Raw genomic sequence first — 56,079 nt, forward strand, 5'->3', positions numbered from 1 at the left:
CTTACGGGGAAGCCCGTACCCGGCCGAAGTGCTGCGGGACTTCGGGACGAGAGGCCCTAGGCGTCGAGACCGATCGCGAAGGCCGCTTCGAGGTCGTGCTGCGAGTACGTACGGAACGCCACATGCGTGTCCGTTCCCTCGACGCCCGGGATCTTGCTGATCCGGCCGGGGATGACATCGGCGAGATCGTCGTGCTTGGCCACGCGGACCATGGCGATCAGGTCGTACGTACCGGTGACCGAGAAGACCTCGCTGACACTGTCCAGCGCGGCGATGGCCTCGGCGATCTCCGGAATCCGGTCCACGCTGGTTTTGATGAGCACGATCGCGGTGATCACGGCTGGCTTTCTCCCTCGGTGGCCGTGGCTGGAGACTTCACTCTAGCCCCACGGCGGTAGCACACCCAGGCGTAGAGGAACCCGGCGGCGAAGCCCGCGACATGGGCGAGATACGCCACGCCCGGGCTGTTCCCCACGCTCTGCGCCGCCAGCCACTGAAGGATGAACCAGAAGATCAGCACGATCCAGGCGGGGAAGCGCAGCGGCAGGAAGAAGAGGAACGGGAAGATGCTCGTGACCCGCGCCTTGGGGAAGAGGCAGAGGAACGCGCCGAGCACCGCGGAGATCGCCCCCGACGCGCCGACCAGGGTGTGGTCGGACTCGGCGTGCGTCACCGCGTAGACGAGCAGGGCCAGATATCCACAGCTGAGATAGAAGACGGCGAACCCGAGGTGGCCCATGCGTTCCTCGGCCATCGCTCCGAACACGTACAGAAACAGAATGTTGCCGAGCAGATGCAGCCAGCTGCCGTGCACGAAGAGTGCGGTGAGCGGGGTGAGCAGCGCGCGCGTCGAGCCGTCCAGAAGTTCGCTGGGGATCACGCCCCACCGCTCGAAGTACGCGGCCTGCGCGGCGAGCAGCCGGTCGGTGGTGCCGTAGGAGGGGTTGAACCCGGACAACGGGCTGATCAGGAAGACGGCGCAGCAGAAAGCGATGAGCCCGTAGGTGACGGGAGCTCCGTCCGCCGCGGCCACTTCCCGGGCTCTCCTGGCCTTGTCCCGCCAATCGACTTCCCGCCAATCGATCATGCACAGAGCATGACGCACCGGCGGAGAACGGGACAGACCGCCTCGCCGTGTCTATGGGTATGCCCGAGGCCGTAGGGTTACGGCAGGACATCCGCAGTTCGACGGCGCACCGCGAGATCGTTGAAACAGACAGCTTCAGGCTCGGCGAACGACGAAAGAGGACGCAACGATGACGACGGTCCCCATGCCGACCGACGGGACGCGCTGGCGCTGCACGCTCTGCGGAAATCTCACCCGGTTCGACGTGACCCGCTCCTCCAAGGTCGTGGAGTACGTCCATCTGGACCTGGCCGGGGAGTCGAGTGTCGAGGAGCGCGAGGTGGTCAGTGAGACCATCGAGTCGGTGCGCTGCCGCTGGTGCAACGCGGTGGACCAGATCGAGCTGGTAGACAGGCCGGGCGCCGACTCCTGACGGGGCCGCGGACAAACATATTGGGGTGACGGATGGTGGAGCAGCCGACTAACGGCGCCGAACCGGCCGATGAGGCCGAGGGCGCCGTCGAGGCACTCGACCGCCCGCTGCCCGAGGGAGTGCGACGGCGGGTCATCGCGCTGGTCTCGGACGCGTTCGGCGGCCTGACCGTCGGCGAACTTCCCAGCCAGCTCAGACAGTACGCCCGTTTCACCCCGACCCGGCGCGCCAAGTTCGCCGGGAACGCGATGGCGGCCGCCCTGGAGAGCGAACCGGTGTTCCGCCGGCGCATCGGTGAGCGGATCGCCCAGGCGCAGCCCGAACTGGCCGCCACGCTGGAGGCCGGAGCGCCGCCCGCCGCAGCCGATCCCGTCGATGTGGCCGCCGCGGCCTATGTGCTGCGGCCGGCCGGCTGGGTCAAGCTGGTCGAGGCCGCCGGTGAAGAGGTCCAGCGGGCCGACGCCGAGCGGGCCGACGAGGAGACCCGGCGCGAACTGGAGCGGCTGCGCGAGGAGCTGGTCCAGGCCCGCAGCCAGACGAAGAGCGAGACCGAGCGGCTGCGCGCCGAACTCGACGCCGCCCGCAAGGAGGCGGAATCGCTGCAACGCAAACTCCGCAGCGCTCTCAGCGAAGTGAAGCGCAGCGAGGCGGCCCTGCGCCGTGGTGGCGCCGAGGCCGACACCGTGCGGGCCGAGGCGGCGGTGCAGATCTCGGCCGCCGAGAGCGATTCCCGGCGGCTGAAGGCGCGGCTCAGCGAGGCGGAGGCATCCCTCGAAGCGAGCCGCAGGGCCGCCAGGGAAGGGCGCTCGGTCGAGGACATGCGGCTGCGGCTGCTACTCGACACGGTGCTCGACGCGGCGCAGGGACTGCGGCGCGAACTGGCCCTGCCGCCCTCGTCGATCCGTCCCGCGGACAGCGTCGAGGCCGTCGAGCCCGGCCGGATGTCGCCCAAGGACATTGCCGCCAGGGCCCTTTCGGAGACCGATCCGGCCCTGCTCGACCAGTTGCTCGCGCTGCCCCAGGCGCATCTGATCGTCGACGGCTACAACGTGACCAAGACCGGCTATCCGCAGATGCCGCTGGAGAAGCAGCGGTTGAGGCTGCTGGGTGGTCTCTCGGTCCTGGCGGCACAGACCGGTGCGGAGATGACCTGTGTGTTCGACGGGGCGGAGCTGGCAGCTCCCGTGCTGCTCGCACCGCCGCGCGGCGTGCGTGTGCTGTTCAGCAAGGCGGGCGTGACCGCCGACGAACTGATCCGGCAACTGGCCCGCGCGGAACCGCCCGGCCGGCCCGTCGTGGTGGTCTCCACCGACCGCGAAGTGGCCGACGGAGTGGCGAAGGCGGGTGCGAGGCCTGTCGCGTCCGCCTTGCTCCTGAAGCGGCTTTCGCGCGTCTAACACCTTGTGTCCCGCATGTGTGACATGCCGGATTTTTGGGAACGTACCGTCAAGTTGCCGTTACACGCGGTGTGGTGTGAGTAAATAAGTGCCTGGTGTGGCGAGATTTTGCTCGTGAGGATTTGAACTGATCACAAGTTGGTCACTAAGGTCGGGCCTCGAACCTTCGCACGGTTGATCACCCATCCGGGGTGGCAGCGAAGGAACCGCCGAGTCCGTGACGTGCACGGAGCCGGGGATTCTCATCCCCCCCACAGCCCGGTAGGCGGCTCGAGGAAGAAGGAGCTCGCCTTCGTGGCGTCCCACCGTCGTCCCAAGCAGCCGAGCCGCACTCGCGTGACCGTGCTCACCGCTACCGCCGCTGCGGCCGTGGCTCTGACCTCTCAGGCCGCGCATGCCGATCCCAAGCCGACCAAGAACGAGGTCAAGGCGAAGGTCGACAAGCTCTACCACGAGGCGGAAGCGGCCACCGAGAAGTACAACGGGGCCAAGGAGCAGCAGGACAAGCTCAAGAAGCAGGTCGACGCGCTCCAGGACAAGGTCGCCCGCGGCCAGGACGAGCTCAACACCCTGCGCGGCGAACTCGGTTCGCTCGCCACCGCGCAGTACCGCTCCGGTGGCATCGACCCGTCCGTCCAGCTCTTCCTCGCCTCGGACCCGGACAGCTTCCTCGACAAGGCGTCGGCGCTCGACCAGCTGACGGCCAAGCAGACCGAATCGCTGCAGAAGATCCAGGGGAAGCAGCGCACCCTCGCGCAGCAGCGCAAGGAGGCCCAGGAGAAGCTGGGCGACCTCGCTGACGTGCGCAAGGCGCTGGGCGAGAACAAGAAGAAGTTCCAGGGCAAGCTCGCCGACGCCCGCCAGCTCCTCAACACCCTGACCGAGGCCGAGCGCGAGAAGATGCGCCAGGACGAGGTCCGCGCCAGCCGGGCGTCGAGCGACCGGGTCAGCCTCGGCAACGAGGTCCCCGCATCCGCCCGCGGCGCGGCCGCGCTCCAGGCCGCCTCCACGCAGCAGGGCAAGCCGTACGTCTCCGGTGGCACAGGCCCCAGCTCGTTCGACTGCTCCGGTCTGACCCAGTGGGCCTACGCCCAGGCCGGTGTCCAGATCACCCGCACCACCTACACCCAGATCAACGACGGCGTACGGATCGGGCGCAGCGCGCTGAAGCCGGGCGACCTGGTCTTCTTCAACAACACCTCGCACGTCGGCCTGTACGCGGGCAACAACCAGATCCTGCACGCCCCGAAGCCGGGTGCCGTGGTCCGTTACGAGTCGATGGACTACATGGGCACCTTCCAGTTCGGCGTGCGCATCTGACGCCCGAACGGGCGAATTACGCCACGCTTCGCTGACGCCCCGCCCCGCCGGAGACCAAGGTCACCGGCGGGGCGGAGCTGTTTGCCCGCCCTCCCGCGTCCGGCGTGGTCTTTGGCCGCCGCGTAGTCGTCCGATTACTGTCTGCCTGCTGTGCGGCTCCCGGTCGTCGTTCCGCCCGTCCCGGGCGGCAGGGCCCGCGCACCGTCCGCGTCCAGCGGGCGGGTACGCGGAAGGGAGTGCGGCTTCCTGTGGTGTCCCATCGCCGTTCCACACAGTCCGGCCTCAACCGGACCGTCCGGGTCACTGTCCTGTCGGCCGCCGCGGCGACCGCGGCGGCCACCCTCGGGGCCGCCCCGGTGAGCGCCGACCCGCAGGACACGCACGAGGCCACCAAGGCCCGGGTCGACCGGCTGTACGGCGAGGCCGAGAAGGCCACCGAGCGATACAACGAGGCCGGGGAGAACGCCGACCGGCTGCGTGGCGAGGTGACCCGGGCCCAGGACGCGGCGGCCCGCGGCCAGGAGAACATCAACCGGATGCGCACGGCCCTCGGTTCGATCGCCGGCGCGCAGTACCGCACGGGCGGCATCGACCCGTCGATCGCGCTGCTGCTCTCCTCGGACCCGGACACCTTCCTCGACCGGGCCGCCACTCTCGACCGGCTGAGCGTGCGCCGGACCGTCGAGCTGCACAAGCTCCAGCGGGCACAGCGCACGGTCGCCCAGACCCGCGCGGAGGCCACCAGGGCCCTCGCCGAGCTGGAGAGCAACCGGGCCGCGGTCACCCGCCACAAGCGCACTGTCGAGGGCAAGCTCGCCCAGGCCAGGCAGCTGCTGAACTCCTTGCCCACCGAGGACAGGGAGACCCTCGGCCGGGCCTCCCGCTCAGGACGTGACGAGCCGGTCCCCGCCCTCTCGGACCGGGCACCGGGCTCGGGGAGGGCCATGGCCGCCCTCATGGCGGCCAGGCAGGCGCTCGGACTGCCGTACGTGTGGGGCGCAAACGGGCCCAGCGGATTCGACTGTTCCGGGCTCATGCAGTGGGCGTACGCCCAGGCCGGGATCGGCCTCCCGCGCACCTCCCAGGCCCAGCGCTACGCCGGCCGGATGGTGCCGCTCTCCGAGGCCCGCCCCGGGGACCTGGTCGCCTACCGTGCGGACGCGAGCCACATCGGGATGTACGCGGGCAACGGCCAGGTGATCCACGCCCCTTACCCGGGCGCCCCGGTGCGCTACGACCCCGTCGGCATGATGCCCGTCTCCTCGGTCACCCGTCTGTGACCGTACGATCGGCGGGATGGCTGTTCAGAGGCGTGTTGCGGTACGGGAGCGGACCCGGGCACGGCGCGCGGCGGGTGCCGTGCTCGCCGGGCTGCTGTTCGCGTCCGCCTGCGCGTCCCCCGGTGAATCGGCCCGGGACACGGCCGCCCAGGAGATCCGCGCCACCCTGGACCGCCGCGCGACCGCGGTCCTGAACCACGACCCGGCCGGATATCTGGCCGTGCTCGCCCCGAAGGCCACGGCCCTGCGGGCCGCCCAGCGCACGGAGCTGGCCAACCTCGCCGACGTACCGCTGAAGTCGTGGTCGTACGAGGTGAAGGCCGTGACCCCGCACGGCACCGGCCGGGCCACCGCCGACGTCGACCTCCGGTACCGGATCGACGGCTACGACCGGGTCCCCGTATCCGCCGCCCGCACCCTGGAACTGGCCCGGGACGAAGCCGAAGGACGCTGGTACATCGCCGCCGACCGACCCGGCAAGGGTGCCGCGGGCCAGCTGTGGCAGCAGGGCGACGTCCAGGTCGTCCGGGGCAGCCACAGCCTCGTCCTCGGAGTGGGCCGCTCCGACGCCGAGCTGCGCCGGGTCGCCGGCACCGCCGACCGCGCCGTGCCGGCCGTCTCCGCCGCCTGGCCGGAGTCCTGGGCGCGCCGGGTGGTCGTGCTCGTGCCGGACTCGGTGGAGGACATGGCGGGGCTGCTTGGCTCGCCCGCGACGAGCTACCGGGGCATAGCCGCCGTCACCACCGGTGAGGTGGGCGGCTCGGGCAGATCTCCCGGCACGTCCGACCGGGTGATCGTCAATCCGCAGGCGTACGCGATGCTCGGCACGTTCGGGCAGCAGATCGTCCTCACCCACGAGACCACCCATGTGGCGACCCGTGTCCGCACCTCCCCGGCCACACCGGTCTGGCTCTCCGAGGGCTTCGCCGACTGGGTCGCCTACCGGGACGAGAGCCGCCCGGCCGACCTGATCGCGCCCGAGCTGGCCGAGGCGGTCCGCAGCGGCGAACTGCCCGCCGAGCTGCCCGTCGACGCGGATTTCGGCTTCGGTGGCGACGCGGGGAAGCTCGCGAGGGCGTACGAGGGGGGCTGGATGGCCTGCGAGCTGATCGTGGACCGCTGGGGCGAGGAGAAGCTGATCGCCTTCTACAAGGCCGTGGGAGGCCATCCGGGGCGGGACGGGGCGATGGAGCAGGCGCTGCACACGGTGCTCGGTACGACTCCGCAGGAGTTCACCGCGAGCTGGCGGGACTATCTGGCGGCCCGGCTCGGCTGACGGTTCTCCGGGCCCTCGGCGGAGCCCGCGCGCGGCACGTTCCCGGCCCCGGCCGGTACGGTCTCCCGCCACAGCCGCCGTCCGGCGATCAGCGTCGCGGCGACCAGCAGCCCGTTGCGTACGAGGAGCAGCCCCACGCCCACCGCGTCACTGGCGACCACATGCGCGAAGCCGAGCGGGAACTCCAGCAGCGTGACGCCCGTGGCCACCAGCACCAGACAGGCGGGCCGCACCATCGGGCTGCCCCGGAACACCAGACAGACGGCCGCCAGACCGACCAGCCACAACATGTACTGGGGGCTGATGACCCGGCTGGTCGTGGTGAACAGCAGGACCGCTGTGAACGCCGCGTCCGCCGGAGTGTGCACCGCGAACGTCCGCGCCCGCAGCCGCCACACCAGGAGCCAGCCGAAGGCGAGCACGGTGAGCCCCATGGCGAGCGTGGACACCAGCGGGACGTACGGGCCGAGGAACTCCATCGAGCCGTAGCGCAGCTCCACCCCGCCCTGCCAGCCGAACTGCCGGGCCACGTGGAACACCAGCGCACCCAGCGACTCGATCTCGGTGCCCCGGTCCCGCTGGAACGACAGGAAAGCGAACGCACCGGGCATCGCCGCCGCGCACAGCACGGCCAGCGTCACCGCCGTCGTCGCGGCTGCCGCCCACGTGCTCCGGCTCGTCCGCCCCCGCGCCGTGCCCACCAGCAGCAGCACCGGCCACACCTTCAGCAGCGCTCCGAAGGCGGCCAGCGCCCCCAGCACCCGTGGGCGGCGCACCCCTGCCAGCAGCGCCGCCACCGCGACCGCGGTGACCATCAGGTCGTAACGGGCGTACGAGGTCGGGCCGAGCAGCGGCACGCCCGCCACCCACACCCAGGCACCCGCGCCGCTCCTGCCGGGCCGCCGCCGCGCGTACAGCAGCAGGCCGAGGACCAGCGCGTCGCAGAACAGGACCAGGACGTAGAAGGCCGACGGGTAGTCCAGGAACGGCAGCAGGGCGGGGGAGAGGACGGCGAGCGCGGCGACGGGCGGGTACTGCCAGGTGACGTCGTCCACCGGGTAGGTGCCGCTCCTGAGCACCTCGTACCAGCCGTGGTAGATCGCCGACACATCGCTCGTGACGTCCGGTCCCGGGACCGTGAAGACCCTGAGGACGCAGAGCAGCAGCGTCGCTCTGGTGAGGGCCCACACCGCGAGAGACAGACGTGTACCGGTTGCTCCCGTCATGACTGCCTCATCCGGTTCGGCGGTGCTTACGGTGAGCCATGATGCCGGGCGGGACGGTGCGGGAGCGATGAAGCGGGGCCGTTCGGTACTCTCGGCGGCGATGGACAAGACCCTGATCGTGACGAACGATTTCCCGCCCCGGCCCGGTGGTATCCAGGCGTTCCTGCACAACATGGCGCTGCGCGTGGACCCCGGACAGCTCGTCGTCTACGCCTCCACCTGGAAGCGAGGCCCCGAGGGTGCGGCGGCCACCGCCGCCTTCGACGCCGAGCAGCCCTTCACGGTCGTGCGCGACCGTACGACGATGCTTCTGCCGACCCCGCGGGTCACCCGGCGAGCGGTCCAGCTCCTGCGTGAACACGGCTGCTCGTCCGTCTGGTTCGGCGCCGCGGCCCCGCTCGGCCTGATGGCACCGGCCCTGCGCAAGGCGGGTGCGCGCCGGATCGTCGCCACCGCCCACGGGCACGAGGCGGGCTGGGCCCAGCTGCCGGCCTCCAAGCAGCTGCTGCGCCGCATCGGCGAGAGTACGGACACGATCACGTACCTCGGCGAGTACACCCGCTCCCGGATAGCGGCCGCGCTCACCCCGCAGGCGGCGGGCCGCATGGTCCAGCTGCCGCCCGGGGTCGACGAGAAGACCTTCCACCCGGCCTCGGGCGGGGACCTGGTCAGGGCACGGCTGGGGCTCTCGGACCGGCCCGTCGTCGTCTGCGTGTCGCGGCTCGTTCCGCGCAAGGGCCAGGACACCCTGATCCTCGCCATGCCCGCGATCCTCGCGCGGGTGCCGGACGCGGTCCTCCTGATCGTCGGCGGCGGACCGTACGCCAGGGAACTGAAGAAGCTGGCGGCCGAGACGGGTGTGACGGACTCGGTGCGCTTCACCGGGCCGGTGCCGTGGGAGGAACTGCCCGCGCACTTCGGCGCGGGTGACGTCTTCGCGATGCCGTGCAGGACCCGGCGCGGCGGACTCGACGTCGAGGGCCTCGGCATCGTCTATCTGGAGGCGTCCGCGACCGGCCTGCCGGTGGTGGCGGGCGACTCGGGCGGCGCGCCCGACGCCGTGCTCGACGGCGAGACCGGCTGGGTGGTGCGGGGCGGCTCCGCCGAGGAGTCGGCCGACCGGATCGTCACCCTGCTCGGCGACCCGGAGCTGCGGCGGCGGATGGGGGAGCGGGGCAGGGCCTGGGTCGAGGAGAAATGGCGCTGGGACCTGCTCGCCGAGAAGCTCAAGACGCTGCTCTGAGCGCCTGACGGGGCGTCAACGCGCCTACGCGAAAGGCCTGTCTCCACCGGGGAGACAGGCCTTTCGTGCAACTACCTGATCAGGCGCGGTAGATGGACTCGACCTCGTCGGCGAAGTCCTTCGCCACCACGTTCCGCTTCAGCTTCAGCGAGGGCGTGATGTGGCCCGCCTCCTCGGTGAACTGTGCGGCCAGGATGCGGAATTTACGTACGGACTCGGCCTTGGACACCGCGGCGTTGCCGTCGTCCACGGCACGCTGCACCTCGGCCAGCAGCTCCGGGTCCTCGCGCAGCGACACGGCCGTCGAGCCGGCGGGCTTGCCGTGCTCCTCGGCCCAGCGGCCCAGGAACTCCTCGTCCAGGGTGACCAGTGCGCCCACGAACGGACGGCCGTCACCGACCACCATGCACTCCGCGACCAGCGCGTGCGCGCGAATCCGGTCCTCGATCACGGCCGGGGCGACGTTCTTGCCGCCCGCCGTCACGATGATCTCCTTCTTGCGGCCGGTGATCGCGAGGTAGCCGTCCTCGTCGAGCGTGCCGATGTCACCGGTGTGGAACCAGCCGTCGGCCAGCGCCTCGGCCGTCGCGGTCTCGTTCTTCCAGTAGCCCGTGAACAGGTGCTCGCCGTGCAGCAGCACCTCGCCGTCGTCGGCGATCCGGACGACCGAACCGGGCAGCGGCTGACCGACCGTACCGATCTTCTGCCGGTCCCACGGGTTGAAGGCGGTGGCCGCACAGGTCTCGGTCAGGCCGTAGCCCTCCAGGACCGTGAAGCCGATACCGCGGTAGAAGTGCCCGAGCCGCTCACCGAGCGGCGCACCGCCGGAGATCGCGTACTCGCCCCGGCCGCCGAGCACGGCCCGCAGCTTGCTGAAGACCAGCTTGTCGAAGACCTTGTGCTTGACCTTCAGGCCGACGGACGGGCCCTGCGGAGTACCCAGCGCCCGGCTGTAGGCGATCGCCGTGTCGGCGGCCCGGTCGAAGATCTTGCCCTTGCCGTCGGCCTGCGCCTTGGCGCGCGCCGAGTTGTAGACCTTCTCGAAGACCCGCGGCACACCGAGGATCAGCGTCGGCCGGAAGGCCGCCAGCTCATCGGTGAGGTTCTTGATGTCCGGCACACAGCCGAGCTTGATCGGGGCCATCACCGAGGCGACCTCGACCAGCCGGCCGAAGACGTGCGCCGCGGGCAGGAAGAGGAGTACGGAGCACTCGCCGGTACGGAAGAGGGGCTTCAGCCGCTCGACCACGTTGCCGCACTCCGCGAAGAAGCTGCGGTGGGTCAGCACACAGCCCTTGGGGCGGCCCGTGGTGCCCGAGGTGTAGACGATGGTGGCCGGATCGTCGGCCTTGGCGCTCACCGTGCGCAGATCCATGGTCTCGTCCGAGACCTGCGCACCGGCGGTGGTCAGTTCACCGACCGCGCCCTTGTCGATCTGCCACACGTGCTGCAGCCCGGGGAGTCCGTCGCGGACGGAGGCGACGGACTCGGCGTGGGCTTCGCTCTCCACGATGACGGCGACGGCACCCGAATCACCGAGAATCCACTGGACCTGCTCGGGAGAACTCGTCTCGTAGACCGGGACGGTGACTCCGCCGGCGCTCCAGATCGCGAAGTCCAGCTGCACCCACTCGTAGCGGGTACGCGACATCAGGGCGACGCGGTCGCCGGGCTGCACGCCCGCCGCGATCAGGCCCTTGGCCGCGCTTCTGACCTCGGCGAGGAACTGGGTGGCGGTGACGTCCGTCCAGACGCCGCCCACCTTGCGGCTCATCACCGCGACTTCGGGATGCTGAGCGGCATTGCGGCGGATGAGATCCGTCAGGTTGCCGTCCGAGGGGACCTCGTACAGGGCCGGAAGGCTGAACTCGCGCAAGACTGCTGCTCCTCATCGGGCTCCGGTGCCACGGCTCTGTGTGACGCACCGGATGCGGTCCAAGACTGGCACGTGCTCCGTGGGGTGAGCACGACTGGACTGCCCGGACGTTACCCACCGGTACGTGGTTCCGGATAGGGGGTTCCGGCCAGATGTCTTATGCATCACACATAGAGCTGGGCCTTCGCGCACAGTAGTGCACTCATGTGACGCCCCGGAAGTAAACCCCAGGTCCGGCCGCCCTACCCAGGCAGCAAGGCGAGATCTAGGGTGATCGGATGCGAGGCAGCGGAGTGGACGGCCGAAGCGCGACCGTGAAAAGCGGTACGCGCATCCACGTGGTCAGCGACGTGCACGGCAACACCGAGGCGCTCGCCCGCGCCGGAGACGGCGCCGACGCCCTCATCTGCCTCGGTGACCTGGTGCTCTTCCTCGACTACGCCGACCACTCGCGCGGCATCTTCCCCGACCTCTTCGGCGTGCAGAACGCGGACCGCCTCGTCGAACTGCGCACCGCCCGCCGCTTCGAGGAGGCCCGCGCCTTCGGCCGCGCCCTGTGGACGGGCATGGACCGCAACGCCGCCATCATCGCCGCGGTACGCAAGCAGTACGCGGAGATGTTCGCCGCCCTGCCCACCCCGACGTACGCCACCTACGGCAACGTCGACATCCCCGGCCTCTGGCCCGAGTACACGGCCCCCGGCACCACCGTCCTGGACGGCGAGCGCGTCGAGATCGGCGGCCGCGTCTTCGGCTTCGTCGGCGGCGGCCTGAAGACCCCGATGAACACCCCGTACGAGATCGGCGACGAGGAGTACGCGGCCAAGGTCGAGGCACTCGGACCGGTGGACGTGCTCTGCTCGCACATCCCGCCCGACGTCCCCGAGCTGACGTACGACACCGTGGCGCGCCGCTTCGAACGCGGCAGCCGGGCCCTCCTCGACGCCATCCGGCGCACCCGGCCCCGGTACGCGCTTTTCGGCCATGTCCACCAGCCGCTGGTCCGCCGGATGCGCATCGGCGTCACCGAGTGTGTCAATGTCGGTCACTTCGCCTCCACCGGGCGGCCATGGGCCCTGGAGTGGTGACGCGGACCGCGGAACGACGACCGTCCGGTACGCGATAGCCTGCACGCGGCAGGCCTCTGCCGAACGCGACCGGTACACCGCACTGGAGGGCCACGGCGATGGCTGAACACACCAGCTCGAGCATCATGATCGAGGCGGCACCGGCCGACGTCATGGGAGTGATCGCCGACTTCGACCGCTATCCCGACTGGACCGGCGAGGTGAAGCAGGCCGAGGTCCTGGCCGGTGACGACCGGGGCCGCGCCGAGCAGGTCCGCCTGGTCCTGGACGCCGGAGCGATCAAGGACGACCACGTTCTCGCATACACCTGGACCGGTGAGAACGAGGTCAGCTGGACTCTCGTGAAGTCCCAGATGCTGCGGGCCCTCGACGGCTCGTACACCCTGGTGCCCGTCGGCGACCGCACCGAGGTCACCTACCGGCTGGCCGTCGACGTCAAGATCCCGCTCCTCGGCATGATCAAGCGCAAGGCGGAGAAGGTCATCATCGACCGCGCCCTCGCCGGACTGAAGAAGCGCGTCGAGTCCGTCCCGCGGGGCTGACCGCGTGCGTACGGTCCTGGTCACCGGCCCCGGTGGTGCGGGCCGTACGACGGTCGCCGCGGCGACCGCGCAGGCCGCCGCCCGCGCCGGCCTGCGCACCCTGCTCGTCTCCGCCGACGCCGTACCCGGAATTCCCACCGGTACGGAACCCGTCGAGGTCACCGACGGCCTGCGGTACGCCCGCATCGACTCCGGCGCACACTTCCGCGACGAACTCGTCGCCCTCCAGGACCGCGCGTCCGGGGTCCTCGGCCTGCTCGGCGCCAACCGCCTCGACGCCGAGGAACTCACCGAACTGCCCGGCAGCGCACAGTTCGCGCTCCTCCACACCCTGCACCGCGCCGCCGGGGGCGACTGGTCGCAGGACGGCACTGACGTCCTCGTCGTCGACCTGCCGCCGCTGTACGAGGCCCTCGCCGTGCTCGCCCTGCCCGAGCAGCTGCGCCGCTACCTGCGCCGCCTCCTGCCGCAGGAACGCCAGGCCGCACGCGCCCTGCGCCCGGTCCTCGCCCAGCTCGCCGGGGTCCCCGCGCCCGCGCAGTGGCTGTACGAGGCCGCCGCCCGCAAGGACACCGAGCTGGCCGCCGTCCAGGCACTGATCGAGGACGAGTCGACGACCGTACGACTGGTCGCCGAACCCGGCACGGCCGCCGAGGACACCCTGCGCACCGCCCGTACCGGACTCGCCCTCCAGGGGCTGCGCGTCGACGCGCTCGTGGCCACCCGGGTGCTGCCCCGGCACTCCTCGGACCCCTGGTTCGCCGGTCTCGCCGCCCAGCAGGAGAAATGCCTCGACCACTGGTCGCAGGAGTGGGCCCCCGGGACACTGCGCGAGGCGGCCCACCTCGGCCACGATCCGCGGGGCCTCGACGACCTGGCCCTCCTCGGCGGCCTCGCACCCGACGACCGGACATCCGGCCGCGCCGACGACCCCTGGTGGATCGAGGACACCAGGGCACCGGACACCTCCGGCGAGCCGGCCGACGGGACCCTCGTCTGGTGCCTGCCGCTGCCCGGAGCCGGCAAGGAGGACGTCAAGCTGGTCCGCCGCGGCGACGAACTGCTCCTCACCGTCGGCCCGTTCCACCGGATCGTGCGCCTGGAGTCCGGGCTGCGCCGCTGCACCGTCTCCGGAGCCGCGCTCACGGACGGCGTGCTGCGTGTCCGGTTCACGCCGGACCCGGCGCTCTGGCCGCGGACCCGATGAACGGTTTACCCCTGTTCGGGTAACGTCGGTACTACGTCACCTTTGCCGCAGGAGCCCGCCATGAGTGAAGCCACCGATCGTTCCGCCGACGGCGACGCGTGGGCCGATGCCTGCGCCGAGGACCTCGAAGCCGAGAAGGCCAGGCGCCGCGCCCAGTACGGGCCGCAGCCCGGCTCCGCCGCCGAGGAACTGCGCAAGCTGGTCGACGCGGTGGCCGACAAGGTCTCCTCGCTCCAGTCGCCGCTGCTCGGCGTGGCCGCCCAGGGCGCGGTCCAGCAGGTGATCAAGCAGGCGAAGTCCGCGGTCGAGCCCGTCATCGAGCGCAATCCGGACCTCTTCGATCATCTCGCCGCGGCGGGCAACGAACTCCTGGCCGCCTACCGCTCGGCCGTCGAGGGCCAGGAGGCCCGCTGGACCCGCACCACCGAAGGCGCGGGCGGGGCGAGCGGCCCGAAGAAGGCCGCCGAAGACCCGTCCGACCCCCGCGACGAGGGTTCCGGCGGCAGCGAGCACATCGACCTGGACTGACCCCGGACCGGAGGCAGAAGGCCCAGGGCCTCCCTCGCCTCGGGTACGGTTGGCCGTAGCGGGGCTCGACCGAAACTGAGGGATTCATGGGACTCACCATCGGCGTCGATATCGGCGGCACGAAGATCGCGGCTGGAGTGGTCGACGAAGAGGGCCAGATCCTCTCGATGTTCAAGGTATCGACCCCGCCGACGGCCGAAGGCATCGTCGACGCGATCTGCTCAGCCGTGGCCGGGGCGAGCGAGGGACATGACGTCGAGGCGGTCGGCATCGGCGCTGCCGGATATGTCGACGACAAGCGTGCCACCGTGCTGTTCGCACCGAACATCAAGTGGCGGCACGAGCCGCTGAAGGACAAGGTCGAGCAGCGGGTCGGTCTGCCGGTCGTCGTCGAGAACGACGCCAACGCCGCCGCCTGGGGCGAATACCGCTTCGGCGCCGGCCAGGGCCACGACGACGTCATCTGCATCACGCTCGGCACGGGCCTCGGCGGCGGCATCATCATCGGCAACAAGCTGCGCCGCGGACGCTTCGGTGTGGCCGCCGAGTTCGGCCACATCCGGGTCGTCCCGGACGGTCTGCTCTGCGGCTGCGGCAGCCAGGGCTGCTGGGAGCAGTACGCCTCGGGGCGTGCGCTCGTCCGGTACGCGAAGCAGCGCGCCAACGCCACCCCGGAGAACGCCGCGATCCTCCTGTCGCTCGGCGACGGCACGGTGGAGGGCATCGAGGGCAAGCACGTCAGCGCCGCAGCCCGGCAGGGCGATCTGGTCGCCGTCGACTCGTTCCGTGAGCTGGCCCGTTGGGCCGGAGCCGGACTCGCCGACCTGGCCTCGCTCTTCGACCCCTCCGCGTTCATCGTCGGCGGCGGTGTCTCGGACGAGGGCGAACTCGTCCTCGACCCGATCCGCAAGTCCTTCCGGCGCTGGCTGATCGGCGGCGAATGGCGCCCGCACGCCCAGGTGCTCGCCGCCCAGCTCGGCGGCAAGGCCGGTCTGGTGGGCGCGGCCGACCTGGCCCGGCAGGGCTGAGTCCACTGCACGACCCCGACGCCCGTCGCGCCCTCTGGGGAGCGGCGGGCGTCCGTCGTATCGTGAAGCCCATGGTCATGATGCCGCTGCCCGACTCCCGTACCGAGCCGGACGGTTCAGCCGTCATCAGAGTGCTCAGCTACAACGTCCGGTCGATGCGTGACGACACCGCGGCCCTGGCCCGTGTCATCCGCGCCTGCCGTCCCGACCTGGTCTTCGTCCAGGAGGCCCCGCGCTTCTTCCGCTGGCGCAAGGCGGCGGCCAGACTCGCCGCCAGTACCGACCTGGTGATCCTCAGCGGCGGCGCCACGGCAGCCGGGCCCCTGCTGCTCTGTTCGCTGCGGGCCACGGTGGAACGGACCGAGGACGTGCTGCTGCCGCTCACCCCCGGTCTGCACCGCAGGGGCTTCGCCACGGCCGTGGTGCGGATCGCGGGCACCCGGATCGGACTCCTGAGCTGCCATCTCAGCCTCCAGCGCGAGGAGCGCCTGGCCCAGGCGGATCTCCTGCTCGAACGGCTGGACGCCATGCAGGTGCCCGCCGCCATCGCGGCGGGGGACCTCAACGAGGGTCCGGACGGACGGGCGTTCAAGCGGCTGGAAGGGCGGCTCCAGGACTGCCGGGCCGTACGCCCCTGGGGCGGCGAGCACACCTTCTCGCCGGACGATCCCCGGCGGCGCATCGACGCGGTCTTTGCCACGGAGGGCATCGAGGTGCTCGGCTGCGGTGTCCCGTCGGGCCTCGCGGGCATCACCGACGCGGACCTGCGGGCCGCCACGGACCACCTTCCGGTGCTGGCGGCACTCCGGGTGCCCGCCCTGTCCACGACGGCTCGACGGGCCTGACCACACGCGGCCCGTCACGTCACGCGCGAGCCCTCAGACGACCGCGCCGCGCCCCGGGTCGTCCTCGTCCTCGTCGTCGTGGGGCATCCGCGCCACCAGCGTCGCGAAGCCGCCGAGGAAACCACCGATACAGAGCGCGGTGAGCCACCACGTCATCTCCCACTGCAACAGCACGGCGATCAGCAGCAGGACCGGGCCACCGACGACCGCGAGCCAGGCGAACTTCGCCGTGACATCGGCCTCCGGCAGCGGCGGCGGCTCCGGCGGGACGAAATGCCCCTCCCCGCTGTCGTCGGGGCCGTCGATGTCGCCGTTCTTGGGCTCATCCACCTCGTAGTCGCGCGGCCCGGCGACACCGGGAGCGAAGACGACGGAACTGCCCAGCGCCTTCTTCTCCGGAGGCTTCGCGGGCTTGGGCGACTTCGGCTTGCCCGCACCCTTGTCCGCGTCGTCGCCCGTGCCGTCGCCCGTGCCCGCGTCCGGCTCCAGGACGTTGAGCTGGTCGTCCTCCAGCAGTGCCAGATCCTCGATCGACTTGAAGGGCTTGGCGCCCGGCGGGTCCGGCGGCTCCTCGCCGTACCCCGCGACGATGGCCTCCCAGGCCGCGTCCTCGTCGACCGCCCGGGCGTCCTCGGTCCCCTCGGGGACACCGGTGCCCTCCGTGGGACGCGGTTCGCGCTCCTCGTCACTGCCTGTGCGCTCCGAGTCGTGCTCAGCCACCGGACGTGCTCCCCTTCTTCCCGACGCTGGGTGCGAGGCGGCCGACGAACGAGTAGCTCTCCTCGAAGATCCGCTCCGCATCATGGTCCAACGTCGCCACGTGGTAGCTCTGTTCCAGCAGGATCTCCTCGACATCCGTCGACGACACCCGGCTCAGGATCCGGGCCGAGTCGGCGGGCGGGACCACATGGTCCTGCGGGCTGTGCAGCAGCAGGAGCGGCTGGGTGACCTGCGGCAGCTCGGCGTCGACCAGGCGGAAGAAATTGCGTACCGAATGGGCCGCGTGCAGCGGCACCCGGTCGTAGCCGGTCTCCTCGACGCCCTCCAGCGCGATATCGCTGGTGAGGCCCTTGGTCGTACGTACCAGATGGCGGGCGACCGGCAGGGCGTACGCCGAGAGGCCGTGCACCTTGTTCGCCGGATTCACCAGCACCAGGCCCGTGATCGCGTCCCCGTGCTTCGCCGCCAGCCGCAGTGACAGCGCACCGCCCATGGACAGTCCGAAGACGAAGACCTGGCTGCACCGCTCCCGCAGGACGCGCAGCTCCCGGTCCACCTCCGCGTACCAGTCCTGCCAGCCGGTGATGGCCATGTCCTCCCAGCGGGTGCCGTGTCCGGGCAGCAGCGGGAGCGAGACGGTCAGCCCCCGCTCCGCGAGGTAGTCGGCCCAGGGGCGCAGCGACTGCGGCGAGCCGGTGAATCCGTGACAGAGAAGGACGCCGACCTCTCCGCCCTCGTGGCGGAACGGCTCGGCTCCAGGGAGGACCGGCACCGGGGGTCTCCTGTTCGTGAGGCTGTGACGGGTGAATAGGGCGGGTGACGCGCGCGTGAGCGGGTGGAGCGGTGGGGCTCAAAGGGTGTGCGAAGAAGGATTACTTCACCGTACGCGACCGGACCGACACCGACCAGGGCCGTCACCGGTCACAGCGCGGGAACGGCCGTGTCTCCGGCGGGGCCACGGCCCCGTGCCGGGCGGGAGCGCGCACGATCCCACAGGTTAAGGTCTGATCGACAGCACACAGGAGGCACTCGAGTTGATCTACGGCGCAATGAAGTTCTCCATCGGCGGCTCTCTGAAGCTCGCCTTCAGGCCGTGGGTGGAGGGCCTGGAGAACATCCCCGCACAGGGGCCTGCGATCCTCGCGAGCAATCATCTGTCGTTCTCCGACTCGTTCTTCCTGCCGGCCGTACTCGACCGCAAGGTCACCTTCATCGCGAAGGCCGAGTACTTCACGGCTCCCGGGGTGAAGGGAAAGCTGACCGCGGCCTTCTTCAAGGGCGTCGGCCAGCTCCCGGTGGACCGCTCCGGGGCCCGCGGCGCCGGTGAGGCGGCCATCAAGGCGGGCATCCAGGTCATCGAGAGCGGCGGGCTCTTCGGTATCTACCCCGAGGGCACCCGCTCGCCCGACGGCCGTCTCTACCGCGGCAAGCCCGGTGGCCTCGCCCGGGTGGCCCTCGCCACCGGGGCGCCCGTCATCCCTGTCGCGATGATCGACACGGAGAAGATCCAGCCGCCCGGTCAGGTGATGCCCAAGCTGATGCGACCGGGCATCAGGATCGGCAAGCCGCTCGACTTCAGCCGCTACCAGGGCATGGACGGCGACCGCTTCATCCTGCGTTCGGTGACCGACGAGGTCATGTACGAGATCATGAAGCTCTCCGGCCAGGAGTACGTCGACATCTACGCGACGGCGGCCAAGCGCCAGATCGCCGACGAGGCGAAGCACCGGGCCGAGGACGAGAAGCGCGCACAGAAGCAGGGAAACGCCGCGGACACCGCGGAACGGGACGGAACGGACAGGTCCGGCGCGTAGTCGCGTCGCTGTCCGTCCGGGGGGTGGGGAAGATGACCAAGCGCGAGCGGGTCGTACGAATGTCCGTGGAGCAGCCGCTGTGGCGTGCTCTGACCGCGTACCGCCTGCTGACCATGGTCTACGCAGTGCTTCTCACGGCCGTCGGCCGTGAGAAGTACGAGCGACTGTGGGTGGCCGTCGTCTATCTGGCCGTGATGGTCCTGTGGACCTTCGCCACCCTCCCCAGGGTCGCCAACGCCGCGTGCTGCACCAAGCGTTTCCTCGGCGCGGACCTCGTGATCGCCCTCACCGGCATCCTCCTCACCCCGCTCGCCGACTTCCAGGCCCAGCACGTCGACGGCCCGACCCTCCCGTCGATCTGGACGGCCGGTTCCGTCCTGGCGTTCGCCATCAAGGGCGGCTGGCGGTGGGCGGCCTTCGCCTCCACCTTCGTCGCCGTCGCCAACATCGTCGAGCGCGGCGAACCCAGCAGGGACACCTTCCACAACGTCCTGCTGGTCTGGGTCGCCTCCATCGCCATCGGTTACGTCGTCGAGGTGGCCCGCGCCAGTGAACGCACCCTGGCCCGTGCCCTGGAGATCGAGGCCGCAACCCGCGAACGGGAGCGCCTGGCCCGCGACATCCACGACAGCGTGCTCCAGGTCCTCGCGATGGTGCAGCGCCGCGGCTCGGCGCTCGGCGGCGAGGCCGCCGAGCTGGGAAGGATGGCCGGCGAACAGGAAGTCGCCCTGCGCACCCTCGTCTCCACCGGCCTCGTCCCCACCACCCGGGTCTCCGAGGACGCGGCCGACGGCGCCGTCGTCCGTACCGTCGAGGTCGACGAGAGCAGGGCCGGGGGAGCCGACTGCGATCTGCGCGCCCTGCTCGCGCCGCACGCGGGCTCCCGGGTCAGCTTCGCGGAACCGGGTGCTCCGGTGCTGCTGCCGCCGGACGCCGCACGGGAGCTCGCCGCCGCTGTCAGCGCCGCCCTGGACAATGTGCGGGTGCACGCGGGACAGGATGCTCAGGCATGGATTCTGGTCGAGGACGAGCGGGACGAAGTGATCGTGACCGTCCGGGACGACGGCCCGGGCATCCCGGAGGGCAGGCTCGCCCAGGCGGAGGGGGAGGGCCGGCTCGGGGTGGCCCTGTCGATCCGCGGGCGGCTGCGTGACCTGGGCGGCACGGCCGTGTTGATTTCGGTGCCCGGCCAGGGCACGGAGGTCGAGTTGAAGATTCCGAAAGTTTCACGGGGGAAGGCAGGATCGGCCCGATGACTACACCGAACGCGCAGGATGCCCAGGAGCGGCCCACCAGGGTCATGGTCGTCGACGACCACCCCATGTGGCGTGACGCGGTCGCCCGAGATCTGGCCGAGTCCGGCTTCGACGTGGTGGCGACCGCCGGCGACGGCCCGCAGGCGGTCCGCCGGGCGAAGGCCGCCAGGCCCGATGTCCTCGTCCTCGACCTGAATCTGCCGGGGATGCCCGGCGTCCAGGTATGCAAGGAACTCGTCGGCTCCCATCCCGGACTGCGGGTCCTGGTGCTCTCCGCGAGCGGTGAGCACGCCGATGTCCTGGAGGCGGTGAAGTCGGGTGCCACCGGCTATCTGCTGAAGTCCGCCAGCACCCAGGAGCTGACCGACGCCGTGCGCTCCACCGCCGTCGGCGACCCGGTCTTCACTCCGGGCCTCGCCGGTCTGGTCCTCGGCGAATACCGCAGGCTCGCCTCCGACCCGGTCCCCGTGGCGTCCAACGAACCGAAGGCTCCGGAGCTCACCGACCGCGAGACGGAGGTGCTGCGGCTGGTCGCCAAGGGACTCTCGTACAAGCAGATCGCCGAGCGGCTCGTCATCTCCCACCGCACCGTCCAGAACCACGTGCAGAACACCCTCGGCAAGCTCCAGTTGCACAACCGGGTGGAGCTCGTGCGGTACGCGATCGAGCGCGGCCTCGACGACGTCGGCTGAGCGGCGCCCCGGGGGCCCCGGCCGTATATTCGCGAGGACCGGCACGGGTGCGAAAAGCGGGAGACGTCGTGGAAATCCTGGCCTTCGGTGTGCAGTCCGACGAGAAGCCCCTGATCGAGAACGCCTTCGCCGGACAGCACGAGGTCCGGTGCCTGGACGTCTTCCTGAACAGGGACACCGCACCGATCGCGGCGGGCTACGAGATCATCTCCACCAGCGTCAACGCCGACCTCAGCGGCAAGGTCCTCCAGACCCTCGCCGCGGGCGGCACACAGATGATCGCCCAGCGCTCCACGGGCTTCAACAACATCGACCTCGACGTCGCCGAACGCCTGGCCCTGCGCGTCGCCCGCGTCTCGTACTACTCGCCGTACTCCGTCGCCGAATTCGCCTGGACCCTCGCGATGGCGGTCAACCGGCGCATCATCCGCGCCGCGAGCCGCACCCGGGACTTCGACTTCCGTCTCGACGGCCTCCTCGGCCGCGACATGCGCGGACGCACCGTCGGAGTGCTCGGCACCGGGAAGATCGGCGAGGCGTTCACCCGGATCGCCCACGGCTTCGGCATGAAGCTGCTGGGCTGGGACGTCACCGAGAACCCGGCGTGCCTGGAGCTCGGCATGAAGTACGTCGAGAAGGACCGGCTCCTCGCCGAGGCCGACCTGATCAGCCTGCACGTACCGCTGCTGCCCGCGACCCACCACCTCATCGGCAAGGACGCCCTGGCCGCGATGAAGGACGACGCGATCCTGATCAACTCCAGCCGCGGCGGACTCATCGACACCACGGCCCTGGTCGCCGAGCTGCGGGCGGGCCGCTTCACCGGTGTGGGACTCGATGTGTACGAGGCGGAGGCCGGGCTCTTCTTCCTCGACAAGTCCCTGGAAGGCATCGACGACGACACCCTGGCCAGGCTGGTCACCTTCCCGAACGTCGTCGTGACCTCGCACCAGGCGTACTACACGCGGGACGCGGTGTGCCAGATCGTCGAAGCCACCGTGCAGAACGTCGCCGACTACCTGGCAGGCCGCCGCAGCGACAACGTCCTCGTGCCGGCCCTGCCCGCGAACTGAGGCCCCGGCCGGCCGCCGGGGCCCGCGCCCCCTCCGTCAGCTGAGCACCGGCAGCCCCGCCAGCAGCTCCGTCACGATCGCGGCCCCGCGCAGCGTCAGCACCGACTCCGGGTGGAACTGCACCGAAGCGAAGCCCTTCCCGCGCAGCGCGTGCAGCTCACCGGTCTCCGTGTCCCGGCTCGCCTCGATGGAGTGCGCGGCCAGCTCGGCGGCCGTCGACTCGTCGCAGCGGGCCGTGAAGCTGTTGTAGAAACCGACGGTCTCCGGACGGCCGAACAGCTCGATCCGGGTCTGGGCACCCTGGTACGGCACAGCCTTGCGGACGATCTCCACGCCCAGTTCCGCCGCGATCAGCTCATGCCCGAGGCAGACACCCAGCAGCCCGTGCCGGTGGTCCCTGAGCAGCTCGGCGGCCAGTTCGCGCAGCAGCCGCATCTTCGGATCGGCGGCGTCGGCGGGATTCCCGGGCCCGGGGCCAAGCACGACGGGCCCCTCGTGCGCCCGTACGGCCTCGCGCAGCCCCGGCTCGTCGTACCGCCGCACCGACACATCAAGACCCGACGACCGCAGAAGATGGGCCAGCATCGCGGTGAAGGTGTCCTCGCCGTCCACCACGAGGGCGTGACCGGACAGCTCCCGCGTACGTTCCTGCATCCTCAGCCAGAACGGCGCGAGCCCGCCGCGCCGGTCGTCCAGCGCCGCCTGCACCCGCGGGTCGGAGGCCAGCTGTGGACGGGTTGCCTCCGCGTGCGGCGGCCCCGGCCGCACGCCCAGGGCCGCCAGCACCCCGGCGGCCTTGGCGTGGGTCTCGGCGACCTCGCTCTCCGGGTCCGAATGGCGTACGAGCGTGGCGCCGACCGGCACCTTCAGCCGGCCGTCGGCCGAGATGTCGGCGGTGCGGATCAGGATCGGCGAGTCCAGGGTCTGCGCCCCGTTCGCGTCGAGGCGCAGGAGGGCCAGCGCGCCCGCGTAGTAGCCGCGGCCATCTGGTTCGTACCGCTCGATGACCCGGCAGGCGTTCTGCACGGGGGAGCCGGTGACCGTCGCCGCGAACATGGTCTCCTTGAGGACCTCCCGGACGTTCAGCGAGGAGCGCCCGCGCAGTTCGTACTCGGTGTGCGCGAGGTGGGCCATCTCCTTGAGCCGCGGGCCGATCACGACCCCGCCCATGTCGCCCACGGTGCACATCATCTTCAGTTCCTCGTCGACCACCATGGAGAGCTCCTCGGTCTCCTTGCGGTCGCCGAGGAAGGCCAGCAGGCTTGTCGCCGTGGGCCCGTCGGCGGGGTAGCGGTAGGTGCCGCTGATCGGGTTCATCACGACCGTGCCACCGGACATCCGTACATGCACCTCGGGGCTGGCACCGATCAGCGTCCGGTCCCCGGTGTGGACGACGAACGTCCAGTACGCACCCCGCTCGCCCGACAGCAGCCGCCGGAACAGGGCCAGCGCGTCGGCCCGGCCGAACTCTGGGATCTCGCCGCCGAAGGTCCGCCGGATCACGAAGTTGGCGCCCTCGCCCTGCCCGATCTCGTCCTTGATGACGCGCCGGACGGTGTCCGCGTACTCCGCGTCGGGCACGTCGAAGCCCCCGCCCTCCACGCGCACCTCGTGGACGGGCAGCGCGGCGAGCACCTCGTCGAGCGGCAGCGCGTACGCCTCCTGGGCGAGGAGTACGGACAGCGGAGTGCCGTCGTCGCGGACGTCGAAGCCCCGCTCGGCGATCTGCCGGAACGGGACCAGGGCGAGTGAGGGCTGCTCGCCCACGGGGATGTCGGCGAGGCGGTCCACTTCCCGGACCCGGCCGATCAGTACGTCGACGGTGTCGTGGTCGTGGCCGGGGGTACGCCTGCGCAGCAGCGCGAACGGCGGGCAGTCGTCGCGGAGCAGTCTCCGGACGAGGTCGGTTGCGCGGTCGGGCATGGGTGTTCCTTCCGATGAGGAGGAGGAACGGCCCCGAAACGCAGAGAAGGCCGCCCCCCGGGCGGCCTTCGCGAAGTGTGTACGCGCGATGAGTCAGCGGGCCGCCGGATGAGCGGTCCACCACCAGTTCTGGATTGTCTGCGCGAACATGCCGTGGATCGTAGCGCACGGTGGCCTGGCGGAGCTCCCCTCGTGCCCCGTGGCGCGGACCTTCGGACGAGGCGACTTCGGACGGTCTGTCTCATCAGGCGAGCGAGTGCCGGCCGGGGAGCGGCGACCCCGTAGTCTTGCTGTCGTGATCGTGAAAGCTGAATCCCGAAGCGTCGCCGACAAGGCGACCTGGCGAGACCTTCCCGCGGCGCAGCAGCCCGAGTACCCCGACTCCGAGGCCCTGCGCGATGTGCTCGCGGACCTCGAGTCGTATCCGCCGCTCGTCTTTGCCGGCGAGTGCGACCAGCTGCGTGCCCGCCTGGGAGCCGTCGCCAAGGGCGAGGCGTTCCTGCTGCAGGGTGGCGACTGCGCCGAGGCGTTCGACGCCGTGTCGGCCGAGCACATCCGAGCCAAACTCAAGACGTTGCTCCAGATGAGCGCCGTCCTCACCTACGCGGCCTCCGTACCGGTCGTGAAGATCGGCCGGATCGCCGGTCAGTACTCCAAGCCGCGCTCCAAGTCGACCGAGACCCGCGACGGCGTGACCCTGCCGACCTACCGCGGCGACTCCGTCAACGGCTTCGACTTCACCGAGGCCGCCCGCATCCCGGACCCCCAGCGGCTGAAGCAGATGTACCACGCATCCGCTTCCACGCTGAACCTGGTCCGCGCCTTCACCACCGGCGGTTACGCCGACCTGCGCCAGGTGCACGCCTGGAACCAGGACTTCGTGAGGTCGTCGCCCTCCGGTCAGCGCTACGAGGCCCTGGCCCGCGAGATCGACAACGCGCTGAACTTCATGAAGGCGTGCGGCACGGACCCGGCCGAGTTCAAGGCGGTCGAGTTCTACGCCTCGCACGAGGGCCTGCTGCTGGACTACGAGACGGCGCTGACGCGCACCGACTCGCGCACCGGCAAGCTGTACGACACCTCGGGCCACATGGTGTGGGTCGGTGAGCGCACCCGTCAGATGGACGGCGCGCACATCGAGTTCGCCTCGAAGATCAGTAACCCGATCGGCATCAAGCTCGGCCCGACGACCACCGTCGACGACGCGCTCGGCTACATCGACCGCCTCGACCCCGACCGCGAGCCGGGCCGGCTGACCTTCATCGTCCGCATGGGCGCCGACAAGGTCCGCGACAAGCTCCCCGAGCTCGTCGAGAAGGTCACCGCTTCCGGCGCCACCGTGGTGTGGGTGACCGACCCGATGCACGGCAACACCTTCGAGGCCGCGTCCGGCCACAAGACCCGCCGCTTCGACGACGTCCTCGACGAGGTCAAGGGCTTCTTCGAGGTGCACAAGGGCCTCGGGACGCACCCGGGCGGCATCCACGTCGAGCTCACCGGTGACGATGTCACCGAGTGCGTCGGCGGCGGCCACGAGATTTTCGTGGACGATCTGCACCAGCGTTACGAGACGGCCTGCGACCCGCGGCTCAACCGCAGCCAGTCCCTCGACCTGGCGTTCCTGGTCGCCGAGATGTACCGGGACCAGTAGGAAGTACCGGACTGTACGACTGTGGGGCACGGATCGATGTGATCCGTGCCCCACAGGTCGTTCCGGGGCTTTTACCCACCAGGGGCGGCGGGTAAGGTTAGGTTAGCCTCACCGAAAAGATCGGGGCGGCGCAGCGATCGATCCCGGTGGGAGGTGAACCGCATGTACGTCTGCTCATGTTTCGGAGTGACGGAACAGCAGGTCAAGCAGCATGCGGACGCCGGCGCCTGTACGCCTCGGCAGATAGCCTCCGCTTGCAAGGCGGGTACGGACTGCGGTGGCTGCGTCCGCAGGATTCAGGCACTGCTGGGACGCGGCGACTGCCCGCGCCGCGAGCTGCTCGACCAGAAGCAGGAGCAGGTGGCCGGTTCCGTCGGCGCGACTGCTGCCGTCGCCGGCTCGCCGGTCGTCCGGCTCTCCGACGCGGCCTGAGCCCCTGGCTCAGCTCTCGGGCTGCTCGATCAGCTGGGCGATGTAAAGCGGCTCGCCGAGCTTCTCGACCAGTTCCAGCTGGGTGTCGAGGTAGTCGATGTGGTGCTCTTCGTCCGCCAGGATGGACTCAAAGATATTTGCGGACGTGACGTCGCCCTTGTTGCGCATCAGCTCGATGCCTCGCTTGAGGCGGTCGATCGCCTCCACCTCGACCTGTCGGTCCGCCTGGAACATCTCGGTGACCGTCTGGCCGACCCGTACATGGAAAAGCCGCTGGTAATTGGGCAGGCCGTCGAGAAACAGAATGCGGTCGGTCAGGATCTCGGCGTGCTTCATCTCGTCGAACGACTCTGCCCTGGTGTACTTGGCGAGCTTCGTCCAGCCGAAGTTGTCCTGCATCTTTGCATGCAGGAAATACTGGTTGATGGCAGTCAGTTCGGCGGTCAGCTGTTCGTTCAGGAACTCGAGGACCTCGGGGTCGCCCTGCATCGCAGAGGCTCCTTCCAACCGGTGTACTGGGCAAGTTGGCCGCATCCTTGCATTGCGCTTCCCGGTCGTCCAGTAAGTGCACGCTTAGTATGAGTTGCCCGAATCGACTCTGCCCTGGTCATGACCACCCCTGCCTGTCTGTCACCATGGAGGCATGGGTCAGCCGGAAAGCCGGGAGTACAGCGAATCAGGGCAGTCCGAGCTTCCGCCGGGGCAGCGTCTGCAGCGCGGCTGGCCGGTCACCCACTACGGGCCCGTACCCAAGTTCAAGCCCGACCGCTGGGAGTTCCGGATCTTCGGGGCCACGGCTGACGGCGAGAAACACTGCTGGAATCACCAGGAGTTCACGGCGCTGCCGTTCTCCTCGGTCGTGGCGGACCTGCACTGTGTGACGAAATTCAGCATGGTCGGCGCCGAATGGGGCGGGGTTCTCGCCCGTAACCTCGTGGAGCTCGCACCGCCCGCACCCCATGTCACCCATGTGATGGTGTGGGCCGAGTACGGATTCAGTTCGAATCTCCGCCTGGCCGACTTCGCGGCCGACCGGACCGTATTCGCCACCCACAAGGACGGCGAACTGCTCACCGCCGAACACGGCTTTCCTGTGCGGCTGGTCGTGCCGCATCTCTATGCCTGGAAGGGCCCCAAGTGGGTCCGCGGCATCGAGTACATGACCGCTGACCGCCGCGGTTTCTGGGAAGAGCGCGGCTATCACAACATCGGTGACCCGTGGAGCGAGCAGCGCTACTCCTACCAGGAAGAGCCCGGGGACGGCCCCGAGCTCTGAACTGCGAGCCTCCGCGCCTCAGTGGTGGTACTGGTGCACCACGGCGTGGCCCTTGCCGCGGCCGATCATCCACTTGTTGACCGGCACCGTGATGACGAAGGCGGCGGCCAGCGCGATGGCCAGGACGATCCAGAACATCGCGTCACCCAAATGGGCGTCCATGGCCCCCGGCCACAGGGCGATCACGCCGTTGTCGATCAGTTCCATCACCGCGATCGAGAGGGTGTCGGCCGCGAGGGCGACCCTGAACGCCGTACGGAAGTCGACGCCGGCCTTCAGGATGCCGCGCAGGGTCAGCGCGTAACCGAAGAAGAACGCCAGGACGATCGCGAGCACCATCGTCTGCGTATTGGTCCAGCCGAGTGCGGTGCCGATCACCATGCCGAGGATCTCGCCGATGGCGCAGCCGGTGAGGCAGTGCAGGGTGGCCTTGGCGGCCATCGCCCAGCTGACCTTGCCGTCCGCACCGCCCATGTGGTGAGCGTGCCCGCCGTGTCCCGCGTGCGCGTCGTGTGCCTGGTGGTCGTGTCCGGCGTGCGGGTCGTGCTGGGTGTCGTGGTCGTGCTGCATGGTTTCCCCCAAAGCCGGATAACGGTTCCTGTCGACAACAGGAACCGTATACCCCCTAGGGGTATTCCTCAAGGGTGTGCAGGACCGCGCAGCTCCTTCAGCCGGGCCACGTCCGCCGCATGCCCCGCCTTGCCGCCGGGCGTCTCGATGATCAGGGGTACGCCGTCGGTGGCCGGGTGGGAGAACAGCTCACGGAACGGCTCCGCACCGATGTGACCCGCGCCGATGTTCTCGTGCCGGTCCTTGTGCGCCCCCACCACGTCCTTGGAGTCATTGGCGTGGATCAGCTTCAGCCGGCCCTCGCCGACGGTGTCCACCAGCAGATCGAGGGTCTGACGCATACCCGAGGGGCCGGTCAGATCGTGCCCCGCCGCGTAGATGTGGCAGGTGTCCAGGCAGATGCCCAGCTTGGGATGGGAGTCCAGCGCCTCGAAGTACGGGCCGAAGTCCCAGGTCCGCGAGCAGAGCGAGAAGCCCTGCCCCGCCGTCGACTCCAGCAGCAGATACGGGTCGTCGTCATGCGTCAGCTCGTCGACCAGCGGCCTCATGTGCCTGCGCACCTGCGCGAGGGCTTCCGCGGGGGGACGCCCGCCGGTCGCCGACCCCGTGTGCACGACGACGCCCAGCGCACCGATCTCCCTGGCCCTGCGCAAGGAGTGGCGCAGCGACTCCACCGACCGCTCGACCGTGGCCTCGGTGTGCGAGCCGAAATTGATCAGATACGGGGCGTGGACGTACGCCGGGATCGACCCGGCCGCGCACTCCGTGCGGAACAGCTCGTCCTGCGCAGGATTCCCGGGCGGCGTCGCCCAGCCGCGCGGATTGGCGGCGAAGACCTGCACGGCCTCCGCGCTCAGCTCGCGCGCGTAGTCGAGGCCGACCTTGGCGAGACCGCCCGCCACCGGGACATGGGCGCCTACCGGGTTTCGCATGTGGATCTACAGTCCCTTGGTCCTGATCGTGATCGTGGAGCCCTCGGCGGCCTCTTCGCCGCCGTCGACGGACTGCTTCTCGATGGTGTCGCTGAAGGACAGGAACGGCCGGTCGACCTCGACCTCGAACCCCGCCTCTTCCAGTGTGCTCCTGGCCCCGTCGACATCCATGCCCGTGACGTCCGGGACGTCGAGCATCCGCGGCCCCTTGGAGACCGTGAGCTCCACGGAGTCGCCCTCGGCCGCCTCGGCGCCCTCTGCCGGTGACTGCTCGGCGATGTCGCCCGCGACCTCGGCGGAGTTCACACGGCCGGGCCGGACCTCGGCCTTCAGACCCTCCTCCGCCAGCGCGGCGGTGGCGTCCTCGACGGAGAGTCCGGTGACGTCCGGGACATCGATCGGGCTGCCCTTGCTGACCACCAGGGCGACGGCGGACTCGGAGTGGCGCTCGGTGCCGGCCTCGGGGTCCGTACGGACCACTTCGCCCCGCGCCACGTCCTCGCTGAACTCCCGGGTCACCATCCCGGGCACCAGACCGGCTTCCTTCAGGTCACGCCTGGCATCGGCGAGAGTGACGCCCTCGACATCGGGGACGTCCACCATCTCCGGGCCCCGGGAGACGACGAGCCGCACGGAGCCGTTGCCCCGGATGCGCTCGCCGGAACCCGGATCGCTGCTCATCACCGTGCCACGGGCGGCGGTGTCGCTGTAGGCGCGGTCGATGCGCTTCACGTCGAGACCGGCGTCATCGAGCCGCTGCTCGGCGGTCTTCTGGGTCTGGCCCAGCAGCGAGGGGACCTGGGTGAACTGTCCGGAGTTGATGTACCAGACACCCGCGCCGACGCCCAGCACCAGCAGGACGGCGGCGAGCGCGGCGACTATTCCGCGCCGGGGGTTCCAGCCGAAGAGCCCGCGTCGGCCGGGCCCGGTCCGCCGGGGCGGCAGGGGCGGCGGCATCTCCAGCCGGCTGGTGTGGTGGGTGGTGCCCTGGCCGGGCGGGAGCATGCGGGGGATCACGCTCGTACGGTCGTCGGCGGCGTCGTGCTCCTCGCTGCGGGCCTGCGGGGGCTTCGCGTCGAGCTGCTCGTCGGTGAGGGCGGACCGGCACTCCCGCGCCTCGGCCAGCAGCACCACCGCGTCCTGCGGACGCACCTCGGGATTACGGGCGGTGGCGCTCGCCACCAGAGCGTCCAGCTCCACCGGGAGCCCCGGGACGACCGCGGACGGGGCCGGGACGTTCTCGTTGAGGTGCTGGTAGATGACCTGGGCGGCGGTGTCCCCGGTGTGCGGCTTGCTGCCGGTCAGCATTTCGTAGAGGACGACCCCGCACGCGTACACATCGGCCCGGGTGTCGGCCGTGCCGTGCTCGATCTGTTCGGGTGCGAGATACGACACGGTGCCCAGGAGCGACCCGGTGGTCTCGGTGACGGTGCCCACGGCCCGTACGAGCCCGAAGTCGGCGACCTTCACCCGGCCGTCGTCCCCTATCAGGACGTTCTCCGGCTTCATGTCGCGGTGCACGAAGCCCGCGCGGTGTGCGGCTCCGAGAGCGGCCAGGACCGGCTCCATGATGTCCAGAGCGGCCCGGGGCTGCAGGGCACCGCGCTCGCGCAGGACGTCACGCAGGGTGCACCCCGCGACGTACTCCATCGCCAGGTAGACGTACGCCCCCTGGGCGCCCTGGTCGAAGACCGCGACGACATTGGGGTGCGCGAGCCTGGCCACGGACTTGGCCTCGCGGATGAAGCGCTCGACGAACGAGGCGTCGGTCGCGAGTGCCGGGTGCATCACCTTGAGCGCGAGCACCCGGTCGAGCCGGGTGTCCATGGCCCGGTAGACCGTGGCCATGCCACCGACGGCGATCCGCGCGTCGACGCGATAGCGGCCGTCGAGCAGCTGCCCGATCATGGGGTCCTGGAGGGTCGTATCCACGCACCGAGTCTACGAGCCGCCGCCGACACGGCCGACGGTCCGGGCAGCTCCGGGGCGCTACTGCAGCCGAGCCGTGACAGGGACACGCTCCAGGGCCCTAGAACGCCGGACGCTCCGGGTCCAGTACGGCACGGCCCTCGCCCGGGGACGAGGCCTCGGCAAAGTGGCGGCGCGGAATCCGGCCCGCCCGGAACGCCAGGCGCCCGCCCTCCACCGCATGCCTCATGGCACCCGCCATCAGCTCCGGCTCCTGCGCCCGGGTCACCGCGGACGCCAGCATCACCGCCGAGCAGCCCAGCTCCATCGCGAGCGCGGCGTCCGAAGCGGTCCCGGCGCCGGCGTCCAGGATCACCGGCACCCCGGCCCGCTCGACGATCAGCTGGAAGTTGTGCGGGTTACGGATGCCGAGACCGGAGCCGATGGGGGAGCCGAGCGGCATGATCGCCGCACACCCCACGTCCTCCAGCTTCCGGGCCAGCACCGGATCGTCGTTGGTGTACGGCAGGACAGTGAACCCGTCGTCCACGAGGATCTCGGCGGCGTCCAGCAGCTCGATCGGGTCGGGCAGCAGCGTGCGCTCGTCCGCCACGACCTCCAGCTTGACCCAGTCGGTGCCCAGCGCCTCCCGGGCCAGCCGGGCGGTCAGGACGGCCTCGCCCGCGGTGAAGCAGCCCGCCGTGTTCGGCAGGACGCGGATGGAGAGCCGTTCCAGGACGGAGAGGACCGAGCCCCGCACGGTCGGGTCCAGCCTGCGCATCGCCACCGTGGTCAGTTCGGTGCCGGAGGCGAGCAGGGAGCGCTCCAGGACCTCCAGGCTCGGAGCGCCGCCCGTGCCCATGATCAGCCGGGAGGAGAAGGGCGTACCGGCGAGAGTGAAGAGATCGTCGGACATCCGGTCAGCCTCCCTGGACTGCGGTGAGGACCTCGACGCGGTCTCCGTCGGCGAGCGCGGTGGCGGACCACTGGCTGCGCGGGACGACGGTCTCGTTGACGGCCGCGGCCACCCCGGAGTGCGAGACGGTGAGCGTCGCCACGAGGGTGTCCAGCGGGGTGTCGTGGGGAACGCTTCGGCGTTCCCCGTTCACGGAGATCAGAACGGGGCCGGACAGGTGCTCGGTCATGCGGGCTGCTCCTGAGGTACGGGGGCGGCGGAGGGCGAGGGGGTGAAACGGCTGGGTGTGAAGGCGCGGCCCACGTCCGGCAGTTCGCCGGTGGTCAGCACATGCGCCATCACCTCGCCGGTGACCGGGGTCAGCAGCACCCCGTTGCGGTGGTGGCCGGTGGCGAGATGGAGGCCGGGCAGGGCCGTCGGGCCCAGCAGCGGCGCGTTGTCGGGGGAGGCGGGGCGCAGGCCCGCCCGGGTCTCGGTGAGCGGCAGCTCGGTGATGCCGGGCACCAGCTCGTGCGCGTCGCGCAGCAGCTCGTACACCCCGCCCGCCGTGACGGTGGTGTCCCAGCCCAGCTCCTCGCTGGTGGCGCCGACGACCAGCTCGCCGTTCTCCCGTGGGACGAGATAGAGGTGACTGCCGCGGACCACGGCGCGCACCGTCCGGCTGAGGAAGGGGGCGTACGCGGGTGGCACGGTCAGCCGCAGCACCTGGCCCTTGACCGGTCGGACCGGCGGCACGACCTCGTCGGGCAGCCCCGCGAGCCGGCCGCTGAGACTGCCCGCGGCGAGGACGACCTGGTCGGCGGAGAGCTCGGTCCCTCCCGCGAGCACGGCTCCGGCGGCGCGGTCGTGCGTGATGGTCAGCCGCTCGGTCCAGGCCCGGTGGAAGACCACCCCGGCGCGCTCGCAGGCGGTCAGCAGCGCCGCGGCCAGCCGTCGCGGATCGACCTGGTGGTCGCCGTCGACGCGCAGCCCGCCGCGTACGCCCGGGGCCAGCATCGGTTCCAGGCGGCGGCACTCGCGCCCGGTGAGCCACTCGGACGCCAGCCCCGAACGCTGCTGCAACGCGTGCAGTTCGCGCAGATGGGCACGGTCGTCGGAGTCGAGTGCCACGGCCAGGGTGCCGCAGGCGCGGAAGCCGATCTCCTGGCCGCTCGCCTCCTCCAGCTCAGCCGCGAACGCGGGATAGCGGGCGGCGGACGCGACATTGAGGCCGAGCAGGGTCTGCTCGCCGTAGTGGAGTTCGGTGACGGCGGCGAGCATCCCGGCCGCCACTCCGGCGGCTCCGCCGCCCGGCTCGGGATCGGCCACCGCCGTGCGCAGGCCGCGTTGCGCCGCCCGCCAGGCGGTCACCAGCCCGATGATGCCGCCCCCGATGACGAGGACGTCGCATCCGTTTCCGTTCCTTGGAGCACGCATGGGCTTCCAGCCCCTCCCTTCGCCGGCATGACCCGGATCAGGTTCGTACGGTCGGAGGCCGCCCAGCCTCCCTCTCAGCCCGGTGCGTCCGGGCTCCCGCGAGTCTTTTACGTTGGCCACCCTAAACCCCGTCACCCGTGGTCAGTAAGACCCACTGAACGACCTGCTCGGGCCGTCGCGTCCCGGCCTTCGTGCGGGAACCATCATCCTGACGAACCGTCAGGTGCTTAAGGTGGACGGGTGAGCGAGCAGACGGAACAGCAGACAGCGGGACGCCTGACCCGGCACGTCGTGGTCGTCGGGGCGGGCATGGCCGGTGTGCAGACCGCGGTGGCCCTGCGCGAACAGGGCTTCACCGGACCCGTCACGCTGATCGGCGCCGAACCGCATCAGCCGTACGACCGGCCGCCGCTCTCCAAGGCGGTCCTGCTCGGCAAGGCCGAGGACTCCGCCTTCGACATCGACTTCGAGGCGCTCGACATCACCCTGCGTCTCGGGCTCGACGTGACAGGGCTGCGGCCCGGGGCGCACGAACTGGACACCGTGGACGGCCCCGTCCCGTACGACACCCTGGTCGTCGCCACCGGCGCGGAACCGATCGTGCTGCCCGGCTCCGAGGGCGTCCAGGGCGTCCACCTCCTGCGCACCCTCGACGACGCCGCACGGCTGCGGCCCGTCCTGGAGCGGCAGCACGACATCGTGGTCGTGGGGGCGGGCTGGATCGGCGCGGAGTTCGCCACCGCCGCCCGCGCCGCGGGCTGTGCGGTCACCGTCGTCGAGGCGGCCGAGCGCCCCCTCGCGGGCGCCCTGCCCGCCGAGGTCGCCGTCCCCATGGCCCACTGGTACGCGCAGAGCGGCGCCGAACTCCTCACCGGCGCCCGGGTGGCCCGGATCGAACCCGGCGCCGTCGTCCTCGCGGACGGCCGCGTGATCCAGGCCGGGGCGGTGGTCGTGGGCATCGGCGCCCGGCCCGCCACCGGCTGGCTGGCCGGCTCCGGCATCGCACTCGGCCCGGACGGCTCGGTCACCGCGGACAGCGGGCTGCGCAGCTCACTGCCCGATGTGTACGCGGTCGGGGACTGCGCCTCCTTCCCCTCCGCCCGCTACGGCGAACGTCTGCTCGTCCATCACTGGGACAACGCGCTCCAGGGCCCTCGGACCGTCGCCGCCGCCATCGTCGCCACCGACGGTGACGAGCAGCCGCAGCCGTACGACCCGGTGCCCTACTTCTGGTCCGAGCAGTTCGACCGGTTCGTGCAGTACGCGGGCCACCACGCGGGCGCGGACACCCTGCTGTGGCGCGGCGACCCGGCGGAAGCCGCCTGGTCGGTGTGCTGGCTGCGCGAAGGAGTCCTGGTCGCGGTGCTTGCCGTCGGCCGTCCGCGCGACCTGGCGCAGGGGCGCAAACTCATCGAATCGGGCGCCCACGTCGACCCGGAACGGGCCGCCGACCTGGCCGTACCGCTGAAATCGGCGAAGCTCTGACAACGCTCCGACACCACCTCGTGCCCCCATACGGCCGCCCCGGCTACCGACTGTCAGTCCGGGATGGCACGCTTGTCCCTGTGACCGAGATTGACGCAAAGATCGATGCTCTCGTCCCTGCCTGGCTCTACCTCCCCGACATCGCGGAAATGCTCGATATCGAGGTGACGCGCGCGCGGCAGCTGGTCAGGGATGGCCAGCTCATCGCCGTACGACGCGGTGAGAACCGGGCACTCCAGGTGCCTGCCGCCTTCATCGACGGCGACAAGGTGGTCAAGGGCCTCCCCGGGCTCCTGACGGTCCTGAGGGACGACGGCTACAACGACGGAGAGATGCTGGAGTGGCTCTTCACTCCCGACCCGACCCTGCCCGGTACCCCCGCGCAGGCGTTGAGTGAGAATCGCGGTACGGAGGTGAAGCGCCGCGCCCAGGCGCTCGCCGTCTGACCGAGACAACCGCACACGGAGTGCGGGCCGTGCCACACGGCCCGCACTCCGCCGTACCGACGGGGGAACCTCACCATGTCCACGCCTCGCACGCTGCTGTCCGGCGCCCGGCTCTATCTGTGCACGGACGCACGCAAGCGGCAGGGCGACCTCCCCGCGTTCCTGGACGCCGTTCTCAGCTCCGGCGTGGACATCGTCCAACTGCGCGACAAGGGCATGGAGGCCGGGGAGGAGCTCGAACACCTCGCGGTGTTCGCCGACGCCTGTAAGCGCCACGGGAAACTCCTCGCGGTGAACGACCGCGCCGATGTCGCCCACGCCATCGGTTCCCACGTACTGCACCTCGGGCAGGGAGACCTGCCCGTGCCGGCCGCCCGGGCCGTCATCGGCCCGGACATCGTCATCGGCCGTTCCACCCACGCCGAGTCCGAGGTCGACGCCGCGGTGGCCGAGCCCGGCGTGGACTACTTCTGCACGGGCCCCTGCTGGCCCACCCCGACCAAGCCCGGCCGCTACGCACCCGGCCTCGGGCTCGTCCGGTACGCGGCCTCGCTCGACCAGTCACGCCCCTGGTTCGCCATCGGCGGGATCGACGCGGGCAATCTGGACGAGGTGCTGGACGCGGGCGCCCGCCGGGTCGTCGTCGTACGGGCGATCACCGAGGCCGATGATCCCGCCGCTGCCACGGCCCGCCTCGCCGAGCGCATCAGGGCACGCGTCAGCTGAGCAGGGCGGTTGTCCGGGGCCGCGGCCGGGCTGCTGTCCGTGTTGCTGTCCGAAGGGTGGACAACAACCCATTCAATTCGGGCAAATTGCACCGATCTGGTTGGGTGACCGCCCGGCCCTGGTTAACCTCCCAGTATGGCCCTTGGCACACCTTCCACCAGGACGGATCACGCGCGCACCGTGCGTGAGCTGCTCACGACCGGCAAGACCTCGTACTCGTTCGAGTTCTGGGCGCCCAAGACCGAAAAGGGCGAGCGGAACCTCTGGAACGCGCTGCGCCGGGTCGAGGCCGTCGCCCCGAGCTTCGTCTCCGTGACGTACGGGGCCGGTGGCTCCACCCGCTCCGGGACGGTCAGGGCGACGCAGCAGATCGCCGAGGACTCCACGCTGACGCCCGTCGCGCACCTCACCGCCGTCGACCACTCCATCGCGGAACTGCGCAACATGGTCGGCCAGTACGCGGACGCCGGAATCCGGAACATCCTCGCCGTGCGCGGAGACCCGCCCGGCGACCCGATGGGCGAGTGGGTCAAGCACCCGCGAGGTGTGCGGTACGCGGCCGACCTCGTCCGGCTCATCAAGGAATCCGGCGATTTCTGTGTCGGCGTCGCCGCCTTTCCCGAAATGCACCCGCGGTCGATCGACTGGGACACCGACATCGGTCATTTCGTGGACAAGTGCCGTGCCGGTGCCGATTATGCGATCACTCAGATGTTCTTCAATCCGGAAGACTATCTGCGGATGCGTGACCGTGTCGTCGCTGCCGGTTGCGAAACGCCCATCATTCCCGAGGTCATGCCGCTCACGAGCGTCAGGCAGCTGGAAAGGTTCGCCCAGCTCAGCAACGCATCCTTCCCTTCCTCGTTGAAAGAGCGCATCCTCGCCGCCAAGGACGATCCCGCCGCTGTACGCTCCATTGGCATCGAGTTCGCAACGGAGTTCTGCGCGCGGTTGCTCTCCGAGGGTGTCCCCGGACTGCACTTCATTACGCTCAACAACTCGACGGCAACGCTCGAGATCTACGAGAATCTCGGACTGCACAAGCAGTCGTGACCGGCCGTACCCGCCACCACCCGGGGCGGTGGCCGTAGGAGGGGGCGGGCGTGGGCTGGACGGTCCTCTACATCGCATTCGGCATCGTGGCGTTGTGGCTGCTCGGTGAGGTGCTGCTGCAGTACAAGGCGCGGCTGCGCTGGCGGCTCCTCGCCTTCGCCGGATTCCTCGGTGTGGTCATAGGTGTCCTGATCCCGTCCGTGCTGGTGATCGCCCTGGGCGCGATCGCCTTCGCGACCGGTCAGACCTATGTGACGCTTTCCTTCCGGCGGGGCTTCTCCACGGGCTGGGCCATAGGGGGCAGCCCCGGCGAGAGCCGCCGTCGCCGAGGCGGAGCCGAGCGCGCCGACACCAGGGAACCCACCCTCGAGGTCTCCGACCTGGAGTACCAGGGCGCCGAACCGGAAGGTCCCGCCGCGGTCTACGCGCCGGAACCGCTGCCGGACGACACCGGGCAGTACGGCGTGTACACCGAGACCGCCTACGCGGCCACGGGTGCCGGCGGGAGCCGGACGGAGCAGGGCGAAGCCCCGTACGACGCCTACGCGCCCTACCCCGACTACAACCAGCCAGCCCAGGACACCTATGCCGGGCAGGACGGCTACGCCACGCAGGGCACGCCGGGCCAGGACACCTACGCGGGCCAGTACGACTACGGCACGGGCCAGCAGAGCTACGCGGCGTACTCCGACCCGTACATCGGGACCGGCACCACCGGCGGCGCCGCGCCGTACGGCTCGTACGACAGCTACGGCAACGGGTACGACAGCTACGGGGGCCAGCAGCAGTACGCCGAGCCCTACCCGCAGCAGTACGGCGAGACCCCGCCGGGCGGGGTCTGGGTTCCGCAGCAGCGCGAGGCCGAGCAGTACCCGCCGATGCCGCAGCAGGAGCCCGCGGAGCCCGCGCCGTACGGAAACGGGTACGACACCGGTCAGAACGAGCCGTACCGCTACTGATCAGGGCCCCGGGGACTCACCGGGAGCCGCGGAATCCGTCGCCCTCCACGATGAGTCCGGCGACCAGCGCCCCCGACATCCCGGCGTGCGCCAGTCCGCCGCCGGGATGCGACCAGCCGCCCGCCAGATACAGGCCAGGCAGCCGGGTGCGGTTGCCGGGGTGCAGCCAGGCTCCGCCGGCTCCGGCCAGCGCGGGCGCCGGCACCGAACCGCCCTCGGCGCCGGTGTCCGCAGCGGTCTCGGCGGGCGTCCGCACCTCCGCATGGATCACCCGGTCCCGCAGGCCGGGCACGGCGGCGCAGGCCACACCGATCACCGTGTCCGCGAACCGCTCGCGCAGCGCCGCGTCCGTCCAGTCGACCGGGCCGTGCGGAGCCACCGTCGCCATCAACGTCACCGCCTCGTGCGCCTCGTCCGGGCGGGTCGACGGATCGTCGGGCCGCACCACCGTCACGGTCGGCCGCTCGGCGATCCGGCCCCCGAACACGGCATCCCGCTCCTCCGCCCCGTCCGCGCCGTGCACCACGGTCCGGTGCACCGCACCGGGCTCCCGGGCGCCGCGCAACGACAGCAGAACCAGGAACCGGCCCGGCACCGAACCGCTCCCCGGACGCGGCTGCGCCACCACGTCCCCGTCCTGCCACAGCTCCTGACCCGTCACCAGTTCGGGACGCGGCTGCGCGGCCAGCACCACATGATCGGCCTCGGCGCTCTCCCCGTCCGCCAGCTCGACGCCCGCCGCCCGGCCGTCCTTCTCGACGATCCGGACGACCTCGGCCCCGAAGACGAAGGTCACCCGCCGGGCCAGACACCGCTCGTACAGCGCCTCGGCCAGCGCTCGTATGCCCCCGATGACGTACCAACTGCCGAAGGTCTCCTGCATGTACGGCACGAGGGCGGCGCTCGCCGGAGCGTGGCGCGGGTCCAGTCCGTACGACAGGGCGTACCCGTCGAGCAGGGCCGCCAGCCGGGGGTCCGCCAGCTCCCACGCGCCGATCTCCGCCACCGTCCCCGCCTGCAGGGGCGAGCGCAGCAGCCTGCGCTGCCGGACCGCGGGGTAGGGATCGCGGCCGAGGACCTGCCAGTCGGGACGCAGCGGCTCCTCAAGCAGCGGGCGCCGCGAGCGGTCCCAGGCATCCCCGGCCCGGTCCAGGAACGCACCCCAACGGCCCCCGGCGCCCGCCCCGAGCGCCTCGTCCAGAGCGGCGACCACGCCGGCCCGGGAGGCGTTGGGCAGCGACACCGCGGTGCCGTCCGCGAAGACATGACGGCTCGCCGGGTCCACCTGGGTCAGCGTGACGCACTGCTCCAGGGGCTCCTTGCCGGTCTTCACGAACAGATCGCGGTAGACGGCGGGCAGATGCAGCAGAGCCGGCCCGGTGTCGAACGAGAAGCCGTCACGGGCATACCGGCCGACCGATCCGCCGTACGTCGCGGACCGTTCGTACACCGTCACCCGGTGGCCTGCCACGGCGAGCCGGGCCGCCGCCGCCATCGCGCCCGTCCCGGCGCCGATCACCGCAATTCGTGCCATGCCAGTGACCCTAAGGGTTGCCACTGACAGCTCACCAGGGAGGCCGGTGCCCGCGCGCTCCCGCCATGCGTTTCTCCTCGCGCCGCTGCGCCCTGCGGCGCAGGAACCGGCGAATCCGCGAGGCGAGGAAGACGAGTATCACGATCCCGAGAAGCAGCAGCGTCGCGGCGATGGACGCGGCAGCCACCGGATGGAATATGGCGAACGTGATGATCCCGGCGACGCCCAGGTCCTCGGCCGTGCTCACCGCGACATTGCTGAACGGTTCCGGGGAGGTGTTGACCGCCATCCTGGTGCCCGCCTTCACCAGATGGCTCATCAGTGCGGTGGAACCGCCGACGGCCCCGGCCGCGAGCTCCGGCAGCGAACCGCTCTCGCCGGCCAGCAGCGCGGCGACGACCGCCCCGGAAAGCGGCCGGACGACCGTATGCACCGAGTCCCAGGCCGAGTCCACGTACGGGATCTTGTCGGCCACCGCCTCGCACAGGAACAGCACACCGGCCACTACGAGGACATCGGTGCGCTGCAATGAGGCGGGCACCTCGTCGGTGAGGCCGGTCGCACCGAAGATGCCGAGCAACAGGACCACCGCGTAGGCGTTGATCCCGCTCGCCCAGCCACTCGTGAACACCAGGGGGAGTACGGACACGGACGCGATCGTAACCAGACGGGGTCCCGCTCGGGTGGGGTTGCGCACACAGCCCTGAGTATCCGTACCTAGCGGGGGAGATGAGTAGGGACGCGGATAGGCCCTCACCTGCACAGACGGCAGAGTGTGGAGCACGGAAGGGGCGCGGCTCCGGGACCGCCGACACGGGGCGGCGGAACGGAGCGGCATCCCTGACGGAACGGGGGTGCACGGCGGAGGGCCCGGGACCACCGGGGAAGCACGGGGTCACGGGGGAAGGGTTCTCCGGCAGCACGGGAAACGCCGGTCCGGTGGAGTTCGAGGGGGATCGAACTTCACCGGACCGGCGTTTTCGTGTCCGGACGGTGAGGTGCCTCCAGGGCTCCAGGGCTCCGGGGCTCCGGGTCAGCGCCCGCTGACCCTCCCGTGCAGCAGCAGGGACAGCGCCGAGTGCACATCGTCCATCGACCGCTCCGGCTGGAACGCCTGCCAGTCGAGCGCGGCCACGAGCACCATTCCGACGAGCGCGGCCGCGGTCAGCGGAATGTCGATCTCCTCGCTCAGCTCGCCGTTGCGGACGCCTTCCCTGAGCACGTCCTCGACGACGGCCACGGCCTCCTGACGTACCACCAGGAGCGTCGCCTGCCAGGCCCGGTTGGTGCGCCAGAGTTCGGCGACGTACAGCTGGGTGAAGGCCGGGTAGCGGTCGATGAAGGCCAGGCCCGACCGGATCATCGCGTCCAGAGCCTCCACCCGGGTGCCGCCGCGCTCCTCGGTCTCCTCGGAGGCGGAGCGCAACGAGGCCGTGAGCAGCCCGACGCCGTGCCGCAACAGCTCCTCGAAGAGCTCGGTCTTGCTCTTGAAGTTGTAGTAGACCGTGCCCTTGGCGACCCCGGCGCGCTCGGCGATCTCGTCCACCGTGGTGGCGGAGAACCCCTTCTCGGCGATGAGGGTCACCGCTGCCTCGTAGAGCTTCTGCCGGGTGGCCTGGCGGCGCGTGGTGCTACTGCTTTCCATGTGGTCGATTCTCACAGGTCCGGGCGCGCTCACAGACTGAGCTCCGGATGCAGCCGGTCCAGGGTCCATACCTGTTTGCGCCGGGCGGAGACGGCGGTCAGGGCCAGCGCGCCCGCGGTGAACGCCACGAGGACCGCGCAGGCCTGCCAGACCGGTCCGAGGCCGCCGCCGGTGATCAGGCGGCGCAGGCCCTCGACGATGTAGCTCATCGGCAGGTATGGGTGGATCGCGCCGAAGAATCCGGGGCTCGTCTGGACCGGGTACGTTCCGCCCGCCGAGGTCAGCTGGAGCATCAGAACCGCCAGGACGAGGATGCGCCCCGCGGCTCCGAAGCGGGCGTTGAGCCACTGCACGATCGCCGCGAAGCAGCAGGTCACGAGGGCCAGGAAGCCGATCGTCGCAGCGGGGTGCGCCATCTGGAGTCCGAGCCCCCAGTGCAGTACGGACATCAGCGCGGCGACCTGGAGCACACCGATCGCGACGACGGGCAGCCAGCCGGCGAAGGCGATCCGCCAGGCGGAGGCCCCGGCGGCCAGCGCGCGCCTGTTCAGCGGCTGGATCAGCATGTACGCCACCATCGCGCCGACCCAGAGGGAGAGCGGGATGAAGTACGGGGCGAAGCCGGTGCCGTAGTTCGGGGCCGTGTGCAGGGACTTGGATGCCAGCTGCACGGGATCGGCCATGACGTCCGTACGCGCGTCGCGGTCCTGCTCGGAGTAGTCGGGGATCTTGCCGACGCCGTCGTTCAGTCCCTGGGCCAGGGTCGCCGATCCGTCGCCGAGCCGGAAGAGTCCGCTGTCCAGGTCGGTGGCGCCGGTCTTGAGCTTGCCGACGCCCGTGTCCAGGTCCGACGAGCCCGTCTTCGCGGTGCCCAGGCCGGTGTGGAGTGCGTCGGCGCCCTTGGCGACCTTGTGGGCGCCCGTGTTGAGCGCGTTGACCTTCGAGACCGCGGACTCCAGGTCGGTGTCCAGGCTCGGTGAGCGCTTCGCGAGGGCTTCGGCCTGCCCCTGGAGCGTCGTCAGCTGACCGCGGAGCTTCTCCAGGTCCCCGTTCTGGTTCTTGACCAGCACGTTCACGTCGTCGGCGACCTTCGCGACATCGGCCGCGGCCGTCATGGCCCGCTTCAGCGGCGGACAGACCCCGGGGTCGGGCAGAAGCCGGTCCTCGCACTGGGTGCGATGGATCTCGGTGAGTTCGTCGGCGGCGGTGTGCGCGGCGGTGGCCGCGGTGGGCGCCGCCTTCACCAGCAGATCGAGGTTGTCCCGCACCGTCTTCGACGAATCGGCGACCAGCCGGGCCGTATCGCCGATCGCCTTGCCGTTGTCCTTGAGGAACGGGCGTACGTCGGCGGCGATGCCGTTGACCTTGTCGGCGAGGGCCTGGGTGCCGTTCGCGACCTGCCTGGAGCCGGTTTCGAGGTCGCCCGCGCCCTTGTTGAGCTTGGTGATCCCGCCGGCCAGTCGGCCGCTGCCCGCCTTGGTGTCCTTGAGCCCGCTCGCGAGGTCCTCGGAGCCCTTCTTGGCCTTGGAGAGACCGCCCTTGAGGTCGTCCGCCCCCTTGGCCGCCTTCTCCGTGGCGTCATGGATGCCGGAGAAGGAGATGAAGATCCGGTCCAGGAACCCGCGCGAGGCGTTCGTCGAAGCGGCGGTGCGTACCTCGGAGAACACTGTCCGGGAGATCTGCCCGACGATGTAGTTGTTCGCGTCGTTCGTCCGTACCTGGAGAGCGCCGGTCTCGGGGGAGTCGCCCGAGCTGGACGCGATCCGCTTGCTGAAGTCGGACGGCATGGTCAGCGAGAGGTAGTACGTGCCGTCCTCGACGCCCCGGCCTGCCTCGGCGGAGCTCACCTCGTGCCACTCGAACACCTTGGAGTCGCGCAGTTTGCCGGTGATCTCGTCCCCGGCGGCGAGGCGCTTCCCCGAGACGGTCGCCCCCTTGTCGTCGTTGACGAGCGCGACGGGAATCCGGTCGAGGCGCCCGTACGGGTCCCAGAACGACCACAGGTACAGGGCTCCGTACAGCAGGGGCAGCAGCAGGAGTGCCACCAGTGCGGCGCGCGGCAGCTTCCCCCTGCCGAACCGCTTCAGCTCAAGCGCTGCCAGTTTCGGCGATCGCATCGGCCGTCCCCTCCTCGGTCGTGGTGTCGGTACGTGTCGTGGTGTCGGTACGTACGGTGAGCGCGCCCTCGGGGGCCTCGCTGCACACCGCGAGCACCGTCGTGCCGTCGTCGGCGATGGTGCGCAGCAGTGCCCAGGCCTCCAGGCGCTCGGCGTCGGAGAGCTTGAGGTCGGTGTCGTCCACGGCGAGCAGCCGCGGGCGGGCGATCAGGGCGAGGGCGATGGACAGGCGCAGCGCCTCCAGTCGCTCCAGATCGCGTACGGAGGTCCGTTCGGCCTTGGGCAGCGAGGCGGGGTCGAGCCCGGCCGCGTCCAGGGCGGCGTCGATGCGGGCCTGTGCGGTGGCGGCCCGTTCGGCGCGGGGCCGGAACAGCGCGCGCAGCGAGCCGTCGAAACGGTGCTGGAGCAGGGCCCGCTCGCGCAGGTGCTCGGCGACGGTGAACGCGGGGTCGAGCTCGCTGACGCCCGGAACCGGGCCGAGGGCGCTGATCCCGCGGACGGCGGCGAGCTTGCCGGGCAGACGCAGGCCGCCCGTCTCGGCGTGACCCTCTGTGGAGCGCATCCGGCCGGTGAGTGCGAGGAGCAGACAGGTGCGCCCCGAGCCGGACGGACCCTCGACCGCGAGGAGCGAACCGGGCTCCGCGGTGAAGCCGACCCCCCGGAAGGCCCAACCGCGCGGTCCTTCGAGCCCGAAGTCCTCGGCACTGACGGCTGCCCCGTGCGGGCTGTCCACAGACTCTCCCCTTTTTGAACTGACCGGTCAGTGCAAAAACTTAGCCCGAACTTGCGATCGAAGCAAAAGGCCAGGTCAGGGGTGGATCGACGGGAATTGTCAGTGGTGACCGTCACGATGGATACAGACGGCCACGAAGCCGTCACACGACGACAGGAGGTTCGTCATGGCCAGCTCGTCCGCAGCCGCCGCCCCGCGGCGCCGCCCAGGCAGCCCTGCCCCCTCACCGACCGGTCCGGCAAGCGACGTCCACCCCGTGCTGCGCCGCGCCACGGCGCCGCCCGCCGCCCTCGATCTGCTCTCCAAGGCCCGCGGCGGCCTGGACGAGGCCGCTGTCCTCGACGTGCCGAACGAGCGGTACGCCACCGCCCACCTGGCCGCGCTGCGCACCGCCGCAGCCGTGCTCGCGGCCCGTGGCCGCCCCGAGACCGGCAGACGGCGCCGGGAGCGGATTCGCAGCGCCTGGGAGGTCCTGCCGGAAATAGCCCCGGAGCTCACCGAATGGAGCGCCCTGTTCGCCTCCGGGGCCGTGCGCAGGGCCCGCGCGGAAGCCGGCATACCGGGCGCGGCCACCAGCCGTGACGCCGACGATCTGCTGCGCGACGCCGCCCTGTTTCTCCGCCTGGTCGAACGGCTGCTGGTGCTCCAGCCGGTGCTTCCCCAGCCGAGAAAAGGCCGGGCCGAAGCGGGGTGACCGGGGCGGCGGCGCGAGGCAATAGGGTGGACGGACCCGTACCACCTGCACTGTTCACGCTCCGCCGTCAGCGGCGGCACCGTGCCGAGGAGTCAACTGCCGTGTCGGACCAGCTGCGCCCCCGCGCCTCCCTCCGTACCGCCGTGGTCTGGGAGGTCCTGAAGGACGCTCTCGACCGCCGGGTCAAGGCGACCGGCAGGGACACCCTGGACGTCCTGGACACCGGCGGCGGCACCGGCAACTTCGCGGTGCCCGTCGCCCGGCTCGGCCACCGGGTCACCGTGGTCGACCCCAGCCCCAACGCGCTGTTCGCGCTGGAGCGCCGCGCCGCCGAGGACGGCGTGGCCGAACGGGTCAGCGGGGTCCAGGGAGACATCCTCGGCCTGTTCGACGTGGTGGAGCCCGGCAGTTACGACGCGGTGCTGTGCCACGGCGTCCTGGAGTACGTGGACGACCCTGCCGAGGGCGTACGGAACGCGGTCGACGCGCTCCGCCCGTCCGGCGCCCTCAGCCTGCTGGCCGCCGGGCTCGGCGGCGCGGTCCTGGCGCGGGCGCTCGCCGGTCACTTCACCGAGGCCAGGCACGCACTGACCGACCCGGCGGGCCGCTGGGGCGAGGGCGACCCGGTGCCCCGGCGCTTCAGCGCCGACCAGCTCACCGAGCTGGTTGCCGCCGCCGGCATGGAGGTGGGAGCGGTCCACGGCGTACGGGTCTTCGCCGACCTCGTACCGGGCGTCCTGGTGGACACCGAACCGGGTGCGGTCGAGGCGCTTCTCAAGCTGGAGGCCGCCGTGGCCGAACTGCCGTCCTTCCACGCCGTCGCGACCCAGCTGCACGTTCTGGGCGAGAAGCGCGCCTGATCAGCAACGCAAGCGCAGACGGAGTACGGCTCGGGGACCCCGATCGGCGCTCCGGCCCCGTATGATCGGGTGACACCATTCGGCATGACGGATCGGACGTCGGGGAATCTACGCCTCAGCAGACGAACCGACATGGCGGTCCGGACTGGTTAATGGCTACAGGGCGGGTTTCACGGGGGCGAATCCCTGCCTATCCTGGAAGGGCCGCATACCGGTCGCCCCCCGCGGCCGACGACTAGGAGGACTCCGTGCCGCTCTCGGAGCACGAGCAGCGAATGCTCGAGCAGATGGAGCGAGCGCTGTACGCCGAAGATCCCAAGTTCGCGACAGCGCTCGAGGGAAGCGGGCTGCGTACGTACACCCGACGACGGGTCTACCAGGCGGTCGCTGGCTTTCTGGTGGGTATCGCGCTCCTCATGGCCGGAATGGTCGCCCAGCAGATCTGGATCAGCGTGGTGGGGTTCCTCGTCATGCTGGGTTGCGCCGTGCTCGCGGTCACCGGGTGGCGCAAAGCGCCCAAGCCCGGGGAACAACAGCAGGCGGGGAGCGGGGCGACAGGCGAACGCCGACAGCCCAAGCAGCGCCGGTCGATGATGAACCGGATCGAGCAGCGGTGGCAGCGCCGCCGTGACGAACAGGGCCAATAAGCACTTCCGTCCCAGGAGCATTTCGGGAACGGACTGAAGACGTAACGCCGGACACTTATGGGTGAGGGGCGGCCGCATTTCTGCGGCCGCCCCTCAGCTGTTCCTTGTCCGTCTACGCAGCAGCCCGCGCCACCGGGATCCTGGGGGCGCGGGCTACTGTCAGCCCCGCTGGCGGGAGAGCCGGCGGAATCGCCCGGCCCACCGGTCGCGACCCGGCCGCTCCGCCCACCTGCGGGCGAGCGCCGCCCAGCGTTCCGAAGTCGCCCACACCACCCGGACAGCCGAGCGGGGTGCGATCGCCGCGCGGAGCCGGGACGGGCGGCCGACGGAGGCCCGCAGAGCGGCCCGAACGGCCAGGACGTCCTCGGTGAGCCCCGTGGTGGCCTGTGGCTGCGGGGCGTACAGCACCTGCTCCACCGCACCCGCAACCCGGTGCGCCGAGGCCGCCGCGGTGCCGTCGAGCTCGCCCAGCCGCACGATCCGCGCCGCCGCCTTGCGCGGCGTCTGCGATTCGTCCGGCGGGATGCCGTGGTCCCAGGCCGTGTCCGTGAGTTCACGCCAGGCCGCCATCGTTCTGGCCTTGGCGTCCGCGGGCGTACGGCCCGGGGAGGAGCCCAGCCTGCGTCCGCGTGCCCGGGTCCGCCAGAGCAACGGCAACAGAGGCAGCACCAGCACCAGCGCGGCAGCGAGACTCAGCAGCACCACCGTGCGCACCGGCGTCCCCGGATCGGTGGGGCCCACCACGCCGGGAAGCGCCGAGGGACCGCACTCACCCTGTCGGCGCATCTGCTCCGGGCAGTTCTGCGAGGCGGACGGGGCGGCCGAAGGCGCCTCCGAAGCACCCGCCGACGGCTGAGCCGGATCGTTCGTACCGCCCGTGGGGGCATCCGGCAGCGTGTACGTAGGGGTGGAGCCCCGGGTCGGAGTCGGCTCGAACCGTGTCCACCCCACGCCCTCGAAGTACAGCTCGGGCCAGGCATGGGCGTCCCGCAACCCGACGGACACCGAGCCGTTCGACTGGAACGTCCCGGGTGTGAAGCCCACCGCGACCCGGGCCGGGATCCCCAGGGTCCGTGCCATCGCCGCCATCGTGAACGAGAAGTGGACGCAGAAGCCCTGCTTCTCCCTGAGGAATCGGCCGATCGCAGCCGTGCCCGTCCCGGAACTCACCGTCGTGTCGTAGGTGAAGCCGCCCTCCGAGGCGAACCAGTCCTGCAGGTCGACGGCCCTCTCGTACGCGTTGGTGGAGCCCTTCGTCACCTCGGCGGCGGTCTGACGGACCACGTCCGGCAGCGAATCGGGCACCTTGGTGTACTCACGTGCCAGCTCGGACGGCGGCGGGCCCGCGGCGGCGAGCTGGTCCGCGGTCGGCTGCACCACCAGGCTGCTGACCTCGTACTTCGCATTGCCCGTGGTCTGCCCGTCGTCCCCGACGAGGGTGCGTCCCTCGGGCTCGTACCGCCAGCGCCCGCCGATCTTCACCTCGGTCGCCGGATAGGGGAGCGGCAGATACGTCTGCTGGTACGAGGGCGACGCGGAGAGGTTCGTCCTGATCTCCGTGACGGCGACGCCCGATTCCAGACCGACGGGCTGCGGGAGCCGTCCCGGCACATCCGTCAGCCGGCGGGTCGATGGCCGCCACTCGGTACCGTTGAACTGGTCCAGGGCCAGGATGCGCAGATAGAAGTCCTCCGGGGCCCCGGAGTTGGTGCGGTACGACATCACCTCCCGGTCCTCCGGCTGGTTCAGATTGTTCTGGAGCGAGACCAGCGGATTGACCGCGGAGATGGTGCCCCCGCCGCCACCCTTTCCCGCCCCCGCGCCCGAGCCGGCCAGGAGCCCGCTGTCGAGAGCGGGCAGCGCCGCCGGGACGACCAGCGCGATACCGAGCGTCAGTGCCCCGATACGCCGCCCGGTACGGACCGAGGCGAGCGCCCGCCCGCCCGAATCCGCGATCCCGGCGACCAGACCGCCCGACGACCTGGCCGCGCCGCCGAAGACCCGGCCCCACTGGGAGAGCCGGTTACGTCCCTCCGCCAGCAGCAACAGCAGATAGCCGGTGGCGGCGAGCAGGAACCACAGCCAGCCCGCGCCGCCTTCGGAAAGCCCGGCCGCGACCGAGTAGAGCGCGAGCAGAGGCAGCCCGGCAGGGGCCGCGCTGCGGAAGGTCACCGCGAGCGCGTCCACCGCGAGACCGATCAGCAGCACACCGCCGACCAGCATCAGCCGGATGCCGTCCGTCGCGGGAGCCGGGATCGCGTACTTGCCGACGTCGTCGACGCCCGCCGTGAACAGCCCTTCGAGCCACTGGATGGCCTCGGGGCCGGGCAGCACACCGAGGAACGCCTGATCCCTGGCGAACGCCACGGTCAGCAGGACCGCGGTGACCAGAGCCTGCGCGCCGACCGTCAGCGTCCTCGCCAGCGGCACCCGGCGGGCCAGCGCGCCCACCCCGCTCTGGATCGCCAGCAGAAGCGCGGCCTGCAGAATCCAGCCGGCCGGGTCGACCAGCGGCAGCAGCGCGCCCGACGCCATCAGCGTCGCCGCGAACGCGCACAGCGCCAGCCGACCACGACCGCTCATGACCATCCCCCAGAGAAACCCGTAAGTCCGCCGGTCGCGGCGGACTGCGTGTCGCCGTGCTGATGCCCCGCCTGCTGCCACAGCCGGGTGAGTGGTGTCCCGGGCGGAACGGCCACGGCCGTCCAGCCCGACTCGCGCAGCAGCCGCAGGCGTGCCTCGACCGAGGCGGGCGGCGTCCCGTCGCCGCCCCGCACCCAGCCCTCGCTGTCCACGACGAACGCCACGGCCGCGCCGCTGCGCTGCCGCATCCGGCTCGCCACCGCCACCTGCTCCTCGTCGAGATCACCGAAGAACGCGATCAGCAGCCCTTCATTGCCGCCCCGCAGTACGTCGTAGGCGCGCGACAGACCGCCGCCGTCCGAATGGTCGACGACCGCGAGTGTGTCCATCATCAGTCCCGCGGAATCGGCGGACTCCTGGGTCGATCCGGCAAAACCGTCGGAACCCTCGCCCGGCACCGAATTGCCGTCGTCCGTGAGCAGTCGCACGGCGAAGCCCCGCTCCAGCATGTGCACCAGCGCCGAAGCCGCTCCCGAGACGGCCCACTCGAAGGCCGAATCCGGACCGGCCCCCTGATAGGCGATGCGCCGGGTGTCCAGCAGCACGGTGCACCTGGCCCGCTGCGGCTGCTCCTCGCGGCGCACCATCAGCTCGCCGTAGCGCGCGGTGGAGCGCCAGTGGACGCGGCGAAGATCGTCGCCGTGCCGGTAGCCGCGCGGAATGACATCGTCCTCACCGGCCAGGGCCAGCGACCGCTGCCGCCCGTCGCCGTACCCCGAAGCCTCACCGGCCAGCCGCAGGACCGGCAGCGACTCGGTGCGGGGGATGACGGTCAGGGTGTCGTACGCACTGAACGAACGGGTCAGTTCGCACATCCCGAACGGATCACTGAGCCGCAGCTGCAAGGGCCCCAGCGGGTAGCGCCCGCGCAGATCCGACCGGACCCGGTAGGACACCTCGCGCCTGCCGCCCGCCTCCACCCGGTCCAGTACGAACCGGGGCCGCGGACCGAGCACGTACGGAACGCGGTCCTGGAGCATGAGCAGTCCGGTGGGCAGCCGGGAGATGTTGTCCATCCGCAGATGCACCCGTGCCTCCGCCCCCGCGGGTACCCGCGACGGCGAAAGCCACCGGCTTCCGGTGACCCGGTAGCGGGTGCGGTAGAGCACGGTCACGCAGATCAGCGGCAGCACGGCGAGCAGCAGGCCGACCCGCAGCAGGTCGCCCTGGCCCAGCACATAGGCGCAGACCGCGGCGGCGACCCCGGCCGCGAGGAAGGACCGGCCGCGTGTGGTCAGCCCGCTGAGGGCGGCCCGGAGGCCGCCCTTGTCGCCGTCGTTGTCCACGGCGCCCGGCCCCCCGGCCGCCATCACAGCCGCCGTGTGCCGGGCGGCTGCCGGCCGTACACCGGCCGGCCGGGCTGTTGCGGCGGTACGGCCGGGGCGGGCCCGCCGCCGGCCGAGGTGGGTACGGGTGTGCGCTGCAGGATCTCCAGCACCACCTGCTCGGCGGTCCTGCGGTTCAGCTGGGCCTGCGCGGTGGGCAGCAGCCGGTGGGCGAGCACTGCCACCGCGAGGGCCTGCACATCGTCCGGCAGGGCGTACTCGCGCCCGCTGAGGGCGGCCGACGCCTTCGCCGCACGCAGCAGATGCAGGGTCGCGCGCGGTGATGCCCCGAGCCGGAGATCCGGATGGCTGCGGGTGGCGCCCACGAGCTCCACCGCGTACCGCCGGACGGAGTCGGCCACGTGGACCGTACGCACCGCGTCGATCAGCTTCACGATGTCGTGGGCGTGAGCCACCGGCTGGAGGTCGTCCAGCGGCGAGACCCCGCCGTGCACGTCGAGCATCTGGAGCTCGGCCTCGGGGCTCGGATAACCGATCGACACCCGGGCCATGAAGCGGTCGCGCTGGGCCTCGGGCAGCGGGTAGGTGCCCTCCATCTCGACCGGGTTCTGCGTGGCCACCACCATGAAGGGGTTGGGCAGTTCGTATGTCTGCCCGTCGATGGTGACCTGGCGTTCCTCCATCGACTCCAGCAGCGCCGACTGGGTCTTGGGCGACGCGCGGTTGATCTCGTCGCCGATCACGATCTGGGCGAAGATCGCGCCCGGTTTGAACTCGAAGTCCCGTCGCTGCTGGTCGAAGATCGACACCCCGGTGATGTCCGAGGGCAGCAGGTCGGGAGTGAACTGAATACGCCGCACCGAGCAGTCGATGGACCGCGCCAGAGCCTTGGCCAGCATCGTCTTGCCGACTCCGGGGACGTCCTCGATGAGGAGATGTCCTTCCGCGAGCAGCACGGTCAGCGAAAGCCGTACGACCTCAGGCTTGCCCTCGATCACACTCTCCACCGACCTGCGCACCTGCTCCACTGTGGTGGTCAGATCTGTGAGGCTCGCTCGATCGTCATAGGTCGTCACCCGGCCCTCCTCGGCACCTTTGTGCAGGGCCGACGCGCATCGCTGCCCGGCCCACCCCGACATACGGACACTCCGCGGAAGGCCCGTGGAGGTGTCACACCCGCATTCTTGTTGCCGTTACCGCTTCGTGTCACTCGCCTGTGGATAAGTGGGTGCGATATGTCAGGTGTTGGTGCGATTTCGGCGCGCGATGACTGTGCGATGACTGCGCGCGGCGCGCCGGACGGGAGCCGGGAGGTCAGGAAGCGGGCAGGATCTCGCGCAGCAGACCGGTGGTCACGTCGAAGACGAAACCGCGGATGTCGTCCGTGTGCAGCAGGAACGGTGAGGTGCGCACCCGCTGCATCGACTGGCGTACGTCCTGGTCGGCGTCGGAGTACGCCTCCACCGCCCAGACCGGCCGCTGGCCGACCTCGTGCTCCAGCTCGTGCCGGAAGTCCTCGGTGAGCGATTCCAGACCGCAGTTGGTGTGATGGATGAGGATGACGCTGCGGGTGCCGAGAGCGCGCTGGCTGATGGTCAGGGAGCGGATCACGTCGTCGGTGACCACGCCGCCCGCGTTGCGGATGGTGTGACAGTCGCCGAGCTCCAGACCGAGCGCGTCGTGCAGGTCGAGACGGGCGTCCATGCAGGCGACCACGGCCACGTGCAGAACCGGCCGGGCGTCCATGCCCGGGTCGCTGAACTTGTCCGCGTAGTGGGCGTTCGCCTCGACCAGCCGATCGGTGACCGTGCCGCCGGAACGGGCCGCGCCCGCAGTGGGTGCGGAGGGTTCGTTGGGGGAGTGCGCGGAAGTCGACATGGATACGACGTTAGCGTTCAAGACCGGCCCCGGCGTGTTGTGGAAGGGGACAAAGAACGTCAACGAGGCTTGTTGTGAGGTAACCCACAGCCTCACAGAAGTGCACCCGGTCGAGTGAGCTTCCGCGTACGAAGAGGCCGGTGCGACGCGCTGTCCGCTTCGTTGATCGGGAATCGATCGAATGGCAGGGTGGACTAAAGTGACGCGAAGTTACCGACACGCCTTGCATATTCTTCATATTCCGTACGCCCCCGCCACGTGCGGCACGCGTGCGGCCCGGCCCTCTCCCGCTCGCCGGTCGGTCGGCGCCCCTTCCCCGGCGTCGGTGGACCTCCCCTTCCGAGCGGGCGGGGACCAGGCCGCACGCACGAGCCGTGCATGATTCGAGCCTGAGAGGGCGCATGAGCCAGACCCGACACGTCCCGGTGATGCTCCAGCGATGCCTGGACCTGTTGGCCCCGGCTCTGGAGGACCCGGGCCCCCGGCCGCCGGTGGTCGTCGACTGCACCCTCGGCCTCGGCGGACACAGCGAGGCACTCCTCGCCGCCTTCCCGACGGCCCGGCTGATCGCACTCGACCGGGACAAGGAGGCGCTCCGGCTCTCCGCCGAGCGCCTCGCCCCCTACGGCGACCGCGCCACGCTCGTGCACGCCGTCTACGACGAACTGCCCGAGGTCCTCGACCGGCTGGGCATCCCCAAGGTCCAGGGCGTGCTCTTCGACCTCGGTGTCTCCTCCATGCAGCTCGACGAGGCCGACCGGGGATTCGCGTACGCCCAGGACGCCCCCCTCGACATGCGCATGGACCAGACGACCGGGATCGGTGCGGCCGAGGTGCTCAACACCTACCCGCCCGGCGAGCTCGTACGGATTCTGCGTCAGTACGGCGAGGAGAAGCAGGCCAAGCGGATCGTCTCCGCCGTCGTGCGCGAGCGCGAGAAGGAGCCCTTCACCAACAGCGCCCGGCTCGTCGAGCTGATCCGGGACTCGCTGCCGCAGGCCGCCAAGCGAACCGGCGGCAACCCGGCCAAGCGCACCTTCCAGGCCCTGCGTATCGAGGTCAACGGCGAGCTCACGGTCCTGGAGCGGGCCATCCCGGCGGCTGTGGACTCCCTCGCCGTCGGCGGCCGTATCGCCGTCCTCTCGTACCACTCGCTGGAGGACCGGCTGGTCAAGCAGGTCTTCGCGGCCGGCGCCGCCAATACCGCGCCCCCCGGCCTGCCCGTCGTCCCCGAGCGCTACCAGCCACGGCTGAAGCTGCTGACCCGTGGCGCGGAGCTGCCCACGGAGGAGGAGGTCGCCGAGAACCGGCGCGCCGCCCCCGCCCGGCTGCGCGGCGCCCAGCGCATCCGCGAGGAGGAGCGATGAGCGTCTCCGCTCCGGCCGGCCCGGCACCCGGGACGTCCGAGGCGATGCCGTGACCAAACCGGCCGAACAGTTGAAGGGGCGGGCCGTGCGGCTCGCCCGGCTGATGCCGTCGGGGCCCAGCAACGCGGCCCGTACCCCTTTCGTCCTGCTGGTCGTCCTGCTCCTCGGCGGCGGCCTGATCACGCTGCTCCTGCTGAACTCCGCCCTCAATGAAGGATCGTTCAGGCTGAGCGAGCTGAAGCGGGAGACCACGGAGCTCACCGACGATCAGCAGGCCCTCCAGCGGGACGTCGACAGCTACTCCGAGCCGGACGCGCTGGAGCGGCGCGCCAGGGAACTGGGCATGGTGCCGGGCGGCAACCCCGCCTTCCTGAGCCCGGACGGCACGGTGCGGGGTGTGCCCGTGGAGTCCACCGCCGACCCGATGCCCACGGCCCCGCCGAAGCCGGTGGAATCCCCGTCCGACAGCTCGCCCACCCCCTCCGCCGACGCCACCTCGCCGGACCCGTCGGCCTCCCGGTCCGCCTCCGGGTCGCCCTCCCCCGGCGCCTCGCAGGCCGCGTCCGCCCAGGGCTCCGGTGCCCCCGGAGCCCCGATGCAGGCTCCCGCCGGACCAGAGCCCGAGCCCGAAGCAGAGACCACGCCGACCGCGCGGCTGCGCACCTCGGCGCCCCCGCCCACGACGAGCCCCGGCAGGTGACGCAGTGTCGTCCAAGGAACCGCCGCGCCGCCGCGTACCCGGCCCGGCACGCCCCCGTAACGCGGCAGGCGCCCCCGGCCGCCCCCGGCCCGCTGCCCGCCGCCCACGCCCCTCGTCGGGGCGGCCGCGCGCCGGCACTCCGCGTTCCCTCCGCCTCGGCAGCCCACGCCCACGTCTGCGCCTGGTCGGCCTCGGTCTGACGGCCGTCATGCTGGCGTTCGTCGTCCGGCTCCTCCAGGTCCAGGCCGTCGACGCCAGTGCGTACGCGGCGAAGGCCCAGCAGAACCGCTACCTCGAGTACACGGTCGCCGCCGAGCGCGGGGAGATCACCGACCGCGACGGGATCGCGCTGGCCACCAGCGTCGACGCCCACAACATCACCGCCGACCCCAAAATGTTCACGCCCGAGGACAGCAAGGCCCCGGACGCGCCGCAGCAGGCCGCCGCGCTCCTCGCTCCGATCCTCGGCAAGGACGTCGAGGAGCTGACGAAGAAGCTGGCGGCCCCCAAGAGCCGCTACACGCTCCTGGCGAGCAGGCAGACCCCGCAGGTCTGGAAGCAGATCAAGGACCTCAAGGCCGCCTTCGCGAAGAAGGCCCAGGAGGACAAGGCCAACGGCGGCCCGGGGGCCAACGTGCTGGCCGGTGTCCTCCAGGAGCCCACCACCAAGCGGGTATACCCGAACGGCGATCTGGCCGCCGGGATAGTGGGATTCGTCAACGCCGAGGGCAAGGGCGGCGGCGGCCTCGAATCGAAGCTGAACGAGGAACTGGCCGGGCAGGACGGAAAGGTCCGGTACGCCCAGTCCGGCGGCCGGCGCGTGCCCACGGCCGGAGCCAGGGAGGTCCCGGCCGTCCCCGGCGCCAACATCGAGCTCACCATCGACCGTGACATCCAGTGGGCGGCCCAGCGGGCCATCGCCGACCAGGTCAAGAAGTCCCAGGCGGACCGCGGCTATGTGATCGTCCAGAACACGCGGACCGGCGAGGTGCTGGCCATGGCCAACGCTCCCGGCTACGACCCGAACGACCTCTCGCAGGTCAACGCCGCCACCCTGGGCAACGCGGCGCTCCAGGACGTGTACGAGCCGGGCTCCACCAGCAAGGTCATGTCCATGGCCGCCGTGCTGGAGGAGGAGGCCGCCACGCCCGACACCCACGTCACGGTGCCCAACCGGCTGCACCGCGGTGACCGGCTGTTCAGGGACGACGTCGACCACCCCACCTGGTACCTCACGCTCAACGGCGTACTCGCCAAGTCGAGCAACATCGGCACCATCCTGGCGACCGGTCAGCTCGGCAGGACCCAGGCCGAGGCCAACAAGGTCCTCTACTCGTATCTGCGTAAATTCGGCATCGGCTCCGTCACCGGGCTCGGTTACCCCGGTGAGTCACCCGGCCTCCTCGCGAAGCCGCAGGACTGGTCGACCTCGCAGCAGTTCACGATCCCGTTCGGCCAGGGCCTCTCCCTGAACGCCATGCAGGCCGCGTCGGTCTACTCGACGATCGCCAACGGAGGGGTCAGGATCGCACCCACCCTCGTGCGCGGGACCAGGGACGCGGACGGCGGATACACCGCAGCCCCCGCCCCCGAACAGACCCGGGTGGTCAGCGAGAAGACCGCCAAGACGCTGGCGGTCATGCTCGAGTCCGTGGTCGACGACCACGAAGGCACCGGGACCAAGGCGGCGATCCCGGGCTACCGGGTCGCGGGCAAGACCGGTACAGCCAACCGCGTCGACCCGGAGCGCGGTGGCTACCACGGCTACACCGCCTCCTTCGCGGGCTTCGCGCCCTCCGACGACCCGCAGGTCACCGTCTACTGCGCGATCCAGAACCCCACCAAGGGCAGCTACTTCGGCGGCCAGACCTGCGGTCCGATCTACAAGAAGGTCATGGAGTTCGCGCTCAAGACGCTCCAGACCGCACCGTCCGGCAGCAAGCCCGCCCGGCTGCCGGTGTCCTTCCAGCCCGGCGAGTGACAAGGCGGGCGCTGCGGGTCCTGGCCGGGCTCACGATCCGCAGTAGCCCCGAGGGAACCCTCAGTGACAACGATCACCCCTGATCCCGGGAACCGGAACGAGAAGTACCGCGACCCCGGCCCCTCGCTTCGCGAGAGGCCGGGTGAGCCCGGTACGCTCACCGCCGTGCCCCACCCTGATCAGTTCCAGAACACCCAGAAGGACGCGCCTGTGAGCTACCCGGGAGCGCCCCGACCGGACCGGCTCCGGCCCACTTCCCTCGGCGAGCTGGCCGCCATGCTCGGTGTCGAACCTCCCGGGCCCGGCGAGGTCACCGGCATCACCCATGACTCGCGGGCCGTGCGCCCGGGCGATGTCTACGCGGCCCTGCCCGGCGCCCGGTTCCACGGAG

The 56,079-nt window shown here is 70.8% G+C and carries 55 protein-coding genes and 1 riboswitch (1 of these 56 only partly in view); of the genes, 31 read left to right on the forward strand and 24 right to left on the reverse strand.

Annotated features, from left to right (window positions below; translation table 11 throughout):
- Positions 1-56: 56 nt before the first annotated feature.
- Together ACFT7S_RS32260 and ACFT7S_RS32265 are read right to left on the reverse strand one after the other, a co-directional pair.
- Positions 57-338, reverse strand: a complete 282-nt coding sequence (locus tag ACFT7S_RS32260; RefSeq protein ID WP_007451244.1) for an Lrp/AsnC family transcriptional regulator — start codon at positions 336-338, stop codon at positions 57-59.
- Positions 335-1,087: a rhomboid family intramembrane serine protease gene (locus ACFT7S_RS32265; RefSeq protein ID WP_382737879.1), complete on the reverse strand. Its 753-nt coding sequence runs from the start codon at positions 1,085-1,087 to the stop codon at positions 335-337. The genes ACFT7S_RS32260 and ACFT7S_RS32265 overlap by 4 nt, the downstream gene beginning before the upstream one ends.
- Before the next feature lie 169 nt (positions 1,088-1,256).
- Between ACFT7S_RS32265 and ACFT7S_RS32270 the strand changes: the two genes are divergently transcribed.
- The 5 genes from ACFT7S_RS32270 to ACFT7S_RS32290 all read left to right on the forward strand — a co-directional run bounded on the left by ACFT7S_RS32270 (position 1,257) and on the right by ACFT7S_RS32290 (position 6,772).
- Complete coding sequence (locus tag ACFT7S_RS32270) at positions 1,257-1,499, forward strand: hypothetical protein (protein ID WP_328909734.1); 243 nt, start codon at positions 1,257-1,259, stop codon at positions 1,497-1,499.
- A 35-nt stretch (positions 1,500-1,534) separates the two neighbouring features.
- On the forward strand, positions 1,535-2,896 hold the full coding sequence (locus tag ACFT7S_RS32275) for an NYN domain-containing protein (RefSeq protein WP_382737882.1): 1,362 nt from the start codon (positions 1,535-1,537) through the stop codon (positions 2,894-2,896).
- Positions 2,897-3,190: 294 nt separating this feature from the next.
- Positions 3,191-4,216, forward strand: coding sequence for an NlpC/P60 family protein (locus ACFT7S_RS32280; protein ID WP_382737885.1), 1,026 nt, complete (start codon positions 3,191-3,193; stop codon positions 4,214-4,216).
- 248 nt (positions 4,217-4,464) lie between these two features.
- Complete coding sequence (locus ACFT7S_RS32285) at positions 4,465-5,496, forward strand: NlpC/P60 family protein (RefSeq protein ID WP_382737888.1); 1,032 nt, start codon at positions 4,465-4,467, stop codon at positions 5,494-5,496.
- 16 nt (positions 5,497-5,512) lie between these two features.
- A complete protein-coding gene (locus tag ACFT7S_RS32290; RefSeq protein WP_382737890.1) occupies positions 5,513-6,772 on the forward strand; it encodes a hypothetical protein in 1,260 nt (419 codons plus the stop codon).
- Here ACFT7S_RS32290 and ACFT7S_RS32295 read toward each other — a convergent pair.
- On the reverse strand, positions 6,748-7,998 hold the full coding sequence (locus tag ACFT7S_RS32295; RefSeq protein ID WP_382737893.1) for a glycosyltransferase 87 family protein: 1,251 nt from the start codon (positions 7,996-7,998) through the stop codon (positions 6,748-6,750). The two genes, ACFT7S_RS32290 and ACFT7S_RS32295, sit on opposite strands and share 25 nt — an antisense overlap.
- A gap of 100 nt (positions 7,999-8,098) precedes the next feature.
- On the opposite strand from ACFT7S_RS32295, the gene ACFT7S_RS32300 reads away from it, so the two are divergent.
- A complete protein-coding gene (locus ACFT7S_RS32300) occupies positions 8,099-9,241 on the forward strand; it encodes a glycosyltransferase family 4 protein (protein WP_382737896.1) in 1,143 nt (380 codons plus the stop codon).
- Positions 9,242-9,320: 79 nt separating this feature from the next.
- Here the strand turns inward: ACFT7S_RS32300 and ACFT7S_RS32305 are convergent, their stop codons facing one another.
- Entirely contained in the window at positions 9,321-11,117 is a 1,797-nt protein-coding gene (locus tag ACFT7S_RS32305) for an AMP-dependent synthetase/ligase (RefSeq protein ID WP_382737899.1), read from the reverse strand.
- A 278-nt stretch (positions 11,118-11,395) separates the two neighbouring features.
- On the opposite strand from ACFT7S_RS32305, the gene ACFT7S_RS32310 reads away from it, so the two are divergent.
- The 6 genes from ACFT7S_RS32310 to ACFT7S_RS32335 all read left to right on the forward strand — a co-directional run bounded on the left by ACFT7S_RS32310 (position 11,396) and on the right by ACFT7S_RS32335 (position 16,355).
- On the forward strand, positions 11,396-12,205 hold the full coding sequence (locus ACFT7S_RS32310; RefSeq protein WP_382737902.1) for a metallophosphoesterase: 810 nt from the start codon (positions 11,396-11,398) through the stop codon (positions 12,203-12,205).
- A gap of 98 nt (positions 12,206-12,303) precedes the next feature.
- Positions 12,304-12,747, forward strand: a complete 444-nt coding sequence (locus ACFT7S_RS32315; protein ID WP_382737905.1) for an SRPBCC family protein — start codon at positions 12,304-12,306, stop codon at positions 12,745-12,747.
- Positions 12,748-12,751: 4 nt separating this feature from the next.
- Complete coding sequence (locus tag ACFT7S_RS32320) at positions 12,752-13,954, forward strand: ArsA family ATPase (RefSeq protein ID WP_382737908.1); 1,203 nt, start codon at positions 12,752-12,754, stop codon at positions 13,952-13,954.
- Between the two features lie 60 nt (positions 13,955-14,014).
- A complete protein-coding gene (locus ACFT7S_RS32325) occupies positions 14,015-14,482 on the forward strand; it encodes a DUF5304 domain-containing protein (protein WP_382737911.1) in 468 nt (155 codons plus the stop codon).
- Positions 14,483-14,568: 86 nt separating this feature from the next.
- The gene (locus ACFT7S_RS32330) at positions 14,569-15,510 is read left to right on the forward strand and encodes an ROK family glucokinase (protein WP_382737914.1); all 942 of its coding nucleotides are present in this window, start codon (positions 14,569-14,571) and stop codon (positions 15,508-15,510) included.
- A gap of 71 nt (positions 15,511-15,581) precedes the next feature.
- Positions 15,582-16,355, forward strand: coding sequence for an endonuclease/exonuclease/phosphatase family protein (locus tag ACFT7S_RS32335; protein WP_382737917.1), 774 nt, complete (start codon positions 15,582-15,584; stop codon positions 16,353-16,355).
- Positions 16,356-16,388: 33 nt separating this feature from the next.
- On the opposite strand, the gene ACFT7S_RS32340 is transcribed toward ACFT7S_RS32335, so the two are convergent.
- Positions 16,389-17,075, reverse strand: coding sequence for a hypothetical protein (locus tag ACFT7S_RS32340; RefSeq protein ID WP_382737920.1), 687 nt, complete (start codon positions 17,073-17,075; stop codon positions 16,389-16,391).
- Entirely contained in the window at positions 17,068-17,847 is a 780-nt protein-coding gene (locus ACFT7S_RS32345) for an alpha/beta hydrolase (protein ID WP_382737922.1), read from the reverse strand. Before ACFT7S_RS32345 ends, ACFT7S_RS32340 begins: the two co-directional genes overlap by 8 nt.
- 262 nt (positions 17,848-18,109) lie before the next feature.
- Here ACFT7S_RS32345 and ACFT7S_RS32350 point away from each other — a divergent pair, with 262 nt between their 5' ends.
- The 4 genes from ACFT7S_RS32350 to ACFT7S_RS32365 all read left to right on the forward strand — a co-directional run bounded on the left by ACFT7S_RS32350 (position 18,110) and on the right by ACFT7S_RS32365 (position 21,910).
- On the forward strand, positions 18,110-18,889 hold the full coding sequence (locus ACFT7S_RS32350; RefSeq protein ID WP_382737924.1) for a lysophospholipid acyltransferase family protein: 780 nt from the start codon (positions 18,110-18,112) through the stop codon (positions 18,887-18,889).
- A gap of 32 nt (positions 18,890-18,921) precedes the next feature.
- Complete coding sequence (macS, locus tag ACFT7S_RS32355) at positions 18,922-20,145, forward strand: MacS family sensor histidine kinase (RefSeq protein WP_382737927.1); 1,224 nt, start codon at positions 18,922-18,924, stop codon at positions 20,143-20,145.
- Positions 20,142-20,837 (forward strand): response regulator, encoded by a 696-nt coding sequence (locus ACFT7S_RS32360; protein ID WP_382737930.1) that lies wholly within the window; start codon positions 20,142-20,144, stop codon positions 20,835-20,837. Before macS ends, ACFT7S_RS32360 begins: the two co-directional genes overlap by 4 nt.
- A gap of 68 nt (positions 20,838-20,905) precedes the next feature.
- Positions 20,906-21,910, forward strand: a complete 1,005-nt coding sequence (locus tag ACFT7S_RS32365) for a 2-hydroxyacid dehydrogenase (protein WP_382737933.1) — start codon at positions 20,906-20,908, stop codon at positions 21,908-21,910.
- Between the two features lie 36 nt (positions 21,911-21,946).
- On the opposite strand, the gene ACFT7S_RS32370 is transcribed toward ACFT7S_RS32365, so the two are convergent.
- Together ACFT7S_RS32370 and ACFT7S_RS32375 are read right to left on the reverse strand one after the other, a co-directional pair.
- The gene (locus ACFT7S_RS32370) at positions 21,947-23,833 is read right to left on the reverse strand and encodes an anthranilate synthase family protein (protein ID WP_382737936.1); all 1,887 of its coding nucleotides are present in this window, start codon (positions 23,831-23,833) and stop codon (positions 21,947-21,949) included.
- A gap of 93 nt (positions 23,834-23,926) precedes the next feature.
- On the reverse strand, positions 23,927-23,983 hold the full coding sequence (locus tag ACFT7S_RS32375; RefSeq protein WP_079159714.1) for a trp operon leader peptide: 57 nt from the start codon (positions 23,981-23,983) through the stop codon (positions 23,927-23,929).
- 145 nt (positions 23,984-24,128) lie between these two features.
- Here ACFT7S_RS32375 and ACFT7S_RS32380 point away from each other — a divergent pair, with 145 nt between their 5' ends.
- Together ACFT7S_RS32380 and ACFT7S_RS32385 are read left to right on the forward strand one after the other, a co-directional pair.
- Positions 24,129-25,484 (forward strand): class II 3-deoxy-7-phosphoheptulonate synthase, encoded by a 1,356-nt coding sequence (locus ACFT7S_RS32380; protein WP_382737938.1) that lies wholly within the window; start codon positions 24,129-24,131, stop codon positions 25,482-25,484.
- 162 nt (positions 25,485-25,646) lie between these two features.
- Positions 25,647-25,916 carry a bacterioferritin-associated ferredoxin gene (locus ACFT7S_RS32385; protein WP_382737941.1) on the forward strand — a complete coding sequence of 90 codons (270 nt, stop codon included), beginning with the start codon at positions 25,647-25,649 and terminating at the stop codon, positions 25,914-25,916.
- Positions 25,917-25,925: 9 nt separating this feature from the next.
- Here the strand turns inward: ACFT7S_RS32385 and bfr are convergent, their stop codons facing one another.
- Positions 25,926-26,405, reverse strand: coding sequence for a bacterioferritin (gene bfr, locus ACFT7S_RS32390; protein ID WP_382737944.1), 480 nt, complete (start codon positions 26,403-26,405; stop codon positions 25,926-25,928).
- Positions 26,406-26,559: 154 nt separating this feature from the next.
- Here bfr and ACFT7S_RS32395 point away from each other — a divergent pair, with 154 nt between their 5' ends.
- Complete coding sequence (locus ACFT7S_RS32395) at positions 26,560-27,192, forward strand: sulfite oxidase-like oxidoreductase (RefSeq protein ID WP_382737947.1); 633 nt, start codon at positions 26,560-26,562, stop codon at positions 27,190-27,192.
- Positions 27,193-27,210: 18 nt separating this feature from the next.
- Here ACFT7S_RS32395 and ACFT7S_RS32400 read toward each other — a convergent pair whose 3' ends face one another.
- The 6 genes from ACFT7S_RS32400 to thiO all read right to left on the reverse strand — a co-directional run bounded on the left by ACFT7S_RS32400 (position 27,211) and on the right by thiO (position 32,934).
- Complete coding sequence (locus ACFT7S_RS32400; RefSeq protein ID WP_382737950.1) at positions 27,211-27,762, reverse strand: DUF4396 domain-containing protein; 552 nt, start codon at positions 27,760-27,762, stop codon at positions 27,211-27,213.
- Positions 27,763-27,830: 68 nt separating this feature from the next.
- Entirely contained in the window at positions 27,831-28,694 is an 864-nt protein-coding gene (locus ACFT7S_RS32405) for a deoxyribonuclease IV (protein ID WP_382737953.1), read from the reverse strand.
- A 6-nt stretch (positions 28,695-28,700) separates the two neighbouring features.
- Positions 28,701-30,626: a Stk1 family PASTA domain-containing Ser/Thr kinase gene (gene pknB / locus ACFT7S_RS32410; RefSeq protein ID WP_382737956.1), complete on the reverse strand. Its 1,926-nt coding sequence runs from the start codon at positions 30,624-30,626 to the stop codon at positions 28,701-28,703.
- Positions 30,627-30,723: 97 nt separating this feature from the next.
- Positions 30,724-31,518 (reverse strand): thiazole synthase, encoded by a 795-nt coding sequence (locus ACFT7S_RS32415; protein ID WP_382737959.1) that lies wholly within the window; start codon positions 31,516-31,518, stop codon positions 30,724-30,726.
- Positions 31,519-31,522: 4 nt separating this feature from the next.
- Positions 31,523-31,747 (reverse strand): sulfur carrier protein ThiS, encoded by a 225-nt coding sequence (gene thiS / locus ACFT7S_RS32420; RefSeq protein ID WP_382737961.1) that lies wholly within the window; start codon positions 31,745-31,747, stop codon positions 31,523-31,525.
- On the reverse strand, positions 31,744-32,934 hold the full coding sequence (thiO, locus tag ACFT7S_RS32425; RefSeq protein ID WP_382737964.1) for a glycine oxidase ThiO: 1,191 nt from the start codon (positions 32,932-32,934) through the stop codon (positions 31,744-31,746). Before thiO ends, thiS begins: the two co-directional genes overlap by 4 nt.
- Positions 32,932-33,044, reverse strand: a riboswitch (TPP riboswitch). (Overlaps the previous gene by 3 nt.)
- Positions 33,045-33,174: 130 nt before the next feature.
- Here thiO and ACFT7S_RS32430 point away from each other — a divergent pair.
- From ACFT7S_RS32430 to ACFT7S_RS32450, 5 genes are all read left to right on the forward strand, one after another.
- The gene (locus ACFT7S_RS32430; protein WP_382737967.1) at positions 33,175-34,419 is read left to right on the forward strand and encodes an NAD(P)/FAD-dependent oxidoreductase; all 1,245 of its coding nucleotides are present in this window, start codon (positions 33,175-33,177) and stop codon (positions 34,417-34,419) included.
- Between the two features lie 80 nt (positions 34,420-34,499).
- Positions 34,500-34,865 carry an Rv2175c family DNA-binding protein gene (locus tag ACFT7S_RS32435; RefSeq protein ID WP_382737970.1) on the forward strand — a complete coding sequence of 122 codons (366 nt, stop codon included), beginning with the start codon at positions 34,500-34,502 and terminating at the stop codon, positions 34,863-34,865.
- Positions 34,866-34,940: 75 nt separating this feature from the next.
- On the forward strand, positions 34,941-35,591 hold the full coding sequence (thiE, locus tag ACFT7S_RS32440) for a thiamine phosphate synthase (RefSeq protein WP_382737973.1): 651 nt from the start codon (positions 34,941-34,943) through the stop codon (positions 35,589-35,591).
- 135 nt (positions 35,592-35,726) lie between these two features.
- A complete protein-coding gene (gene metF / locus ACFT7S_RS32445; protein ID WP_382737976.1) occupies positions 35,727-36,644 on the forward strand; it encodes a methylenetetrahydrofolate reductase [NAD(P)H] in 918 nt (305 codons plus the stop codon).
- Positions 36,645-36,694: 50 nt separating this feature from the next.
- Entirely contained in the window at positions 36,695-37,603 is a 909-nt protein-coding gene (locus tag ACFT7S_RS32450; RefSeq protein WP_382737979.1) for a hypothetical protein, read from the forward strand.
- Positions 37,604-37,619: 16 nt separating this feature from the next.
- Here ACFT7S_RS32450 and ACFT7S_RS32455 read toward each other — a convergent pair whose 3' ends face one another.
- The 5 genes from ACFT7S_RS32455 to ACFT7S_RS32475 form a co-directional block, all read right to left on the reverse strand.
- A complete protein-coding gene (locus tag ACFT7S_RS32455; RefSeq protein WP_382737982.1) occupies positions 37,620-39,137 on the reverse strand; it encodes a phytoene desaturase family protein in 1,518 nt (505 codons plus the stop codon).
- 31 nt (positions 39,138-39,168) lie between these two features.
- The gene (locus tag ACFT7S_RS32460; RefSeq protein ID WP_382737985.1) at positions 39,169-39,786 is read right to left on the reverse strand and encodes a DUF4126 domain-containing protein; all 618 of its coding nucleotides are present in this window, start codon (positions 39,784-39,786) and stop codon (positions 39,169-39,171) included.
- A gap of 384 nt (positions 39,787-40,170) precedes the next feature.
- Positions 40,171-40,782 carry a TetR/AcrR family transcriptional regulator gene (locus tag ACFT7S_RS32465; protein ID WP_382737988.1) on the reverse strand — a complete coding sequence of 204 codons (612 nt, stop codon included), beginning with the start codon at positions 40,780-40,782 and terminating at the stop codon, positions 40,171-40,173.
- 29 nt (positions 40,783-40,811) lie between these two features.
- The gene (locus ACFT7S_RS32470; protein WP_382737991.1) at positions 40,812-42,899 is read right to left on the reverse strand and encodes a YhgE/Pip family protein; all 2,088 of its coding nucleotides are present in this window, start codon (positions 42,897-42,899) and stop codon (positions 40,812-40,814) included.
- Positions 42,871-43,632 (reverse strand): ATP-binding cassette domain-containing protein, encoded by a 762-nt coding sequence (locus ACFT7S_RS32475; RefSeq protein ID WP_382737994.1) that lies wholly within the window; start codon positions 43,630-43,632, stop codon positions 42,871-42,873. The genes ACFT7S_RS32470 and ACFT7S_RS32475 overlap by 29 nt, the downstream gene beginning before the upstream one ends.
- Positions 43,633-43,798: 166 nt before the next feature.
- Between ACFT7S_RS32475 and ACFT7S_RS32480 the strand changes: the two genes are divergently transcribed.
- The 3 genes from ACFT7S_RS32480 to ACFT7S_RS32490 all read left to right on the forward strand — a co-directional run bounded on the left by ACFT7S_RS32480 (position 43,799) and on the right by ACFT7S_RS32490 (position 45,833).
- A complete protein-coding gene (locus tag ACFT7S_RS32480) occupies positions 43,799-44,326 on the forward strand; it encodes an SAV_6107 family HEPN domain-containing protein (RefSeq protein ID WP_382737997.1) in 528 nt (175 codons plus the stop codon).
- 101 nt (positions 44,327-44,427) lie between these two features.
- Positions 44,428-45,186 carry a methyltransferase gene (locus tag ACFT7S_RS32485; RefSeq protein WP_382738000.1) on the forward strand — a complete coding sequence of 253 codons (759 nt, stop codon included), beginning with the start codon at positions 44,428-44,430 and terminating at the stop codon, positions 45,184-45,186.
- Between the two features lie 248 nt (positions 45,187-45,434).
- Positions 45,435-45,833 (forward strand): DUF3040 domain-containing protein, encoded by a 399-nt coding sequence (locus ACFT7S_RS32490; protein WP_382738003.1) that lies wholly within the window; start codon positions 45,435-45,437, stop codon positions 45,831-45,833.
- Between the two features lie 159 nt (positions 45,834-45,992).
- On the opposite strand, the gene ACFT7S_RS32495 is transcribed toward ACFT7S_RS32490, so the two are convergent.
- From ACFT7S_RS32495 to ACFT7S_RS32510, 4 genes are all read right to left on the reverse strand, one after another.
- Entirely contained in the window at positions 45,993-48,416 is a 2,424-nt protein-coding gene (locus tag ACFT7S_RS32495; RefSeq protein ID WP_382738006.1) for a DUF3488 and DUF4129 domain-containing transglutaminase family protein, read from the reverse strand.
- Positions 48,413-49,786: a DUF58 domain-containing protein gene (locus tag ACFT7S_RS32500; protein WP_382738008.1), complete on the reverse strand. Its 1,374-nt coding sequence runs from the start codon at positions 49,784-49,786 to the stop codon at positions 48,413-48,415. Before ACFT7S_RS32500 ends, ACFT7S_RS32495 begins: the two co-directional genes overlap by 4 nt.
- Positions 49,786-50,838, reverse strand: coding sequence for an AAA family ATPase (locus ACFT7S_RS32505; RefSeq protein WP_382738011.1), 1,053 nt, complete (start codon positions 50,836-50,838; stop codon positions 49,786-49,788). The genes ACFT7S_RS32500 and ACFT7S_RS32505 overlap by 1 nt, the downstream gene beginning before the upstream one ends.
- A gap of 238 nt (positions 50,839-51,076) precedes the next feature.
- Positions 51,077-51,640 (reverse strand): beta-class carbonic anhydrase, encoded by a 564-nt coding sequence (locus ACFT7S_RS32510; protein WP_382738014.1) that lies wholly within the window; start codon positions 51,638-51,640, stop codon positions 51,077-51,079.
- Positions 51,641-52,041: 401 nt separating this feature from the next.
- Here ACFT7S_RS32510 and rsmH point away from each other — a divergent pair, with 401 nt between their 5' ends.
- The 4 genes from rsmH to ACFT7S_RS32530 all read left to right on the forward strand — a co-directional run.
- Positions 52,042-53,007 (forward strand): 16S rRNA (cytosine(1402)-N(4))-methyltransferase RsmH, encoded by a 966-nt coding sequence (gene rsmH, locus ACFT7S_RS32515; RefSeq protein ID WP_382738017.1) that lies wholly within the window; start codon positions 52,042-52,044, stop codon positions 53,005-53,007.
- 49 nt (positions 53,008-53,056) lie between these two features.
- Complete coding sequence (locus tag ACFT7S_RS32520; RefSeq protein ID WP_382738020.1) at positions 53,057-53,707, forward strand: septum formation initiator; 651 nt, start codon at positions 53,057-53,059, stop codon at positions 53,705-53,707.
- 4 nt (positions 53,708-53,711) lie between these two features.
- Positions 53,712-55,688, forward strand: coding sequence for a peptidoglycan D,D-transpeptidase FtsI family protein (locus tag ACFT7S_RS32525; protein WP_382738023.1), 1,977 nt, complete (start codon positions 53,712-53,714; stop codon positions 55,686-55,688).
- A gap of 63 nt (positions 55,689-55,751) precedes the next feature.
- Positions 55,752-56,079 carry the 5' portion of a UDP-N-acetylmuramoyl-L-alanyl-D-glutamate--2,6-diaminopimelate ligase gene (locus ACFT7S_RS32530; protein ID WP_382738025.1) on the forward strand. The gene runs 1,433 nt beyond the window's last position, so the window shows 328 of its 1,761 coding nt (coding positions 1-328); its start codon is at positions 55,752-55,754; the stop codon falls past the right edge of the window.

It is taken from the genome of Streptomyces sp. NPDC057136, assembly GCF_042670885.1.
Classification (GTDB): domain Bacteria; phylum Actinomycetota; class Actinomycetes; order Streptomycetales; family Streptomycetaceae; genus Streptomyces.

Excerpts from the sequence above, each read along its gene's own strand:
- ACFT7S_RS32265 (WP_382737879.1), bottom strand. The coding sequence starts at position 1,087 with ATGATCGATTGGCGGGAAGTCGATTGGCGGGACAAGGCCAGGAGAGCC.
- ACFT7S_RS32270 (WP_328909734.1), top strand. The coding sequence starts at position 1,257 with ATGACGACGGTCCCCATGCCGACCGACGGGACGCGCTGGCGCTGCACG.
- ACFT7S_RS32290 (WP_382737890.1), top strand. The coding sequence starts at position 5,513 with ATGGCTGTTCAGAGGCGTGTTGCGGTACGGGAGCGGACCCGGGCACGG.
- ACFT7S_RS32295 (WP_382737893.1), bottom strand. The coding sequence starts at position 7,998 with ATGACGGGAGCAACCGGTACACGTCTGTCTCTCGCGGTGTGGGCCCTC.
- ACFT7S_RS32300 (WP_382737896.1), top strand. The coding sequence starts at position 8,099 with ATGGACAAGACCCTGATCGTGACGAACGATTTCCCGCCCCGGCCCGGT.
- ACFT7S_RS32310 (WP_382737902.1), top strand. The coding sequence starts at position 11,396 with ATGCGAGGCAGCGGAGTGGACGGCCGAAGCGCGACCGTGAAAAGCGGT.
- ACFT7S_RS32315 (WP_382737905.1), top strand. The coding sequence starts at position 12,304 with ATGGCTGAACACACCAGCTCGAGCATCATGATCGAGGCGGCACCGGCC.
- ACFT7S_RS32325 (WP_382737911.1), top strand. The coding sequence starts at position 14,015 with ATGAGTGAAGCCACCGATCGTTCCGCCGACGGCGACGCGTGGGCCGAT.
- ACFT7S_RS32330 (WP_382737914.1), top strand. The coding sequence starts at position 14,569 with ATGGGACTCACCATCGGCGTCGATATCGGCGGCACGAAGATCGCGGCT.
- ACFT7S_RS32335 (WP_382737917.1), top strand. The coding sequence starts at position 15,582 with ATGGTCATGATGCCGCTGCCCGACTCCCGTACCGAGCCGGACGGTTCA.
- macS (WP_382737927.1), top strand. The coding sequence starts at position 18,922 with ATGACCAAGCGCGAGCGGGTCGTACGAATGTCCGTGGAGCAGCCGCTG.
- ACFT7S_RS32360 (WP_382737930.1), top strand. The coding sequence starts at position 20,142 with ATGACTACACCGAACGCGCAGGATGCCCAGGAGCGGCCCACCAGGGTC.
- ACFT7S_RS32370 (WP_382737936.1), bottom strand. The coding sequence starts at position 23,833 with ATGCCCGACCGCGCAACCGACCTCGTCCGGAGACTGCTCCGCGACGAC.
- ACFT7S_RS32385 (WP_382737941.1), top strand. The coding sequence starts at position 25,647 with ATGTACGTCTGCTCATGTTTCGGAGTGACGGAACAGCAGGTCAAGCAG.
- bfr (WP_382737944.1), bottom strand. The coding sequence starts at position 26,405 with ATGCAGGGCGACCCCGAGGTCCTCGAGTTCCTGAACGAACAGCTGACC.
- ACFT7S_RS32395 (WP_382737947.1), top strand. The coding sequence starts at position 26,560 with ATGGGTCAGCCGGAAAGCCGGGAGTACAGCGAATCAGGGCAGTCCGAG.
- ACFT7S_RS32400 (WP_382737950.1), bottom strand. The coding sequence starts at position 27,762 with ATGCAGCACGACCACGACACCCAGCACGACCCGCACGCCGGACACGAC.
- ACFT7S_RS32405 (WP_382737953.1), bottom strand. The coding sequence starts at position 28,694 with ATGCGAAACCCGGTAGGCGCCCATGTCCCGGTGGCGGGCGGTCTCGCC.
- ACFT7S_RS32415 (WP_382737959.1), bottom strand. The coding sequence starts at position 31,518 with ATGTCCGACGATCTCTTCACTCTCGCCGGTACGCCCTTCTCCTCCCGG.
- thiS (WP_382737961.1), bottom strand. The coding sequence starts at position 31,747 with ATGACCGAGCACCTGTCCGGCCCCGTTCTGATCTCCGTGAACGGGGAA.
- thiO (WP_382737964.1), bottom strand. The coding sequence starts at position 32,934 with ATGCGTGCTCCAAGGAACGGAAACGGATGCGACGTCCTCGTCATCGGG.
- thiE (WP_382737973.1), top strand. The coding sequence starts at position 34,941 with ATGTCCACGCCTCGCACGCTGCTGTCCGGCGCCCGGCTCTATCTGTGC.
- metF (WP_382737976.1), top strand. The coding sequence starts at position 35,727 with ATGGCCCTTGGCACACCTTCCACCAGGACGGATCACGCGCGCACCGTG.
- ACFT7S_RS32455 (WP_382737982.1), bottom strand. The coding sequence starts at position 39,137 with ATGGCACGAATTGCGGTGATCGGCGCCGGGACGGGCGCGATGGCGGCG.
- ACFT7S_RS32465 (WP_382737988.1), bottom strand. The coding sequence starts at position 40,782 with ATGGAAAGCAGTAGCACCACGCGCCGCCAGGCCACCCGGCAGAAGCTC.
- ACFT7S_RS32470 (WP_382737991.1), bottom strand. The coding sequence starts at position 42,899 with ATGCGATCGCCGAAACTGGCAGCGCTTGAGCTGAAGCGGTTCGGCAGG.
- ACFT7S_RS32480 (WP_382737997.1), top strand. The coding sequence starts at position 43,799 with ATGGCCAGCTCGTCCGCAGCCGCCGCCCCGCGGCGCCGCCCAGGCAGC.
- ACFT7S_RS32495 (WP_382738006.1), bottom strand. The coding sequence starts at position 48,416 with ATGAGCGGTCGTGGTCGGCTGGCGCTGTGCGCGTTCGCGGCGACGCTG.
- ACFT7S_RS32500 (WP_382738008.1), bottom strand. The coding sequence starts at position 49,786 with ATGGCGGCCGGGGGGCCGGGCGCCGTGGACAACGACGGCGACAAGGGC.
- ACFT7S_RS32510 (WP_382738014.1), bottom strand. The coding sequence starts at position 51,640 with ATGTCGACTTCCGCGCACTCCCCCAACGAACCCTCCGCACCCACTGCG.
- rsmH (WP_382738017.1), top strand. The coding sequence starts at position 52,042 with ATGAGCCAGACCCGACACGTCCCGGTGATGCTCCAGCGATGCCTGGAC.